At 62.2% G+C, this 57,120-nt stretch carries 52 protein-coding genes and 1 tRNA gene (2 of these 53 running past the window's edge); 21 read left to right on the top strand and 32 right to left on the bottom strand.

Going from position 1 to position 57,120, the window contains the following annotated elements:
- Window positions 1-789, bottom strand: partial view of an efflux RND transporter periplasmic adaptor subunit gene (locus EDD52_RS12505; protein ID WP_132245433.1) — the 5' portion only. 390 nt of this gene lie to the left of the window's left edge; 789 of the gene's 1,179 nt are visible here — the first part of the coding sequence; its start codon is at window positions 787-789; its stop codon lies off the left edge, out of view.
- Window positions 790-867: 78 nt separating this feature from the next.
- Between EDD52_RS12505 and EDD52_RS12500 the strand changes: the two genes are divergently transcribed.
- A complete protein-coding gene (locus EDD52_RS12500; RefSeq protein ID WP_132245431.1) occupies window positions 868-1,458 on the top strand; it encodes a TetR/AcrR family transcriptional regulator in 591 nt (196 codons plus the stop codon).
- Between the two features lie 66 nt (window positions 1,459-1,524).
- Here the strand turns inward: EDD52_RS12500 and EDD52_RS12495 are convergent, their stop codons facing one another.
- The 4 genes from EDD52_RS12495 to EDD52_RS12480 form a co-directional block, all read right to left on the bottom strand.
- Window positions 1,525-2,244, bottom strand: a complete 720-nt coding sequence (locus tag EDD52_RS12495) for an alpha/beta fold hydrolase (RefSeq protein ID WP_132245429.1) — start codon at window positions 2,242-2,244, stop codon at window positions 1,525-1,527.
- Window positions 2,241-3,794: an ABC transporter permease subunit gene (locus EDD52_RS12490; RefSeq protein WP_132245428.1), complete on the bottom strand. Its 1,554-nt coding sequence runs from the start codon at window positions 3,792-3,794 to the stop codon at window positions 2,241-2,243. Before EDD52_RS12490 ends, EDD52_RS12495 begins: the two co-directional genes overlap by 4 nt.
- Window positions 3,791-4,846, bottom strand: a complete 1,056-nt coding sequence (locus tag EDD52_RS12485) for a quaternary amine ABC transporter ATP-binding protein (protein ID WP_132245426.1) — start codon at window positions 4,844-4,846, stop codon at window positions 3,791-3,793. Before EDD52_RS12485 ends, EDD52_RS12490 begins: the two co-directional genes overlap by 4 nt.
- Before the next feature lie 77 nt (window positions 4,847-4,923).
- A complete protein-coding gene (locus EDD52_RS12480) occupies window positions 4,924-5,889 on the bottom strand; it encodes an ABC transporter substrate-binding protein (RefSeq protein ID WP_132245424.1) in 966 nt (321 codons plus the stop codon).
- A gap of 248 nt (window positions 5,890-6,137) precedes the next feature.
- Between EDD52_RS12480 and EDD52_RS12475 the strand changes: the two genes are divergently transcribed.
- Complete coding sequence (locus EDD52_RS12475; RefSeq protein WP_132245422.1) at window positions 6,138-7,022, top strand: LysR family transcriptional regulator; 885 nt, start codon at window positions 6,138-6,140, stop codon at window positions 7,020-7,022.
- Between the two features lie 17 nt (window positions 7,023-7,039).
- On the opposite strand, the gene EDD52_RS23705 is transcribed toward EDD52_RS12475, so the two are convergent.
- Window positions 7,040-7,483: an MgtC/SapB family protein gene (locus EDD52_RS23705; protein ID WP_165907534.1), complete on the bottom strand. Its 444-nt coding sequence runs from the start codon at window positions 7,481-7,483 to the stop codon at window positions 7,040-7,042.
- A 178-nt stretch (window positions 7,484-7,661) separates the two neighbouring features.
- On the opposite strand from EDD52_RS23705, the gene EDD52_RS12465 reads away from it, so the two are divergent.
- The 5 genes from EDD52_RS12465 (at window position 7,662) to EDD52_RS12445 (ending at window position 13,163) form a co-directional block, all read left to right on the top strand.
- A complete protein-coding gene (locus EDD52_RS12465) occupies window positions 7,662-8,177 on the top strand; it encodes a DUF421 domain-containing protein (RefSeq protein WP_132245418.1) in 516 nt (171 codons plus the stop codon).
- A 153-nt stretch (window positions 8,178-8,330) separates the two neighbouring features.
- The gene (locus EDD52_RS12460; protein ID WP_132245416.1) at window positions 8,331-9,011 is read left to right on the top strand and encodes a hypothetical protein; all 681 of its coding nucleotides are present in this window, start codon (window positions 8,331-8,333) and stop codon (window positions 9,009-9,011) included.
- Between the two features lie 406 nt (window positions 9,012-9,417).
- Window positions 9,418-10,392 carry a lytic transglycosylase domain-containing protein gene (locus EDD52_RS12455; RefSeq protein WP_132245414.1) on the top strand — a complete coding sequence of 325 codons (975 nt, stop codon included), beginning with the start codon at window positions 9,418-9,420 and terminating at the stop codon, window positions 10,390-10,392.
- A gap of 277 nt (window positions 10,393-10,669) precedes the next feature.
- Entirely contained in the window at window positions 10,670-11,755 is a 1,086-nt protein-coding gene (gene rsgA, locus EDD52_RS12450; protein WP_132245412.1) for a ribosome small subunit-dependent GTPase A, read from the top strand.
- A gap of 337 nt (window positions 11,756-12,092) precedes the next feature.
- Window positions 12,093-13,163: a tyrosine-type recombinase/integrase gene (locus EDD52_RS12445; protein WP_132245410.1), complete on the top strand. Its 1,071-nt coding sequence runs from the start codon at window positions 12,093-12,095 to the stop codon at window positions 13,161-13,163.
- 14 nt (window positions 13,164-13,177) lie between these two features.
- Here EDD52_RS12445 and EDD52_RS12440 read toward each other — a convergent pair whose 3' ends face one another.
- Window positions 13,178-14,377, bottom strand: coding sequence for a replication initiation protein (locus EDD52_RS12440; RefSeq protein ID WP_132245408.1), 1,200 nt, complete (start codon window positions 14,375-14,377; stop codon window positions 13,178-13,180).
- Window positions 14,378-14,979: 602 nt separating this feature from the next.
- Between EDD52_RS12440 and EDD52_RS12435 the strand changes: the two genes are divergently transcribed.
- The 3 genes from EDD52_RS12435 (at window position 14,980) to EDD52_RS12425 (ending at window position 18,092) form a co-directional block, all read left to right on the top strand.
- Window positions 14,980-16,383: an AAA family ATPase gene (locus EDD52_RS12435; RefSeq protein ID WP_132245406.1), complete on the top strand. Its 1,404-nt coding sequence runs from the start codon at window positions 14,980-14,982 to the stop codon at window positions 16,381-16,383.
- A 1-nt stretch (window position 16,384) separates the two neighbouring features.
- Window positions 16,385-17,470 carry a ParB/RepB/Spo0J family partition protein gene (locus EDD52_RS12430; RefSeq protein ID WP_132245404.1) on the top strand — a complete coding sequence of 362 codons (1,086 nt, stop codon included), beginning with the start codon at window positions 16,385-16,387 and terminating at the stop codon, window positions 17,468-17,470.
- A 196-nt stretch (window positions 17,471-17,666) separates the two neighbouring features.
- A complete protein-coding gene (locus tag EDD52_RS12425; protein WP_243651925.1) occupies window positions 17,667-18,092 on the top strand; it encodes a YbaN family protein in 426 nt (141 codons plus the stop codon).
- Here EDD52_RS12425 and EDD52_RS12420 read toward each other — a convergent pair.
- The 5 genes from EDD52_RS12420 to EDD52_RS12400 form a co-directional block, all read right to left on the bottom strand.
- On the bottom strand, window positions 18,089-18,799 hold the full coding sequence (locus tag EDD52_RS12420; protein ID WP_132245400.1) for a sirohydrochlorin chelatase: 711 nt from the start codon (window positions 18,797-18,799) through the stop codon (window positions 18,089-18,091). The two genes, EDD52_RS12425 and EDD52_RS12420, sit on opposite strands and share 4 nt — an antisense overlap.
- A gap of 146 nt (window positions 18,800-18,945) precedes the next feature.
- Window positions 18,946-19,842 (bottom strand): YghX family hydrolase, encoded by an 897-nt coding sequence (gene yghX / locus EDD52_RS12415; RefSeq protein WP_132245398.1) that lies wholly within the window; start codon window positions 19,840-19,842, stop codon window positions 18,946-18,948.
- Window positions 19,843-20,054: 212 nt separating this feature from the next.
- Window positions 20,055-20,822, bottom strand: a complete 768-nt coding sequence (locus EDD52_RS12410; RefSeq protein ID WP_132245396.1) for an ATP-binding cassette domain-containing protein — start codon at window positions 20,820-20,822, stop codon at window positions 20,055-20,057.
- Window positions 20,822-21,883, bottom strand: a complete 1,062-nt coding sequence (locus EDD52_RS12405; RefSeq protein WP_132245394.1) for an ABC transporter permease — start codon at window positions 21,881-21,883, stop codon at window positions 20,822-20,824. Before EDD52_RS12405 ends, EDD52_RS12410 begins: the two co-directional genes overlap by 1 nt.
- Window positions 21,884-21,978: 95 nt before the next feature.
- On the bottom strand, window positions 21,979-22,992 hold the full coding sequence (locus EDD52_RS12400) for a sugar ABC transporter substrate-binding protein (RefSeq protein WP_132245392.1): 1,014 nt from the start codon (window positions 22,990-22,992) through the stop codon (window positions 21,979-21,981).
- 196 nt (window positions 22,993-23,188) lie between these two features.
- On the opposite strand from EDD52_RS12400, the gene EDD52_RS12395 reads away from it, so the two are divergent.
- Entirely contained in the window at window positions 23,189-24,388 is a 1,200-nt protein-coding gene (locus EDD52_RS12395) for an ROK family transcriptional regulator (RefSeq protein WP_132245556.1), read from the top strand.
- Between the two features lie 3 nt (window positions 24,389-24,391).
- On the opposite strand, the gene EDD52_RS12390 is transcribed toward EDD52_RS12395, so the two are convergent.
- From EDD52_RS12390 to EDD52_RS12365, 6 genes are all read right to left on the bottom strand, one after another.
- Entirely contained in the window at window positions 24,392-25,639 is a 1,248-nt protein-coding gene (locus tag EDD52_RS12390) for an Hsp70 family protein (protein ID WP_132245390.1), read from the bottom strand.
- Window positions 25,640-25,711: 72 nt separating this feature from the next.
- Window positions 25,712-27,052 carry an MATE family efflux transporter gene (locus EDD52_RS12385; protein ID WP_132245388.1) on the bottom strand — a complete coding sequence of 447 codons (1,341 nt, stop codon included), beginning with the start codon at window positions 27,050-27,052 and terminating at the stop codon, window positions 25,712-25,714.
- 230 nt (window positions 27,053-27,282) lie between these two features.
- Window positions 27,283-27,894 carry a 2-dehydro-3-deoxy-6-phosphogalactonate aldolase gene (locus EDD52_RS12380; protein WP_132245386.1) on the bottom strand — a complete coding sequence of 204 codons (612 nt, stop codon included), beginning with the start codon at window positions 27,892-27,894 and terminating at the stop codon, window positions 27,283-27,285.
- A gap of 2 nt (window positions 27,895-27,896) precedes the next feature.
- Complete coding sequence (locus EDD52_RS12375; protein ID WP_132245384.1) at window positions 27,897-28,799, bottom strand: 2-dehydro-3-deoxygalactonokinase; 903 nt, start codon at window positions 28,797-28,799, stop codon at window positions 27,897-27,899.
- A gap of 217 nt (window positions 28,800-29,016) precedes the next feature.
- Window positions 29,017-30,258 carry an aminopeptidase gene (locus tag EDD52_RS12370; RefSeq protein ID WP_132245382.1) on the bottom strand — a complete coding sequence of 414 codons (1,242 nt, stop codon included), beginning with the start codon at window positions 30,256-30,258 and terminating at the stop codon, window positions 29,017-29,019.
- A 70-nt stretch (window positions 30,259-30,328) separates the two neighbouring features.
- On the bottom strand, window positions 30,329-31,336 hold the full coding sequence (locus EDD52_RS12365) for an LLM class flavin-dependent oxidoreductase (protein WP_132245380.1): 1,008 nt from the start codon (window positions 31,334-31,336) through the stop codon (window positions 30,329-30,331).
- 277 nt (window positions 31,337-31,613) lie between these two features.
- Here EDD52_RS12365 and EDD52_RS12360 point away from each other — a divergent pair.
- Window positions 31,614-31,689: transfer RNA gene (locus EDD52_RS12360), tRNA-Lys, on the top strand.
- 189 nt (window positions 31,690-31,878) lie between these two features.
- Window positions 31,879-32,439, top strand: a complete 561-nt coding sequence (locus EDD52_RS12355) for a hypothetical protein (protein WP_132245378.1) — start codon at window positions 31,879-31,881, stop codon at window positions 32,437-32,439.
- 421 nt (window positions 32,440-32,860) lie between these two features.
- Here EDD52_RS12355 and EDD52_RS12350 read toward each other — a convergent pair whose 3' ends face one another.
- The 7 genes from EDD52_RS12350 to EDD52_RS12320 form a co-directional block, all read right to left on the bottom strand.
- On the bottom strand, window positions 32,861-33,964 hold the full coding sequence (locus EDD52_RS12350; RefSeq protein WP_132245376.1) for a glycoside hydrolase family 88/105 protein: 1,104 nt from the start codon (window positions 33,962-33,964) through the stop codon (window positions 32,861-32,863).
- The gene (gene pglA / locus EDD52_RS12345) at window positions 33,958-35,469 is read right to left on the bottom strand and encodes a polygalacturonase PglA (RefSeq protein WP_132245374.1); all 1,512 of its coding nucleotides are present in this window, start codon (window positions 35,467-35,469) and stop codon (window positions 33,958-33,960) included. The genes EDD52_RS12350 and pglA overlap by 7 nt, the downstream gene beginning before the upstream one ends.
- Before the next feature lie 69 nt (window positions 35,470-35,538).
- Entirely contained in the window at window positions 35,539-36,798 is a 1,260-nt protein-coding gene (locus EDD52_RS12340; protein WP_132245372.1) for an ABC transporter substrate-binding protein, read from the bottom strand.
- 29 nt (window positions 36,799-36,827) lie between these two features.
- Entirely contained in the window at window positions 36,828-37,946 is a 1,119-nt protein-coding gene (locus tag EDD52_RS12335; protein ID WP_132245370.1) for an ABC transporter ATP-binding protein, read from the bottom strand.
- Entirely contained in the window at window positions 37,946-38,860 is a 915-nt protein-coding gene (locus tag EDD52_RS12330) for a carbohydrate ABC transporter permease (RefSeq protein WP_132245368.1), read from the bottom strand. The genes EDD52_RS12335 and EDD52_RS12330 overlap by 1 nt, the downstream gene beginning before the upstream one ends.
- Window positions 38,861-38,864: 4 nt before the next feature.
- On the bottom strand, window positions 38,865-39,749 hold the full coding sequence (locus tag EDD52_RS12325) for a carbohydrate ABC transporter permease (protein ID WP_132245366.1): 885 nt from the start codon (window positions 39,747-39,749) through the stop codon (window positions 38,865-38,867).
- Complete coding sequence (locus EDD52_RS12320; protein ID WP_132245364.1) at window positions 39,739-40,041, bottom strand: hypothetical protein; 303 nt, start codon at window positions 40,039-40,041, stop codon at window positions 39,739-39,741. Before EDD52_RS12320 ends, EDD52_RS12325 begins: the two co-directional genes overlap by 11 nt.
- Window positions 40,042-40,071: 30 nt before the next feature.
- On the opposite strand from EDD52_RS12320, the gene EDD52_RS12315 reads away from it, so the two are divergent.
- Entirely contained in the window at window positions 40,072-40,884 is an 813-nt protein-coding gene (locus EDD52_RS12315; protein WP_165907533.1) for an AraC family transcriptional regulator, read from the top strand.
- 44 nt (window positions 40,885-40,928) lie between these two features.
- On the opposite strand, the gene EDD52_RS12310 is transcribed toward EDD52_RS12315, so the two are convergent.
- The 3 genes from EDD52_RS12310 to EDD52_RS12300 form a co-directional block, all read right to left on the bottom strand.
- Complete coding sequence (locus EDD52_RS12310) at window positions 40,929-42,152, bottom strand: pyridoxal phosphate-dependent aminotransferase (RefSeq protein ID WP_132245360.1); 1,224 nt, start codon at window positions 42,150-42,152, stop codon at window positions 40,929-40,931.
- A gap of 139 nt (window positions 42,153-42,291) precedes the next feature.
- The gene (locus EDD52_RS12305) at window positions 42,292-44,985 is read right to left on the bottom strand and encodes a calcium-binding protein (RefSeq protein WP_132245358.1); all 2,694 of its coding nucleotides are present in this window, start codon (window positions 44,983-44,985) and stop codon (window positions 42,292-42,294) included.
- A gap of 103 nt (window positions 44,986-45,088) precedes the next feature.
- Window positions 45,089-46,618, bottom strand: coding sequence for a sulfatase family protein (locus tag EDD52_RS12300; protein ID WP_132245356.1), 1,530 nt, complete (start codon window positions 46,616-46,618; stop codon window positions 45,089-45,091).
- Between the two features lie 468 nt (window positions 46,619-47,086).
- On the opposite strand from EDD52_RS12300, the gene EDD52_RS12295 reads away from it, so the two are divergent.
- The 4 genes from EDD52_RS12295 (at window position 47,087) to EDD52_RS12285 (ending at window position 48,800) form a co-directional block, all read left to right on the top strand.
- Window positions 47,087-47,794 carry a GntR family transcriptional regulator gene (locus tag EDD52_RS12295; RefSeq protein WP_132245354.1) on the top strand — a complete coding sequence of 236 codons (708 nt, stop codon included), beginning with the start codon at window positions 47,087-47,089 and terminating at the stop codon, window positions 47,792-47,794.
- A 285-nt stretch (window positions 47,795-48,079) separates the two neighbouring features.
- Complete coding sequence (locus tag EDD52_RS23700; protein WP_165907532.1) at window positions 48,080-48,250, top strand: hypothetical protein; 171 nt, start codon at window positions 48,080-48,082, stop codon at window positions 48,248-48,250.
- A gap of 52 nt (window positions 48,251-48,302) precedes the next feature.
- On the top strand, window positions 48,303-48,518 hold the full coding sequence (locus EDD52_RS12290; RefSeq protein ID WP_132245352.1) for an ABC transporter substrate-binding protein: 216 nt from the start codon (window positions 48,303-48,305) through the stop codon (window positions 48,516-48,518).
- Window positions 48,519-48,590: 72 nt separating this feature from the next.
- A complete protein-coding gene (locus EDD52_RS12285) occupies window positions 48,591-48,800 on the top strand; it encodes a hypothetical protein (protein ID WP_132245350.1) in 210 nt (69 codons plus the stop codon).
- A gap of 669 nt (window positions 48,801-49,469) precedes the next feature.
- On the opposite strand, the gene EDD52_RS12280 is transcribed toward EDD52_RS12285, so the two are convergent.
- Both EDD52_RS12280 and EDD52_RS12275 read right to left on the bottom strand, forming a co-directional pair.
- Entirely contained in the window at window positions 49,470-49,769 is a 300-nt protein-coding gene (locus EDD52_RS12280) for a hypothetical protein (protein WP_132245348.1), read from the bottom strand.
- 123 nt (window positions 49,770-49,892) lie between these two features.
- Window positions 49,893-50,642: a FadR/GntR family transcriptional regulator gene (locus EDD52_RS12275; RefSeq protein ID WP_132245346.1), complete on the bottom strand. Its 750-nt coding sequence runs from the start codon at window positions 50,640-50,642 to the stop codon at window positions 49,893-49,895.
- Between the two features lie 942 nt (window positions 50,643-51,584).
- Between EDD52_RS12275 and EDD52_RS12270 the strand changes: the two genes are divergently transcribed.
- Together EDD52_RS12270 and EDD52_RS12265 are read left to right on the top strand one after the other, a co-directional pair.
- The gene (locus EDD52_RS12270) at window positions 51,585-53,012 is read left to right on the top strand and encodes an aldehyde dehydrogenase family protein (protein WP_132245344.1); all 1,428 of its coding nucleotides are present in this window, start codon (window positions 51,585-51,587) and stop codon (window positions 53,010-53,012) included.
- Window positions 53,013-53,050: 38 nt separating this feature from the next.
- The gene (locus tag EDD52_RS12265) at window positions 53,051-54,220 is read left to right on the top strand and encodes a mandelate racemase/muconate lactonizing enzyme family protein (RefSeq protein ID WP_132245554.1); all 1,170 of its coding nucleotides are present in this window, start codon (window positions 53,051-53,053) and stop codon (window positions 54,218-54,220) included.
- 267 nt (window positions 54,221-54,487) lie between these two features.
- Here the strand turns inward: EDD52_RS12265 and EDD52_RS12260 are convergent, their stop codons facing one another.
- Both EDD52_RS12260 and EDD52_RS12255 read right to left on the bottom strand, forming a co-directional pair.
- Complete coding sequence (locus EDD52_RS12260; protein WP_132245342.1) at window positions 54,488-55,792, bottom strand: NAD(P)/FAD-dependent oxidoreductase; 1,305 nt, start codon at window positions 55,790-55,792, stop codon at window positions 54,488-54,490.
- Window positions 55,793-55,871: 79 nt separating this feature from the next.
- The gene (locus tag EDD52_RS12255) at window positions 55,872-56,642 is read right to left on the bottom strand and encodes an IclR family transcriptional regulator (RefSeq protein ID WP_132245340.1); all 771 of its coding nucleotides are present in this window, start codon (window positions 56,640-56,642) and stop codon (window positions 55,872-55,874) included.
- A 239-nt stretch (window positions 56,643-56,881) separates the two neighbouring features.
- On the opposite strand from EDD52_RS12255, the gene EDD52_RS12250 reads away from it, so the two are divergent.
- Window positions 56,882-57,120 carry the 5' portion of a taurine ABC transporter substrate-binding protein gene (locus tag EDD52_RS12250; protein ID WP_132245338.1) on the top strand. 763 nt of this gene lie beyond the right edge of the window, so only the first 239 of its 1,002 coding nucleotides appear in the window; the start codon lies at window positions 56,882-56,884; its stop codon lies beyond the right edge, outside the window.

Below are 57,120 nucleotides of genomic sequence, written 5' to 3'. Positions count from 1 at the left end.
CGAATTGCCGGCCGTGACCAGCTGGCCCGTGCCGCGGAACACCTCTTCGTTTTCAAGCGTCAGCGTCGCCTCAAGCGCATCGTTCTGCTTGAGCACCCCTTCGGCAATGCCCTTGCGCACAGAAAGAATGCGCGCGCTGGCTTCCATCATGTCCACATAGATCGGATCGGCCTGCACGATGGTGGTCAGCGCATCCGCCTGCCCCGCGGTCACAAGATCGCCCACAGACACTGTCGCCACATCGGCGCGCCCGGCAATCGGGCTTTTCAACGTGGTCCAGGACAGTTCGGTCTGTGCGTAATCCAGCGCGGCCTGCGCCGATTCCAGCGTCGCCTGCGCCTCTGCCAGACTTGCGCGCGCCGCCTCGACCTCGGCCTCGGTATAGCCGCGCCCTGCCAGCTGCACGGCACGGTCATAGGCCGCCTGCATCACCGGCAGCTTGGCCTGCGCCGTTGCAAGGTTGGCCCGTGCCGTGGCCTCTGCCGCGACATAAGAGGAATCGTCAATACGGAACAGCGGGTCACCGACCTTCAGCAGCTGATCGGGCGTATACAGGATCTCTTGCACGACGCCGCCCACACGGGGGCGCACCTCGACCTCCTGAAACGCGACAGCATGCCCCGGCGAGGTCACGACCCGCGGAACCTCCTGCAATGTCATCTCGACAACGCCCACCTCAAGCGGGCCCATCTCCATGCCACCCGGCATCACGGGCTGGGCATTCACCATCGCGGCGGACCCCGTCAAGGCGAGCACCGCGCCCATCATCTTCCAAACGCTGATCTTCATCTGATTTTCGATCCTTGACTATCCGGCGGTTTTAGTGCCTCCTACGCAAATGTTGCACACTATGCAAGAAAACAGCTAATGACAGTTTCGTTACGAGAAAGACGCAGGCGTCAGACCGCGCGGGAAATCCAGATAGCGACGCTGGAACTGGCACTTCAGCAAGGGCTTGAAAACGTCACCACCGAAGAGATCGCGGCCTCTGCCGGCGTCAGCACCCGGACGTTTTTCAACTATTACGCCAATAAGGAAGCCGCCGCCGTCGGCACGCCGCCACCCTTCCAGGAGGAAGACAAGCAGGCCCTGCGCGACGGAGCAGGCGCGCCGGCCGATGACATCAAGCGGTTCCTTGACCAGTATATGAAGGCGCTGGCAGAGGATGAACCCATCCTCAGGATGATGGGCCCCGTCATGCGTTCAAACGAAAAGGCACGCGGTATTCTCGAAGGGTTTCTGGTTCTGGAACGCGACGAGCTTACCGAATGCCTCGGCAACCGCGTCAGCGATCGTCAGACAGCCGCCGCGCTCGCCGCGGGCGTCACCGGCGCGATCGGACGGGCTATCCAACTGTGGAACCGCGACCCGGACCTGTCGCTTGACGCCGCTCTGGATACCGTCTGGAAAGGCCTGATCGCGGCATCGCAACTGCTGGCCACGCCGCAAGACCCGTGAACGCCGCGCAGGAGCAACAGCCGGCGCACATGTCCCCGCGCGACACGGCCAGCCCTGCAACACGCGTCAATTCGTCAGGAAATCCTTCACGATCTGATTGAACAGCTCAGGCTTTTCCAGATGCGCGGCATGGGCGCAATCGGGGATCACGGCAAGGCTCGCCCCGGGGATTGTCCGCCACAGCTTTTCCGTCTGCGTCCAGGGATAGGTGCGATCCCGGTCTCCCCAAAGAACCAGCGTCCGCGTCGACAGAACGGGAAGTCGCGTCACCCCCGTCCACCCGCTCATCGCATCCAGCCCCGCCAGAATTGCCTGAATGCTGCTGCGCTCCGCAATGGCGGCACATGCCTCATAGGCATCGGCCTTGTCCTGCATCCTGAACCATGTGGCGGCGATACGCCGGGCCGTCGCGTTGGGCCCATCGGTCAGCGCCCGTTGTCTGGACGTCTCGATTGTCTCGAACCTGCCCGGCAGCACGCCCTGTGCGCCGGTTCCATACAGCACCAGTCGCGCCACGCTGCCCGGTGACTGCGACACCATCTCTTGTGCGACCATCCCGCCCATCGAATGCCCGATAAGATGAAACTGCGCGACCCCCCGCGCCTCAAGCTCTGCCAGCACCCAGGCCGCATATCCCGCAATCGTGTCAAACCCGTCCAGATGCGCGTTTTCGCCAAAGCCCGGCAGGTCGACGCTGTGGATTTCGCCGCCTCCCAGCGCGCCCAGCTGGCGGTGCCATTGCTTGCTTCCCCCCATGAACCCGTGGACCAGCACGACAGGGGTCATTTGCGCCCGCCCTGCACGATACGGTCAAGGATCATGGCGCAGAACAGGATAGAGAAACCGGCAAGAATACCCTGCCCCACATTGGCATATTGCAGCGCTTCCAGCACGTCTTCGCCAAGCCCCTTCGCGCCGATCAGGGATGCCACGACCACCATCGCCAGCGACAGCATGATCGTCTGGTTGATCCCCGCCCGGATCGACGGGCTGGCAAGCGGCAAATCCACCCTGGTCAGCAGGTACCACTTGTTCGCCCCGAAGCTGATCGCCGCCTCGCGAACCGATTCCGGCACGCCGCGCAGCCCAAGCACCGTCAACCGCACCACAGGTGTGCCGCCAAAGATCATCGTGGTGACAACGGCGGCGGGCTTGCCCGTGCCGAAAAAGGCGATGACCGGGATCATGAAAACAAAGGCCGGCATGGTTTGCATGAAATCCATGATCGGCTGGATGAACGAATAAAACCGCGGCCGGCGCGCGGCAAACATGCCCAGGGGAATGCCGATAAGGATCGAGAGACACGCGGCCGTGCCCAGCAATGCAAGCGTGGTCATGGCTTTTTCCCAAAAGCCGAGCAGCCCCATATAGGCCAGAAACGCGCCGGAATAGATCGCCATGCGCACCCCGGCCGTCAGCCATGTCAGCAGGATGATAAGGGCCGCCACCACGATCCACGGCGTGCTGACAAAGACCAGCTCCAGCGCGTCAAGCACGAGGCGGATGAAATAGGTGATCGCATCGAACAGCGCCTCGCCATTCAGCACCGCCCAGTTGAAAAACGCCTCGACCCGGTCGATGCTGGTCAGCCGGATACCGGGATCGGTGGGAAAGTCGCTCAGCAGGCTGAAACGGCCCGGAAAGCTGTAATGCATCATCGCCGCAGCGACGATCAACACCATGAAAACGGTGCTGAACACGATCTGCGACACCGGCATGCCGGACCGGATGGACCTGTCGGACAGCCAGTCGGAAAAGCGGGCCTCCAGCGCCCAGTTGGCCACCAGCGATTGCGCAAGCTTCACCACGGCAAGGATGGCAAGCCCCGTCACCGCAATCGTGGGGCCCTCGGCGGCCAATGCGGCGGCCTCGTCGCGGATGCCGCCGATGTTGGCCTCCAGCGACTCCACGGTGCGCCGGTAGACATCCACCTTGTCCGACCCGGACTCGATGGCCGAGGCCAGCTGCTGTTTGCGCAGTGCCAACGTGCCCTCGATAGAGGCGATCCGCGCCATGGCATCCGCGGCCAGATCCCCGAACAGCCCGCGCGCGATCTGCACGAAACCAAGCGCTTCGAGGATCAGAAACGGCAAGGCCCAGCTCCACAATCCGCGCGCGCCAAACCAGATCGGCCCGAACAGCCCGGCCATGGCGTTGAACGTCGCGGTGAACCGGGCCGACGCGCCGATCCTGTCGAACATGCGGATGTAGTAGCCGGGGGAGGTGCGCACGAAGGCCCGGATATTCTCGCGCCGCTCCTCGGCATAGGCGACAGCCGCGTCAGAGGACGTGTCTTCCAGCGGATTGACGCCAAGCTCTGCGGTTGCGTCCGTCATGATACTTCGGTCCCTTCAATCACGGTGCGCAACAGATCCGCGCGGGTGATGATGCCAATATCTGCACCGTCCGACTGCACGATGATCGGGTTGTCGTCGTCGATGGCCATCGTGATCAGGGTGCTCAGCGTCTCGTCCGGCCCGACCCTCGCGGCATCGGCGGGCAAGGGGCCATGCGCGGCAATGAGCGTCTCGACCGGCTGCATCACGGCATGGGCATGCACGACCTTCAGCCGCGAAATACCGGCGACGAAATCGGCCACATAATCATCCGCCGGCTCCATCACGATATCTTCGGCCGTGCCGATCTGCACCATCTTGCCATCGCGCATGATGGCGATGCGGTCACCGATCCGGACGGCTTCGTCCAGATCGTGGGTGATGAAAATGGTGGTTTTCTTCAGGATCTTGCTCAGCCGGATGAATTCATCCTGCAACTGGCGGCGGATCAGCGGATCAAGCGCAGAGAACGGCTCGTCCATCAGCAACACATCCGGGTTGGCGGCCAGCGCCCGCGCAAGACCCACCCGTTGCTGCATGCCACCCGACAGCTCATGCGCAAACTTGGCCCCCCAGGCGCCCAGCTCCACAATATCCAGAATGGCCGCGGCCTGCCGCATCCGTTCGTTCTTGGGCACCTGCCGGATTTCAAGCGGCATGGCGACATTATCCAGCACAGACCGGTGCGGCATCAGCGCGAAATTCTGGAACACCATGCCGATCTTCCGGTTCCGAAAGCGTTGCAGCTCTCGCGGAGCAAGGGCCATCACATCCGTGCCTTCAATCTCGATCCGGCCATCGGTCGGCTCCAGCAGCCGGTTGAAATGCCGGACCAGCGTGGACTTGCCACTGCCCGACAGACCCATGATGCAGAAAATCTCGCCGCGCTTCACCGACAGGCTGACATCGGCGACACCCACGACCGCGTTGTACTCGGACAGGATCTGCGCCTTCGTCAACCCGCGGTCGCGCACCGCGCGCAACGCCTCCTCTGCCCGGTCGCCGAAAATTTTCCAGACGTTGGATATCTCGACAACAGTGTCAGAGGCCATGGCGCGTCTCGATCATACAAGGGGTAAGGACTGGCGGCACCGGGACAATCCCCCGATGCCGCGCGCTCAGGCGGGCCTCAAAGACCCAGCATCGCATCCACGCGATCGGAATTCGCCTCGATCCAGGCCTTCGCGGCATCCGCAGGCTCCACCCCATTGGCAGAGATTTCATAGGCAAGCCCGCTGACATCATCCGCCGTCACCGCGAAATTCGCAAAGAATTCCGCAATCGCGGGGGACCGTTCCGCCAGCGAATTGGACCATGCGATCTGCACCTCTTTCAGCGCGTCCTTGGTGGCGACAGAGGATTTTGCGTACCAGTCGGCATCGTCGGAAGGCTGGATCATGGTGTATTTCGCGGGGTCATATGTCGGCTCGCTCAGCATTTCCACGTCGAACATGAACCAGACCGCATGCGGCTTGTAGCAATAAAACGCATACCCCTCGCCCTTGGCGATGCTATCCTTGATACGCGCGGTCTTGACGCTTTCCTCCGCGCGGATGGGTTCGATGAAATCCAGCAAGCCGTAATCGCGGGTCTTGACCTCGTTGACATTGGCAGAGGCCCAGCCGGGCGCGCCGATCCACATCTCGCCCTTGCCGTTGCCATCGCTGTCCATCAGCGCGGCCACATCAGGACGGCCCAGATCGGCAATGTCGGTGATGGAGTTCGCCTTGGCAAAATCCTGCGACACGCAGAAACCCTGATTGCCCTCGTACGGGTTGGAGGACAGCGTGACAGTGCCCGCCTCATCCACGTATTTCTTGGTGAAGCTCTCCTGATTTGGCAGCCAGACATCCGGATGCACATCAATGTCGCCCTTGCCCTGATCCATCGCCTGGAAAATTGTGGCATTGTTGCCGGGCACATATTCCACGGTGCCGCCAATGCGGGATGTGACGATCTCTCCCAGCAAGTGACCGATCGCCTGCGCGCCGGTCCAGGATGGCAGGCCGATCTTGACCTCCTCGGCGGCGAAGGCCGGCATTGCAAAGGCGCTGATCGCAGCCGCGAGGCCTACTGTCTTCAGGTTGATTTTCATGGTGGTTCCCTCTGTTGGACTGCGCCGGTTCCGGCGTCGTTTTATGCGAACAGGGCCTTCGGCTCCCGCCCCCATCGGTTGGATCGCAACGCAGGCAGCACGGCCGTGCAGGCCCGCGTTGTCGTCTGTGGATCAGTCTAGAGGCAGAACCGAATGTCGGCCAAATTCGAACAATTCATCAAACTATTCCTATCTTGCATAGTTTGGCGTAGCCTCCCCCTCACGCCCCCATCCAAGGAGATACAAAGGTGGACCTGAACTGGCTGCGCGACTTCGAATGCCTGGCCCGCACGCTCAATTTCACCCGCGCGGCGGAAGAGCGTAACATCACGCAGTCCGCTTTCAGCCGTAGAATCAAGGCGTTGGAAAGCTGGGTCGGGTTGCCTCTGGTCAACCGCGCCACCTATCCCATCCAGATCACCGATGCCGGTCGGCAGTTTCTGCCCGTGGCGCTGGGGGCCATTTCTCAGCTGGCCGAGACGCGCCAGTCGATCCGCGACGCCAATGGCGCGGGCGATGGTTTCGTGCGGATTTCGGTGCTTCACACGATATCGGCGAACTATTTGGCGAACCGCATAGAAAACATGCAGCAGGAAATTTCGAGCCTGCGCACCAGGGTGATCTCCGATTCTCTCAGCTCCTGCTGCGAATTGCTGGTCGAAGGCGCGGTCGACATCATGCTGTGCTATTATCACCATGCGGTCTCGCCGCGCATCGATGATGCCGGGTTCTCGCGCAAGAACCTGCTGACCGATCACCTGATCCCCGTGGCCGCCGCCGACCGGGTGCGCAGCCATGCGTGGCATCTTTCAGCCACTGACGGCCCGCCCATCCCCTATCTGGCCTATGAACAATCGTCGTTTCTTGGCATGGTGGTCGACAGCACGGTCGGCCAGACGCCCATGAATGTCGAAACCATCTATGTCGACAGTCTGGTCGAGACCATCAAACGCAGGTTGCTTCAGGGGGGTGGTTTCGCCTGGATGCCTGAAACCGCGATTGCCACCGAACTCGCGCAAGGCGCGCTTGTCCCCATTGGCGACGAGGCATGGCGCGCGCAGCTGACGATTGCCGCGCTGGCGAACCCTGCAAATTTCGCCCCGCAGGCGCGCGCGCTCTGGGACAGGCTGTAACGCGCGGCCCTGCGTCGCTATCTGTTGCCGCGGATATGCAGCCAGTCAAAGATGTTCAGCACCACGAAGATCAGCACAGAGATGAACGCGGCCTCTTTCAGAAACCCCAGCCCGCACGCGATACCAATAGACCCGACCGCCCAGATCGCCGCCCCGCTGCGCACGCCTTTCAGCCGCCCGTCGTCGCTGGGCGACATGATCGCCCCCGCCCCAAGAAACCCGATGCCGCCGACGATCCCCTGTATCAGCCGGGTGGGATCGATGCTGATCGCGTCATCCTCGGCCATCCCGCTCAGCGCGAAATTCAGCGTCACCGTCATCAGCGCGGCAGAGCCGATCGCGACCAGAACATAGACCCCCGCCCCCAGCGGTTTGCCCTTGATCTCGCGGTCAAGCCCGACGACCAGACCGCATCCTCCGGAAAACAGGACGCGTATTATGAAGTCGCCAAAGTCCACCATTTTCCGGAATCTCCCCTTTTTGCTGGATCCAACCTGCCACACGCATCGTTGATAGACGACAGCCTGGTTCGGGGTCATCCTGAATTCGGCGTCACTATGCGGCGCCCGCCCATGATCGCATGGGCAACCCCGCCACCCCGATGACCGGGTGAAACCATTTGAAGAAGGGATAACGCAGATGTTTTTCGACGGACCGATTCTGGACGCCATCGCAAGGGGGTCGGTGCTCAGCGTGATCGGCCTTGGCTGGATCATCCTGCTTGTCCGCATCGTCGGGCTGCGGTCATTCTCCAAGATGACCAATTTCGATTTCGTCATGACGGTGGCGATGGGCTCTCTGCTTGCGGGGGCGTCGCAATCGCAGCAATGGACCGGCTTCCTGCAGACGCTCACCGCGATGGCCTGCCTCTTCACCGTTCAATACATCGTGTCCCGGTTGCGGCGCTGGTCCGCCCGTCTGGACGCGCTTGTCCAGAACACGCCAACCCTTCTGATGAAAGACGGTGTCATCCTGCACGACGCCCTGCGCGCGACGCGGGTGGCCGAGGAAGACCTGATCGCCAAGCTGCGCGAGGCCAATGCGCTCGAACTCTCCTCGGTCCGCGCCGTTGTGCTGGAAACCACCGGAAATATCTCGGTCCTGCATGGCGACCATGTGGACGCCGCGCTGTTCAAGGGCGTCTCGCGGGCCTGACGCACAGCTCCGCCCATTCCGGGCCCCTGCCAAACCCGCCCCGGAACAATCCGACGCCCCCTTCATACCCGGCTATGGAACAATTCACCCGCAGGCCGGGTTCACATCTCAACCGCGTGCCGCACGCAAGGGCACGCCAGACCGGAGCGCAGGATGTGGGGCTGGCTACATGACAATTCCACCACGCTGCAGGTTCTCGTCAGCCTGCTGTCGACCTGTGTCTGGATCACATATCTGCACGTCTTCCTGTCCAGCTATCGCCGCCAGACCCGCTCCAGCCTGATGATCAGCCGCGAAGGCGCAAGGGATCTCAAGGCGCGCTGCATCGTCTCCAACATGGGGTCCGAAGCGGCTTTCCTGATGGATGTCCTTGTGGAATTTGAAACCGAGGGGAAGAAATTCACCACCAGCGTGATCGACCGGCTGGAGCTTCAGGGGGCCGAGGGCGACACCAGCAAGACCGGATCGGCACAAGGCCCCATGGCCAGTGGCAGCTATGTCGATATCGGCAGTTTCGAGGACATCCTGACCCGCGCGCACCGGCAATTCGACAGCGCTGATTTCACCAGGGATATCCTGCGGACGCGCCTGATTGCCATTGCCGCGACAAGCCAGGCGCGGGATCTGGTGGCCGCCTGCCGGGGGTTCGAATTCATCTTCGGCACCGAAGGCAGCGTCGTGCATGTCCGCCCCATCGAAATCGCGGCAAAGCAGATCCGCTCGCGGCGCAAGCGCAAAAGCCTGCGCAGGTTGCTTGAAAAGATCCAGCGCGACGAGGTTCTCAACCGTTCTGTCAGCCCCGAACTGATCGGACGCCCCGGCGCCGAAAACTGACACCTCTCACGGGCATCCGGCATCCTTTTGGGAACCAAAACCCGATCTGGCAGTTACTTCCCTGTGCCACAACGGCGCGCCAACAAAAAGGATATGGCTATGCATAATATTTTCTACATCATCGGTGTCGTCGTCGTTGTCGCGGCAATCATCGGATTCGTATTTTGATCTGCCCGGACCCATCCGAAGGGTCCGAGTTGAAAACCGGTGCTGGCCTTTTGACTACTCAGGCCATGCACGCCACCCCGCACCCCGACGCGTGCATCCGCCCGCGCCGATACACAATCCGCCGCCAGACAGACCATTGACCTGACGTCGCCCGTCCACCCACGACCCTTGCAACGCAAACGGAATCCAAGCAATTGTCTTGCTTGGTTGACGTCGCAAAGCGGCGGGGAGTTGTGTGATGGCGGGGCGTACCGACTGGAAACGCTGGATTGCCTTTTGTGTTCTGACGGCTGTGCCAGTGATTGCGAGCCACCCTAGCGCGGCAGAAACCTCGGTCGAGGCTGCGCCGCCCGTGGTCGACCCGCTGGAACGGGTGCGCCCGCGCGCGCGACCCGCAGGATTGGGCAAGAACAACACCCGCTGCACCGCAGATGGCCTCCATTGCATTTCGCTGCAAAGCTATATCCCCGACACCTGCCGCGTGATCGAGGCAACCGCGCAAGAGGCCGGTCTCAACCCCGATTTCTTCGTCCGCCTGATCTGGCGTGAAAGCCTGTTCGATGCCGCGGCCGTCAGCCCGGCAGGGGCGCAGGGCATTGCGCAATTCATGCCCGGCACGGCGCGGCTGCGTGATCTGGCAGACCCGTTCAACCCGGCAGAGGCGTTGCGCGCCTCCGCGACCTATCTGGCAGAGCTGCGCGATCACTTCGGCAATCTGGGTTTCGCCGCCGCCGCCTATAATGCCGGGGAGGCGCGGCTCGAAAGCTTTCTCAACCGTGGCAAGCAGCTGCCGCCCGAAACCCGCGCCTACGTGCCGGCCATCACCGGCTACAGCGCCACGGAATGGCGCGATGCCCCGCCGGCCGCGCCGGATTTCGCCCTGAAAACCGCACCCGGCTTTCGCGAGGCATGCGAGCTTCTGGGCCGCGAGCGCCGTCTGAAACAGTTCCACGTCCCGACCGTCGTCATGCCTTGGGCCGCCATCGTGGCCTCGCATCGCAGCCGCGACATCACAGCCTTTCGCTACCGGCGCGCCCTTCAACTCAGCGCGACACTGCGGGGGCAGAAAATCAGCTATCTGCGGATGCGCCTGCTTGGACAACCGGGTCGGCAATGGACGGCACAGATCGGCACGCAAAGCCGCAGCGAGGCGGATCTGATCTGCAGCAGGCTGCAACGCGACGGCGTTCCCTGCATCGTGCTGAAGAACTGAAGCCCGCCCAACCGTCGCGCCCCGTTCCGCAGGGCTGGGCGCAGGTGTCACGCTGGCCCAGCTTGCAAAAGCCGCCAGCCAGAGGTAATCTCCGCCCCGTGATCATCGAGATTTTATGACCCGATAATGTGGGGAGGCAGAGCGTCCTCCCGGTGCAAACTCAGACCAGCCCCTCGCCGCGCTTCACTGTCGCCGGCGTCTGGACGTTTGCAAACTGGATTATCCACATATTATGGTTCGAGCCCGCCTCGTGCCCCGCACATGAAAGTTCACTCCGATGACACGGGACTATTCCCAATTCCTGCCCCCTTCCGCTTCGGGCAACCTGCCCAGAAAGAAAACCGCCCAGTTGGAAAAGCTTGGCTGGAAGCCGTTTTTCAGCCAGCAACTCAGCCTTGACGACACCTCCCATCTCTCGCCCGTCCGGGTGACAGAGGTTCACAGGACCGGCCTGCACGTTCTGGGCGAAGACATTGACACCCTCCTCCCCCCCGGCCCCGAGGCGACGGTAGGCGACTGGCTGCTTTACGACCCGCAGCACCCCGCCAGCAGTAAAGTGCTGGAGCGGAGCAGCGTGTTCGAACGCCGCGCGCCGGGCACCGACCGAAAGCGGCAGTTGATTGCCGCCAACGTGGACACGGTCTTTATCGTGTCGTCCTGCAACAAGGATTTCAACATCGCCCGGCTGGAGCGATACGTCGCCCTGGCCTTCGAGGCTGCCGTGACCCCGGTGATCCTGCTGACAAAGGCGGATCTCTGCGATGACCCCTCCTCCTATCTGGCCCGGGCCAGCGAAATCTCCAACCGCGTGCTTGTCGAACTGGTCAATGCGCTCAGCGCCGAACCCATCACCAAACTCGCGCCATGGTGCAAGGCCGGCCAGACAGTGGCCTTTCTCGGCTCCTCCGGTGTTGGCAAATCCACCTTGGTCAATGCTCTGTTCCGCGGCGGCGTTACCGATACGGCCGCAATCCGCGAGGATGACAGCAAAGGCCGCCACACGACCACACGGCGGCAGATGCACTTCACCCCCGACGGCTGCGCCATCCTCGACACGCCCGGCATGCGAGAGCTTCAGCTCACAAATGTCGAAACCGGGATTGCCGATGTGTTCGCGGATATCGTCGATCTGGCGGGGCACTGCCGGTTCCGGGATTGTCACCACGACACCGAACCCGGCTGCGCCATTCAGGCGGCCCTCGACAGTGGCGACTTTGACCCGGCCAGATTTGCGCGCTGGAAAAAACTGGCAGCCGAAGAGCGGTATAATTCCTCTTCCCTTAACGAACGCAAATCCGCCGAAAAGGCCTTTCAGAAGATGGTCAACGCCGTGCAACAGAAGACCCGCAAGCAAAAGGGCTGATGGGCGTGTAAACACCCGCCCCGGAAAACCGAAGCCCAAACGCGTCCCGCAGCACCAACGCTGCGGGCGCCACACTGGCGTTCAGCACAGACTGCCTGTCTGCGCGTAAAATCGCCTCCTCTTTGGTGTATTTCAGCAAAATCCGGGGTGACCCGGGGCGGCATCAGGCGTAGGATATGAAGGTCACCTTCAAAACGCCCGGTGACAGGGGCATGTGCAACGCAAATCCCCTCGCGGCGCTTTCCACAGTATATCCCGACAAAACCGCCGCGCCTGCGCCACCCCAGTCATGTCCGATAATTGCATTGTCAGCCGAAATCGGCTATCCACCATCGCTATGAGCGAGAATAACGACAACCCACCCCCCGAAGTAACCCCGCCCGCGCCCGAGGACGGGCAAGCCCAAGGCAGCACCGACCCCCTTGTGCGGTCCGGCACGCTCGACAGGCTGGCCGACACGGCGCGCGATTATGCCCGTCAGGCCACGGCCGAGAATACCAATGCCGCCTACAAGGCCGACTGGGCGCATTTCACCCGCTGGTGCCGCGCCAAGGGCGCAGACCCCCTGCCCCCCAATCCCGAACTGCTGGGGCTCTACATCACCGATTGCGCCACGCCGCAGGCAAAGGCCCCTGCCCTGTCGGTCGCCACGATCGAACGGCGGCTCTCCGGTCTGGCCTGGCAATACCAGCAGCGCGGCCTCACGCTCGACCGCAAGGATCGCCACATCGCCAGCGTGCTGGCCGGGATCCGGCGAAAGCATGCCAGACCGCCGCTCCAGAAAGAGGCGATCCTCCCCGAAGAGATCCTCGCCATGGCGGCCACCCTGCCCTTCGACCTGCGCGGGCTGCGCGACCGCGCGATCCTTCTTCTGGGCTATGCCGGCGGCCTGCGCCGATCCGAGATCGTCAGCCTTGACGTCGGACGCGAGGACACGCCCGACAGTCGCGGCTGGATCGAGATCCTGAAACCCGGCGCCCTGCTCACCCTGAACGCCAAGACCGGCTGGCGCGAGGTCGAGGTCGGCCGCGGGTCGAGCGAGCAGACCTGCCCCGTCCATGCCGTCGAACAATGGCTGCACTTCGCCAAGATCGACTTTGGCCCGATCTTCGTGCGGACCTCTCGGGATGGGAAGCGCGCGCTGGACACCCGCCTGAATGACCGCCACGTCGCGCGGCTGATCAAAAGTTGCGTCCTCGCATCCGGCATTCGCGGCGACCTGCCAGAGAGCGAACGCCTTGCCCTCTTTTCCGGTCACAGCCTGCGCGCGGGGCTTGCCAGCTCTGCCAGTGTGGATGAACGCCACGTGCAAAAGCACCTTGGCCACGCCTCTGCCGAAATGACCCGCCGCTACCAGCGCCGCAGGGACAGGTTCCGGATCAACCTGACAAAGGCCGCGGGCCTCTAGGGAATCGGGCAGCCTCAGTCCAGATCGTCGAACGCGCCCGGCGACAGCTCTGACCAGAAGGCCACAATGGCATCCGCGTTCAGCGCCGACATCCAGCCGTGACGCTCGAAATCATCGCGCCGCGATCCTTCCAGACGGGCCAGGAACAGCCGCTTGTCCGCGTCCCTCTGGGTCGGCTTGCGGGCGGCGGCAAGATCGCGAATGCGTTCCAGCCGGCGCGCCCGTGCAGTTGTGGGCGGCGCGGGGTTTCGCGGCGAAACCCCCTGCCCGTTTACAGCGCGCGCGTTGCCGTAATCATGTTTCAGCGCCTTGGTGATATAGCCCACGGCGTTTATTACGCTGCCCTGCCCGGCCACGTAATCCAGCTTTTGCCCGACATAATCCTCGCCATGTTCGGCCACCCATTGCCGCGCCAGACGGTCACTGACACCCAGCTCGCGCAGCCGCGCATAGACCTCGGAATTGCGCAGCCCTTCGCCATCATCCAAATCAAGAATGGCCAACTGCGGGTTCTCTGCGATCTGGAACCGAATATCCGTGACAGACCGCCCCATCTTGCGCACTTCGGGCGTCACCACGATGTTGGAGGTCTTGTTCACCTCGGCCACGGCGGGTTTGATGATCTTGGCGTTGAGGTGTTTGTACGTCTCGTAATACGGGCTGTCCGCAACCCCCATCAGACGCCGGAAGAGATCAAGTGACCACCAGCCCGTCGACCCCGTCCTGACGAAGCGATAGCAGTTTTCATACAGCGCCAGCGCGTGGCCGGAGGTGAACCGCCGCTGGATGTTAAGGTTGATCAGCGCAAAGACCTTGGGGTCGTGCAGCTTTTCCGCCAGCGCCGGCGAATAGGCGTATTCACAGATCCCGCCCTTCAGCTTTGCATAGGACAAGAGCGCCGACACACCCCATTCCTGCCGCCCCTGGGCATCCAGCATGTCCCATTCGGCGACGGTTTCGGCCAGCCCGCGCAGCGATGCCTTGAGCGTATCCATGTCATTCGAGTTATACCCGATCATCAGGCAAAGCGTCCGCGCATCCATCTGGTGCGACGCTTGCGATGTCAGCGTGTCATAGGCATTCAGCAGCAGCACGTTCGACAGCTTGCGCTGCAACAGCGTCAGCTTGCCCGAGACGTGGATCGCCGCCACATGTTTCTTCACTGCTCCGCGGCGCAACGGTCCGCTCAACCGGTCTCGGGGAATATCGTCCATACTGTCCTCGCTGGGCGGGCAGGCCGCCGATACCTCAGGCGCCCGGAAGTGGGCGTTATTCATCCGGATGTCTGAGGCGAGTCGCCTTGCTCCGGTTGCGCATAGTTTGATCGAAAAGGTATCCACAGACAAGGCCAATCTGGGAACCTCAGGCGCTTCCCGCAAACGGGCACCTATGGTCCAGGCCGCTCCGGATTAAGGTATCCGTTTGCAGGACAGACGAGTCGCAACCCGTGGGGCAGGGTGCCCCGATTCGGAAATATCAGACCCTATCAAGCAAAAAAGGCCATCTTTCGAGTCACTTGCAAATGGCCTCCCCGGACGCTGGTGCCCGCCATCCCGCAAACGGGTCCCTTAATTCCCGGATTTGGCGCCCTTTCATCCCGCATCCGGGACCCGAAAACCACATAACCAATTGACCTGATTATTCTTTTCTACGGCAAACACTCTAAAGAGTCTGAAAGAAATTAAACAGGCTGGGCTTGTTTAGTCTCTATATATTGGATTTTTAAGGCAGGAGCGGGTCAAACTGATTCACAAGCCCCCAGCCATGTGCCATAGTTCAGCGAATATCGCGGCAAACAGCGTACATCCGAGGTAACATGGCAAGAAAACCAGGGCAGACGGGCAAGCCCGACATTCCCCCGTATTTCAATATCGACCCTGAAACAGCTGCTGGCAAGCTGGCAGATCCGATCGACACCGCCCGCTTTGCGAAGGCCGCTGCCTTCGCGACTCGTGGACGGGACGATCTGGCACGGCGGGGCTATGCGCCGGACGGGGCAAAGCGGCTTCGGAAGTTTTCCACCTGGGAGGTGTGTCGCTATCTGATCCCGGTGAATGCGGCCCATTTGCGGCGTGTCTTGCGGCAGAATCCCGATCTTCCGCAGGGAGACGGTGAAGGTGGGTCGAAATGGTTCACCCTCGAAGAGATCCTGCGCCTGCGGGATTTCTTTGCCAAGGAGGGTGTAAAGGACCGCGATTACCGTGCCTGGCGGCCGGAAGGGCTGCCGGCAAAGGTGGTTGCGGTGGCCAATTTCAAAGGCGGCGTGGGCAAAACCTCTACCTGTGCGCATCTGGCCATGTCCGCAGCGCTTGATGGATATAAGGTGCTGGTGCTGGATCTCGACAGCCAAGGCTCCATGACGTCGATCATGGGGGGGAAGGTCGAGGATGAATGGCAGACGGTTTTCCCGCTTCTGGCGCGGGATTATGCGCTTCATCTGGTCGAGGAGAACCGGGTGCGGGAGGCCGAGGGGCAGGCACCGATTCCGTTCGATGAAACCCTGTCCGAAGCGCTGAAGGTTTCGCCGCGAAACCTCGTCCAGAAGACGCATTGGCCCAATATCGACCTGATCGGCGCCCAGCTGAACCTGTATTGGGCGGAGTTTCAGGTGCCGGTCTGGCGTATGCAGATGCGGTCCTGGCCGCTGTGGAATTCGCTGCTGAACGCGCTGGAAGGCGGAGGGTTACTGGATGATTACGACATCGTACTGCTCGATACGCCTCCTGCATTAGGGTACCTTACAATCAATGCGCTGGCCGCGGCGGACATCCTTCTGGTGCCGCTGGGGGCCTCTTTTCTGGAGTTTGACTCCACCGGGCGGTTCTTTGACATGATCTATTCGACCTTCGCGTCGATTGAAGAGGGTGAAAACCGGCTGCGGCGGGCCGAAGGTCTGGACGAGATCAAGTTTGAATGGGATGCGGTGCGGGCGCTGGTCACCCGGTTCGACGCGAACCAGCAGACGGATCTGGCCAATGTCATACAGGCCTATTTCGGGGATTTCATGACCACCTACCGGCAGGAGATGACGGCGATGGTGGGGCAGGCGGGGGAGCAGGTCTCGGGCATCTACGAGACCGATTACCGCGACTTCAACCGGGAAACCTATGTGCGCGGGCGTGAGACGTTCGACCGGACCTGGGCCGAGGTGAAGGAAGTCATCCTGGGGACATGGTGGCGCGATCAGCAGATGGCGGAAGCCGAGCGAAAGGTGGTGTAAGATGGCGAAGAGACGCAAGCTGGAAGCTCCGTCGCCCGAGGACCTGACCCGGATCGAAGAAGAGCTGCTTTTGAAACCGGGGGCTGCGCGGGGCGGGGCGCCGATTGCTCAGGTGGCGGCAGACAGCGCCGGGGCGTTTGACCCGCGACCGGCAGAACAACGGGCCGAGGCCGCGAAGAACCGGGTGGATGCCGAACGGTTGCGCGATGCCGAGGGGCGCGGGCTGGTCATGTTCGAGGTGCCGCTGGACGAGATCGACGCGGATGCGCTGGTGCGGGACCGGGTCGTTCTGGATGTCGAGGAGATGGAGGAGCTGAAAGCCTCTATCGCGAAAGGCGGGCTGCGGCTGCCGATTGAGATCTTCGAATTGAAGGAGGAGGGGCGCGGCTTTCGCTACGGTCTGTTGTCGGGCTACCGGCGCCTGAAGGCGTTCCGGGACCTGCACGCGCTGACGCATGAGGACAGCTTTGCCCGGATCAAGGCGGTGCTGCGCGACCCCGAGGCGATGGGCGGAACCTTTGCCGCGATGGTCGAAGAGAACGAGATCCGCGCCTCGCTGAGCCATTACGAGCGCGGGCGAATCGCGGTGATCGCGGCGCAGCAGGGCGCCTTTGTGAATGCCGAGGAAGCGGTGAACGCGCTGTTCCCGATGGCGTCGAAAGGCAAGCGGTCCAAGATCCGGTCCTTCGCGCTGATCTTTGAAGAGCTGGGCGACATGCTGACCTTTCCCGATCTTATCAAGGAAAAGGACGGGCTGAAAATCGCGGCGGCCCTGCGCGAGGGCGGGGAGGCGAAGCTGCGCGAGGCGCTGGCCGAACGGGTGCCCGACAACCCCGCCGAAGAGGCAGAGCTGATCGCCGCCGCGCTGGAAGGGTTCGAGCGTAAGGAAGACCCCAAGCGGGGAGGCCGGCCGCGCAAGGCGCAGGTGCGGTCCACGCCGAAAACGCTGGGCTCTGGCATTTCCCTGCGGGCGGAACAGGACGCGAAGGGCTGGTATATCCGGATCGGGGGCCGCGCAGTTGACGGCGAGCTGATCGAAGTGGCGATGGCAGAGCTGGAGCGTCTTCTGGATGCGCCGCGAAAGTGATGGCGGGTTGCAATCCTTTAAAAAGTAAAATTAAATCAAAGGCTTGAGGTGTCGCGTAGGTCTGGTGGGCAGGCTGTTCCAGGCTGGGGCGGCCATTGTCTTTGGGGCGCGGGGCGCGACAGGGGTGGCGGGTTTGCCGATGCCCCGGCCGGGCCTATGTGATAGGGGTATGACGGACCTCTGGCAGGAGCTGAGATTGAGTCGTTTGCCAATTCTCGGGCGTGGACCCGCCGCCCTGTTCTGGACGGGTGTCGGGGTATGCTCGGTGGCGCTTGGCGCGATCGGGGCGTTCCTGCCGGTGCTGCCGACGGCGCCTTTCGCGATCCTTGCGGCCTTTGCCTTTCGCAAGGGGTCGCCCAGATTTCACGCCGCACTGACGACAAGCCGGATGTTCGGGCCGCTGATTGCCGATTGGCGCCGGGAGGGTGCCATTCCGACATGGGCCAAGATGCTGGCGATGGCGATGATGGCGGCGACGCTGACGGGCAGCCTACTGGCCGGGATCGCGACATGGGCGCTGGTGGTGCAGGCGGTCTGCATGGGTGCTGCGGCGCTGTTCGTCCTGACGCGCCCGGCCCCGGCGGCAGAGCTGGGGCGCCCCCGGTGGTGGTCGCGGCGTTAACCCTGCTCGCAGGTCAGCGCGTCGGCGATCAGCCGGGGCGTTTCGGGCCATTCGATCATCGGCGGCAGGATGGTGCCGGTGAAGCCCGCGGTGGCGAACGCCTCTGGCAGATCCTCCTGCACGTGGCCCGAACGCAGCGCGAAATGGGTCAGGCAGAGGCTGTGGGGGCCAAGGTCGCGGGCGGCATCGGCAAGGAAGGGGGGTTCTTCGACAAAGCCGGTGGCCACGCGGCGGAACCCGCATCGCGCCTGCATCCTGTCAGCAAAATTGAGCGCGCTGTTGCGGCTGGTGGTGGAGACCGCGCTGCCATGGGCCGCGACCAGCAGGGCGGTCTCTGCGATCTGCCATCCGTTGCGGGCGATGTGGGCGCGCAGGGTCGTCTCTGCCACATCCTCCAGCGCGGGGATCACGCCGAAGGGGGCGCGCATCGTCAGGCCAAGCGCCTTTGCCTTGGTGGCAAGGACACGGCGGGTGAAATAGCCCTCTGCCATGAAGAAGGGGAAGATGAGCGGCGCGCCGAGGCGGGCGGTTTCTTCGTCGAACCGGTCCTTGCAGGCGAGTGTGGCGCTGGAGATCTGCCAGCCGGGCATATGGTCGGCCACACGGGCGGCGAGGGCGGCCAGCGCGTCCTCTTGCTGTTGCGGTTCAGAGGGGCTGCCATGCGCGACGATCAGGGCGCTGGGGCAGGGGGCAGGGTCAGAGGACATCAAGGCGGGGTCTTTCAGGGTCAAAGGGGCGGGGCGCGAGCGCATATGTAGCACGGCGCGCCCGCTGGGAAAGGCCGGGCGGTGGGATGTCCTGCAGGGGCGTGCAGCCCGCCCCCCAGAGCGGTGCGTCGGGGGGCGGTGTGCGTTCAGCGCAGGTTGGCGTCGAAAAAGGCCAGCGTGCGGTCCCATGCGAGGGTTGCTGCGGCCTCGTCATAGCGCGGGGTGGTGTCGTTGTGAAAGCCGTGGTTCACATCGGGGTAGATATGCACGGTGTAGTCCTTGCCGGCCGCGTCCAGCGCGTCTTTGTAGGCGTTCCAGCCCGCGTTGATGCGTTCGTCGAGGCCCGCGTAGTGAATGAGCAGGGGGGCCTCGATCTGGGGGGCGTCCTCGGCGGCGGGCTGGCGGCCGTAGAAGGGGACAGAGGCGGCGAGGTCGGGATAGGCCACGGCCAGCGCGTTGCAGACGCCGCCGCCATAGCAGAAGCCGACGCAGCCGACCTTACCGGTGCTGTCGTCATGGTCGCGCAGGTATTCGAAAGCGGCGAAGAAATCGGCCATGAGCTTGGCCCCGTCGAGCTCTCGCTGCATTTCGCGGCCTTCGTCATCCGTGCCGGGATAGCCGCCCAGCGGGGTGAGGCCGTCGGGGCCGATGGCGAGGTAGCCTGCCTTGGCGGCGCGGCGCACGACATCCTCGATATAGGGGTTGAGACCGCGGTTTTCATGCACCACGAGGACGGCGGGCAGGGGGCCGTCGGCACCGGCGGGGCGGGCCATCAGGGCGCGGATCGTGCCGTGGCCTTCGGGGCTTTCATATTCGATGACCTCGGTTTCGATTTCGGGATCGTCGGGGGCAACCTGCTGGGCCAGCGCGTAGTTGGGCTGCAACTGTTCAAGGATCATCGCGCCGGTGACACCTGCGGCGGCATAGCGGCCGGCCTGGGTGATGAATTCACGCTTGGACATCTTGCCGTGGACGTAGCCATCGAAGATTTCCAGGATGCGTTGATCGAAATCCTTTGCGCGTTTTCGGGGATGTTGGTTCATGGCGGTCTCCTCAAGGGGGTGAGGCGCGGGAGAAGTCAGGCGCCGGGTTGCCGTAATGTTGATCATGACACGCATGACGATAGCAGGGCGAGCCGATTCGAGAATGCACAAGCCCGCGAGAATGGCCGGCGGCACGGACCGCAGGAAGTGCGCGCAAGAAAAGACCCGGCACGCGGGGCGCACCGGGTCCGGCATTTGTTGTCGGGGAGTGATCAGGCCGCTTGCGGGGCCTCTTTCGCGCCGGTCATGAAGGCTACGGCGTCGGACATGGTGTAATCCTTGGGATCAATCACGCAGAGCCGTTTGCCCAGCCGGTGGACGTGGATGCGGTCTGCAACCTCGAACACATGGGGCATGTTGTGGCTGATCAGGATGATCGGGATACCACGGGCCTTGACGTCCTGAATAAGCTCCAGCACCTTGCGGCTTTCCTTGACGCCAAGCGCTGCGGTGGGCTCGTCCAGAATGATGACCTTGGAGCCGAAAGCAGCGGCACGGGCCACGGCCACGCCCTGACGTTGACCCCCCGAGAGGGTTTCGACCGCCTGATTGATGTTCTGGATCGTCATCAGCCCAAGCTCTGTAAGCTTGTCACGGGCGAATTTCTCCATCGCGGGGCGGTCGAGCTGGCGCAGCCACTTGCCGCGAAAGCCCGGTTTGCGCAGCTCGCGCCCCATGAACATGTTGTCGGCAATCGACAGGGCAGGGGACATGGCAAGCGTCTGGTAGACGGTCTCGATCCCTGCTTCGCGCGCCTCGATGGGGGAGGCGAAGTGCACTTCCTTGCCCTCCAGCGTGACGGTGCCTGCATCGGGAACGACAGCGCCGGACACGGCCTTGATGAGCGAGCTTTTCCCTGCACCATTGTCGCCGATCACGGCCAGGATTTCGCCCGGGTAGAGATCAAAGTCACAGTTATCGAGGGCGGTTACCTTGCCGTAACGCTTTACCAGCCCACGGCCCTTGAGAATGGGTTCCATTATGCTGCTACCTTTCTGATCCACTGGTCCACGGCAACGGCTGCAATGATGAGCGCACCGATGAGGAGGAAGGTCCACTGGGCGTCGGCCCCTGCAAGGCGCAGGCCAAGCGTGAAGACACCGACGATGAGGGCCCCGAAGAACGTGCCCATGATAGAGCCGCGCCCGCCGAAGAGAGAGATGCCCCCGATCACCACGGCGGTGATGCTTTCAATGTTGAGAAGCTGGCCGGAGGTGGGCGAGACAGAGCCGATGCGGCCAATCAGGGCCCAGCCGGCGAAGGCGCAGATCAGACCGGCCAGCGCATAGACGGAGATCAGCATCATGTTGACGTTGACACCCGACAGGGCTGCGGCCTCCGGGTCGTCGCCCACGGCATAGACATGGCGGCCCCAGGCGGTGTGTTTGAGCACATAGGCCAGCACCAGCACAAGCACCACGAGGAAGACCACGCCAACGGTAAAGACTGCGCCACCGATATTGAACTTGGCCCCCAGCAATTGCAGCAGCGGCGCGTTTTCGGCGATGTCCTGCGACCGGATGGTTTCGTTCGCGGAATAGAGGAAGTTGGCGGCCAGAACGATCTGCCACATGCCCAGTGTCACGATGAAGGGCGGCAGTTTCATGCGCGCGATCAGAAAGCCGTTCAGCGCGCCGATGGCGGTGCCGACAGCGAGCCCGCAGATCACCGCCACGGTGGGCGGCAGGCCGTAGCGAAAGGTGAACTGCCCCATGATGACAGAGGAGATCACCGCGATGGCCCCCACGCTGAGGTCGATGCCCGCCGTCAGGATCACCAGCGATTGCGCGGCGGCCACGATGCCGACGATCTGCACCTGTTGCAGGATCAGCGTCAGCGCGAAGGGCGAAAAGAACTTCGATCCCAGGACCAGACCGAAGATGGCCACGGCGGCCAGCAGGACGATCAGGGGAACGAGTGCGGGGGTGGTATGCAGGGCATGGTGGAAACGGCCAACCAGCCCTTTGTCATCGTCGTCAAACTTGGCGACCTCGGACTTGGCACTCGATACAACGGATTCGTAATTGTCTGATTGGGACATGTCTTCCCTCCCGGAATGGAAATTGGGCGAAGCTCTGGGAAGGGGCAGGCCGTGGCCCGCCCTCTTCCTGAGGTGTTAAAGGTATTGAAAGTGGATCAACCCCAGCAGAGGTTGGTGCCCTCTTCGGTGTCGATGCTTTCGACGCCGTCAACCGGCTTGTCCGTCACCAGCGCAACGCCGGTGTCGAAAAAGTCTTTGCCATCCGTGGCTTGCGGCTTTGTGCCGTCTGCTGCGAAGGCGGCAATCGCTTCGATCCCCTTGGAGGCCATGAGCAGCGGGTATTGCTGCGACGTGGCACCGATCACGCCGTCCTTGACGTTGGCAACGCCGGGGCATCCACCATCGACAGAGACGATCAGCACGTCGTTTTCGCGCCCGATTGCCTTGAGCGCCTCATAGGCGCCGGCCGCTGCGGGTTCGTTGATCGTGTAGACGACGTTGATCATCGGGTCAGAGGCGAGAAGGTTCTCCATCGCCCGGCGACCGCCTTCTTCGTTGCCCTGGGTGACGTCATTGCCGACGATGCGGGGATCATCTTCGTCGCCCCATTTGCCGGGGTCTTTGACGTCAATCCCAAAGCCGGTCAGGAAGCCCTGATCGCGCAGCACGCCAACCGAAGGCTGGCTGACCGCGAGGTCGAGCATGCCGATCTTGGCATCCGCGGCGGCATCGCCCAGGGAGGCTGCGGCCCATTGGCCGATCAGCTCGCCTGCAAGGAAGTTGTCGGTGGCAAAGGTCATGTCGGCGGCATCGATCGGCTCCAGCGGGGTGTCGAGCGCGATGACAAGGATGCCCGCGTCGCGCGCCTGCTGTACGGCCGGCACGATGGAGCTGGTGTCGGATGCTGTCAGCAGAATGCCCTTGGCACCGTTGGCGATGCAGGTTTCGATTGCGGCCACCTGGGTTTCGTGGTCGCCGTCAACCTTGCCGGCATAGCTGTTGAGCGCGATGCCAAGCTCTGCGGCCTTGGCTTCGGCGCCTTCGCGCATCTTCACGAAAAACGGGTTGGTGTCGGTCTTGGTGATCAGGCATGCGCTGGTGTCCTGGGCCGAAGCGGCGCCCGCAAAAGCGGCCAGTGCCACAGCGGATGTGGTCAGTAGTTTCTTCATGGTTATCCTCCCTAAGGATCGTCGATTGTCTACGGACAAGGCTCCTCCCCGATCCGGTCCTGCGATGGTGGACCGTCGCGGGATGACGTTCAAGTGCCATTACCGGGGCGATTCTGTCAATAAGTAAATTAACTTTATTAATTAATGTTGCCGCGCTATATTCCAGATGGGGGAGGAGACGGCTATGCTTGGCGCTATGGATGGTGAGAAGTTCAGAAACCTAAGCGGTGGCGTGAACCAGAGAGGGGTTCGCGACCATAACGAACGTCTGATCCTGTCCATCCTGCAACATCAGGGCGGGATGCCCGGCCGCGACCTTGCGCTGCGCACGGGTCTGTCCGCGCCGACCGTGTCCACCATCCTGCGGGAGCTGGAGAACGAAGGCGTCCTGATCCGGGGCGAGCCCACGCGCGGGAAGGTTGGAAAACCCTCTATCCCCATGCATCTGAACCCCGATGGGGTGCTTGCAGTGGGGTTGAAGATCGGGCGCCGCAGTGCCGATCTGCTGTTGCTGGATTTCACCGGGGCGGTGCGCGAGCAGGTCAAGATCGCCTATGATTACCCGCTGCCCGAGACCGTGTTCACCTTTCTCAGCGACGGGTTGCGCAGGCTGAAGCAGGGGTTGCCGGAAAAGGCGCGCAGCCGGCTGTGCGGGATCGGCATCGCCGTGCCGTTCGAGCTGTGGAAATGGGATGACGTGATGGGCGCCCCGACAGAGCTGGTGCGGTCCTGGAAAGACGTTGATTTCGTGGCCGAAGTGGCCCGGTTCAGCGATCTTGCCGTCTTTGTCGTGAATGATGCCACCGCCGCCTGCCGGGCCGAGCATATGTATGGGCGCGGCGGAGAGTTCCGCGATTTCGCCTATTTCTACATCGGGTCGTTCATCGGCGGCGGGATCGTGATGAACAATTCGGTGGTCGAAGGCAATCAGGGCAATGCGGGGGCGCTGGGGTCCATGCGGACCACGGGGCCGATGGGGGAAAGCCGGCAGCTGATCGACGTGGCCTCGCTGCACCTGCTGGAGGCGCGGCTGGTGCAGGCCGGACTGGACGCGCAGGTGCTGTGGCAGCAGCCTGCCGACTGGACAGGCATTGCCCGCTACGTCGACCCGTGGATCGGCGAGACGGCGCAGGAACTGGCCAAGGCGGCGCTGTCAATCTGCTCTGTCGTGGATTTCGAGGCGATCGTGATCGACGGGGCCTTTCCGGCGGCGGTCCGGGAAGAGCTGGTCGAACGGGTGCGGCGTTACCTTGTCAATCAGGACGCGCGGGGGCTGATCATGCCGCAGATCGAAACCGGCAGTATCGGCGGCAATGCCCGCGCCATCGGGGCCGCCAGCACGCCGATCTTCTCGCAGTTTTTCCTGAACATGAATTCGGGCCTGTCGGCGCTGTAGCGGCTAATGGGCCGTTGCCAGCGCCAGCCCGTCCGCCACGGCGGTGAACACTTCGGAAAACGAATGCCGCGCCTCGGGGAATGCCTGTCTCATCGTGTCCGCGACCATCGCCATCAGGCTGGAGCCGCCGACATAGATCACACGGTCCACCTGTGCCGGGGCAATCCCGGCCATCTGCAACGTCTCGTCCGCGCCCTGGCGCAGCTGCCGTGAATGCGGCGCCATCAGGCTGGCGACGAGTTCAGCGGAGAGCGGCGCGGTGAGGGCGCGCTCTACCACGTCCAGCGCGATGACGGGATCGGGATTGCCGCTGTTGATCGCGATCTTGCCGCGTTCGACGGCAAAGGCCAGCTCGTGGCCCAGCTCGTCCTCCAGCACCGAAACGAGGCGGTCCAGCTTTGCGGGTTCGCAGGCGAGCCGGGCCATTTCCTCGGCCATGCGGCGGTTCTGCATCGAGTAGAGGAAGGGGATCTTCTCCCATGTTGCAAGGTCGTTGAAAATGGCGTTTGGCACGGGGGACAACCCCGGACCGATCACCTTGCGCAGCTCTGTGCCCTTGCCAAGAAGGGGCATCACCCGGTCGATGCTGATCGCGCGGTCGAAATCCGTGCCGCCGATGCGCACGCCGTGATTGGCCAGAATGCTGACCCCGTCCGCGCCGGAACGGAAAAGCGAAAAATCCGACGTCCCGCCGCCGATATCGACGATCAGGCCGATCTCTCCGGTCTGTTCCATCGCGCCGCTGGCAATGGCTGCGGCCTCGGGTTCGGGCATGAAGGAGACCTCTTTGAAGCCTGCGGCCAGATAACAGGCGCGCAGGTCATCCTCTGCCTGTGCCTCGCGCGGGTCGCCCGTGCCGTGGAATACCACCGGCCGGCCCGAGATCGCGCGGTCGAAGGTCAGCCCGGCATCCGCCTCTGCCCGCGCCTTGATGTGGGACAGGAAGCGCGCGATGATTTCAACGAAGGTGACGCGCTGGTTCAGGATCTGGCGTTTTTCATGCATCAGGCTGGTGCCCAGCACGCGTTTCAGCGCGCGCATGAACCGCCCGTTGGCCCCATTCAGCAGCGCCGTGTTCGCAGGCTCGCCAATCAGGGTTTCGCGGGTGTCGAATTCAAAAAAGAAGGTCGTGGGCAGAGTGGTCTGGCCGGGCGACATCTCGATCAGGTGGACCTTGCCGTCGCGCAGATGGCCTGCGGCAGAGTTCGACGTGCCGAAATCCACCCCCAATGCATGTGTGGTCGGTGCCATGCCCGATCCCTTCCTTGTCCAAAGCGAAAGGCGCGTGAATATGGGCGCACGGCGCAGAGGTCAACCGGACGATTACAGCATGGCGGGCGCGCGTTTCCAGTGGCCCTGGAACAGGCGTTTGTGGAACATCGGGAATTTGAAGAACTCTTCGAGCACGAAGAGCGCAAAGACCCAGGTGACCGACAGGTCGAGATATTCGATGAAGAGCAGCGTCAGCGGCACTTTGAACAGCCATTGCCCCGCGATGAAGATGTTCATCACGTAAAGCGTGTCGCCCGCCGCGCGCAGGGTCTGGCCGCAGATCGCGTTGGACCCTTTCGGGAAGGGCAGGATCAGCAGCACCGGCAGGAAGCTGAACAGCGCCATGCGGGTTTCAAGTTGCAGGTCGTCATAGATCCAGCCAGAGGCGAGCGCGAAGCCGAGATAGGTCAGCGATACAAGCCCCGCCGCGATGAGGGCGGCGCGCCATGCCCGGCGCAGGAAGGTTTCCAGCTCTGCCTCTGCCGCGCCCGCGCCCAGAAGCTGGGCCATGATGATGCCCGTGGCCTGTGCCAGCGACATGCCGAAGACGCCCAGCACCTGCACCCATGGCGAGACGATGGTGAGTGCGGCGAAGTCGTTCACGCTCATCCGGGCGTAAAGCAGCATGCAGACCTGCGTGCCGATGGTCATGCTGATGAAGGTCGCGGCGATGGGCCAGGAAAAGACGAAATGCCGCCACAGAGAGGTGGCGAAGGTGCCGCGCGCCCAGCCTTTGACCGTGCGGTAGGCGCCGGTTTCCCTGTGAAAGAGCACAAGCAGGAAGCCCACGCGCAGGACCGAGGCCACGACCGTGCCATAGGCGGCGCCGACGACGCCCAGCTGAGGCAGGCCGAACTGGCCGTGGATCAGCCCCATGCTGACGACCACGTTGACGGGCAGCGCGATCAGGTAGCTTTGGAACGACAGTTTGGTTTTGCCGCAGCCGTTGAAATGGCTGGTCAGGCATTGTCCGATCGCCTCGGCCAGGACGACGAAGAGGAAGACATCGAGATAGGCCTGCGCCTGCTGCGAGATCCACTCCGTCTGGGCGAAGCTGGCGATGACCTGTCCGGAAAAGGCGATGGCCAGCACAAGGCCAAGCCCGGTTGCCGCGAGGTTGATCGTCAGCCCGCAATAGAACCCCGTTTTCAGCGGCACCGGCCCGGCAGAGCCGAAAGCCTGCGCGATGCGGATCTGGGTGGCGTTGGAAAAGGCAAAGAGGATGCCCAGCAAAAGGCCGGAGATGGCGCCCGCCAGACCCATCGCGGCCAGCGCTTTTTCCCCTAGAGGCGAGACAAGGTAGGCGTCGATCACGATGATGCCGTGCAGCATGATCGCCTTGAGTGCCAGCGGCCAGGCCATGGCAAGGATGTCTTTCGTCGATGGTGTCACCGCAACGGCTCTTTCAATGTCGCGCGAACGGCCCTGATCGCCTCAAGCGGAAAACCGTGATGTGCGCCTTGGCACAGACCGCGAGTCGCAGCAGGCCGCCGCGTCAATTTAAGTGAATGCTGCATTATTTCCCGAAGGGCGGGGGAGATACAAGCCGGTTGCGCGTGATTTGCCCGGCCCGTCCGGCGGCCCGCCGGGGTGTTGGCAGGGACAGGTCCGGCGCGCGCGGGTCAGGCTGTGGGGGCGTCGCGGTCATAGGCGGCGACGATTGCCTGCGCCTTGGCCAGCACCGTGTCTGCCGTGTCGCCGGGTTTGTAGACGCCCGTGCCCATGCCGAAACCTGTGGCACCGACGCCGAACCAGTCGGCAAAATTGTCGGGGCCCACCCCGCCGACGGCGTAGGTTTTGGTGCCGCGCGGCAGCACGGCCGAGATCGCGGCAAGCCCCTTGGTCCCGACAAGAAAGGCGGGGAAGAATTTCAGCCCGTCCGCCCCGTGGCGCAGCGCGGTGAAACATTCCGTCGGCGTGGCGACCCCCGGATAGGACAGCATGTCGAGATCCTTGCTGCGCGAGATGACTTCGGGGTTGCAGTCGGGCGAGACGATGATGCTGCCGCCCGCGCCGTGGACAGACACGACCTGATCGGGGGTCAGCACCGTACCCGCGCCCACAACCGCCTGACCCGACAGGCCGGAGGCGAGCCGTTCGATGGAGGTCAGAGGGTCGGGAGAGTTCAGCGGCACCTCGATCCGGTCGATCCCGGCCTCGACAAGCGCCTGCCCGATCTCCAGTGCCTCGTCGGGGCGGACTCCACGCAGAATGGCAATGATCTCGCGGCTCATGGTCAAATCTCCTGCTTGTTGCGTGCGGCCCGGATGCCGGCCAGCGAAAGGTCTGCGCCCGCCAGCTGGCGGGATGTGACGGCCAGTTCGGTCAGCGCCATGGCGTAAAGTTCGGTCAGCTTCGGCGCGCCGATCACCACAACCTCGCGGCCCAGCCAGTAGGGTTTCGTCCCGGCAAGCTCCAGCCCCAGCAAGAGGCCCGAGAGCCGCGCCCGCGTGACAGCCGCACCAGTGTCGTTCAGCAGCGCCTCGGCGCGCAGCCCGAAGAGCCATGCGCTGAGGTTTTGCGGCGAGGAGATGGCATCGCTGACCGCCTTGCGGAAACTCTCTGCGTCCCAGCCCTCGCCCGCCATGCCAAAGCGCAGAACGGAGTGGTTGGATAGGAGGGCAAAGAGCTCTCCGGTCATGCAGGTGCGAAAGCTGACAATCTCGCCCGCGCTGATATGGGTCCATTTCGTATGCGTACCGGGAAGGCAGAGGATGCCGTCAAAATCGGGCTCGGCAGCCAGAAACCCGCCGATCTGGGTTTCCTCCCCGCGCATCACGTCGGCAGGGCTGGCCTGCATCACGCCCGGCAGGATCGAGACCTGAAGCCGGGGGTCAATTGCGGGCGCGGTGGCGGCCTGTGCCAGACCCGGCGGGGGGCATGGGCAGGGGGCATAGCTCGCCTCTGCCCAGCCCTGTCGCGCGCCGGCCATGCCGCAAATGATGACAGGCACCGTCCCGGTATCGGGCAGGTAGGGCGCCACAAGCTCCAGCAAGGCAGGTTCGAACCCGGAAGGGTCAAGCGAGCCCATGCCCTTGTCCCCGCCGGGTGTCGCGATCACGTTGTCATTGCTGTCGCACACCCAGGCGCGCAGGTTGGAGGTGCCCCAATCGACGGCGATCCAGTCTGCTTTTGTCATTGATGATTTGCCTCTGCATCTGGTCTGCCGCGCGTGGTGGGACCGGCGCAGACTTGTCGGCGCGACACTAGCAAGGACTGCCCCGGCGTCAAGCCGGCCCGGCATCAGTAATTCGCATGGGGGCAGGGCGGCGGCTACGGGGGGGAGCGCACATGAAAAGGCCCGCGACATTGCGCGGGCCGGGACGTTGTGGATTGCCGTGTTTGCGTGGGCCCCTTCAGCTGGCCCATTCGCCCTTGCGGAAGACCGGCACCGTGCTGCCATCGGGCAGGATGCCGTCGATATCGGTGTCGGCGCCGCCGATCATCCAGTCGACATGGATCATGCTGGAATTGCCGCCCTTGGCGGTGACCTCATCCTCTGACAGGTCCGCGCCGTTCAGGAAACATTTCGAGTAGCACTGCCCCAGCGCGATGTGGCAGGCGGCGTTTTCGTCGAACAGCGTGTTGTAGAACAGCAGCCCGGATTGCGAAATCGGCGAGCTGTGCGGCACCAGTGCCACCTCGCCCAGACGGCGCGCGCCTTCATCCGTATCGAGAAGTTTCAGCAGCACGGCCTCGCCGCGCGATGCTTTCGCCTCGACGATGCGGCCGGCCTCGAAGCGCACTTCGATATCCTCGATCAGGCTGCCCTGATGCGCCAGCGGCTTGGTGGCGCGCACGTAGCCTTCGGTCCGGGCGGCATGCGGCGTGGTGAAGACTTCCTCTGTCGGGATGTTGGGGTTGCAGACCACGCCATTCTTGGCCTCTGACGCGCCGCCATGCCATTCATGGTCATCGGCCAGCCCGACGGTCAGGTCAGCGCCCGGCCCGGTGAAATGCAGCGCGCTGAAGCGTTGCCCGTTGAGCCATTGCGTCCGCGTGCGCAGGGCGGCGTTATGCGCGGCCCATGCGGCGACAGGATCGTCATTCGTGACGCGCGAGGCGGCGAAGATCGCGTTGGCCAGCCGTGCGACGGCCTCGTCCTCGGCCAGATCGGGGAACATGCGTTTGGCCCAGCCTGCCGAAGGGTAGCTGACAATCGACCAGTTGATGTCGAAATTGGAGATCTTGCTGAGCGCGGGTTTGTAGGCGATGGAATTGGCCTTGCCCGCACGGGCGACTTTCGCGGGGTCCACATCGGCCAGCAGCATCGGGTCGTCGGCAGAGATGGCCATGCGCGCGGCGCCGTTTTCATAGGCCGCGGCCATGCCCTGATAGAGCCAGCCCGGCGCGCGGTCAAAGCTGTCGTCGCCGGCATTGTCGAACCGTGCCAGCGTGACCCCGTCATCCGACAGGATCGGAGAGACGAGCCCCGCACCCGCGCGGTAAGCGGCCGCGGCAACCCGGCGGACCAGCGGCAGCGCACCGACCGGCGCGGTCAGGACAAGGTCCTGGCCCGGTTGCAGGTTCAGGCCGGTTCGAACGGCAACCTCTGCGAGGCGGTCAAGCAACTGCGGGTCGAAGGGGGGTGTTGTCATGCGGGTCTCCTTGGCGCTGATGCGCGTCACGTTGTGGCAGCGGGTGGGGAAGGTCAAGCGGTTGGTGCGTTCACGCGGCCTGGGTCGCGTGGCGCAGCCCGTTCAGGACCTTCGCGGCGATCTCGAAAGAGCGGATGCGCGCGGCCGGGTCATGGATCATGCCCGTCACCATGAGCTCGTCCGGGCGGTGCGTGTCGATGATCGCGGCAAGCTGGCGTTCGACCGTCTCAGGCGACCCGGTGGCAGAGACGGAAAGCGCCTGTTCGACCTGCGCCATGACGGCGGGCGGGATGTCCTGTGCCACGTCCCTGACCGGGTGGGGCAGCTTGCCCGGGCGGCCGGTGCGTAGCCGTGCGAAGGCGAGCATTTGCGAGGAGCGCAGATAGGCCGCTTCGTCATCGGTGGGGGCCGCGCAGACGCCAGCGGCGATCATCACATGCGGCCGATCAAGATGCTGTGACGGGCGGAACGTGGCGCGGTAGGTGGCCAGAGCTTCTTCCAGCATGGCCGGGGCGAAATGCGACGCAAAGGCGTAAGGCAGGCCGAGGTAGGCCGCCAGCTGCGCACCATAAAGGCTGGAGCCCAAGATCCAGACCGGCACATGCGTGCCCGCGCCGGGGATGGCCCGCACGGTGGCAGCTTCGTCCGGGTCGCCGAAATAGCCGATCAACTCCTGAACATCCTGCGGAAAGCTGTCCTCTGGCGCCATGTGACGCCGCAGGGCGCGAGCGGTGGCCATGTCGGTGCCGGGGGCGCGGCCCAAACCAAGGTCGATGCGTCCGGGATACAGCGTGGCAAGCGTGCCGAATTGCTCTGCCACGACAAGCGGCGCGTGATTGGGCAGCATGATGCCGCCCGCCCCGACCCGCATGGTTGTGGTCGCGGCGGCCACCTGCGCAATCACCAGCGAGGTCGCCGCGCTGGCAATGCCCGGCATGTTATGATGTTCGGCCAGCCAGTACCGGTGATACCCCGCGCTTTCGGCGGCGCGCGCCAGATCTTTGGTATTGGCAAGTGCGTCGGCTGCGGTGCCGCCTTCGGGAATGGGCGACAGGTCGAGTAGGGAAAAATGCTGCATGGAGAACCTCCGGTTGCAGCCTAGGTAAGAACCACAACACGCCGGGCCAAGACCCGTTGGGGTATTTTTCCCGTTCACCTGTCCTGGCGCTGGGCATTGCGTGCAGTTCTGGCGTCCAGAGCGGCTTGCCCGCGTCGGCATGGTGGCGCGAGGCTGGCCCGCCACCGCCAAACCCTTTGTTTCGATACCTCGCTGAAAACAAAATTCCACGGAAAGGCAAAAAGTCGGATTTTGGGGTTGACGGTCCTGCCCACTCTTTCTAGTTACGCCGCCTAGTGGGCCGTTAGCTCAGTTGGTAGAGCAACTGACTTTTAATCAGTGGGTCGCAGGTTCGAATCCTGCACGGCTCACCACTGATCTCAAAATTTCCTTTCCCTGTTTGGGTTTGGTGCCGTGTGCGCGCAGCCTTCGGGGTTTGCCGCGTGCCGGGGCGGATCGACATAAATCCGCCGAGGACGCCGCGCCAAGAATTGACGATCCGTGGGCAATCTTTAGGTTGTCCGTCCGACGCGCCGGGCGCCGAAGCTTCTGATAGGCAGGAAATGAAAAAGATCGTGGCATCGGTTCTGGGCTTGGTCATGGCCTTGACGGTTGCAGGCTGCACGGGTCAGCCAAAGTCGCAGCACGGCAATATCGATGCGCTGGCCGCTGAAATACGCATGCTCGGCCCGGAGATCGACCCCGAGGAGGCGTATCGCGCGGCCCATATTGCTGTCACCTATTCAAAGCAGCTTGCGCAGGAATACGAGATCACCGACTCGCCGATCATCCATAATGCCAAGGTGAATACCGGGCTGCGGGAGAGGGGCCTGTGCAATCATTTTGCCGAAGACCTTACCAAACGCATGCGGCAGGAGGGGTTCCGAACATTGTCGATCCACTGGGCGACATCGCCCCCGACACCGTTCCGGATCATCCACCACTCGGCCGTTGTCAGCGGGCGGGGGGGCACGATTTACGACGGCATCCTGCTTGACCCCTGGCGCTATGGGGGCGATCTGTTCTGGTCTAAGCCGGAGGCCGACAAGCGGTATGACTGGCGGCCGCGCATGGAAGTTCGCGAAGAATTGCTGAACGGACGCAAGGCGCGGGCGGCCAACTGATACGCGGTGCGGCTTGGCTTGGCGAATGGGTCGTGGTGAGCGCAAGATTGCCGGGGAAATGCCTTCGCCGGGCGCATTGCAGAGGGCCTGCGGCTGTGGAACGGGGCCGCTGAGCCGCATCTAGTAGAAAAATCGCGATTATTGGACATTACCGTGAAAGACGTGATGGGGCGCTTTTGGCGATCATTTTCTCGTTAAAGCGCCGCCAAGGCACCTTGTTTTCGGGAAGACATGCTGCCCGGTGCGGCTGGACATCTCCTAAGTAAGAGCGCTTCTGGCTGGTCAGATCGTATGTAAGATGTTGTTTTAAAGTGTGATTCCAAAGGCGCGAGGTTCGGAGAGCGACGCCGCCGCACAGGCCGGTCACTGACCCGGGCGAGATGTGGCCGCGGGTTACAACTCCTGGACACATGCCATGATTTTAGAGAAGACCGTGCCGTTGCAGGGCCGGTGCCTTGTCTGCGCCTGCAAGCGACGCCGCGACGGCCATCATGAGCGGGCCGACGCCCTTGGTATCATCCGAGACGCGATCCTCTGAAATGTAATACTCGGCTGTTCCGTCCCTGAACCGGCCTTCATACATGCCCAAGCCCGCGACATGGCACATCCGGATCATTTCATACCCGCCGCCGGCCTTGGGTCTGAGCGCGCTTTTGACCACCTGCGCCAGCAGCCCATCGGTTTCGCCGTGCCAGATCCCCAGTTCGCGGGCCCGCAACAGCGCATAACAAAACATCGCTGACGCAGAGGTCTCCGTCCAGTTCCCGGCCAGCTGAGGCTGATCCATGACCTGAAGCCACAGCCCATCCGGTTGGCGCCAGCGTGCGATTTCGTCAAAGAGCGCCGTCGCGCGCGGCTGAAGGGGGGCGAACTGGCGGGCGCTGGTCAGTGCGGCAATATCGACGAGGGCCAGCGCCAGCCAGCCGACCGCCCGCGCCCAATGCGCCTTGGTATGGCCGGTTTCGGGATCGCACCAGGGCTGTTTGCGGGCCTCGTCATAGGCATGCGCGTAAAGTCCGGTCTGGGGGACAAATGTCAGCTCCATTGCGGCCGATACCTGATCCAGCGCGTCTTGCACCAGAGCATCGCGACCCGTCACCAAGCCGTATTCGATCTGAAACGGCGCGCCCATATACAACCCGTCAAGCCAGACCTGCCAGGGGTATCGGCCCTTGTGCCAGTAGATGTTCGACTTTGTCCGTGGGTGGGTTTCAAGCTGCTGGTTCAGAAGGTTGGCGGCTTGCAGATAGGTCGCCTCTCCCGTCGTCTGATAGAGGAACAGCAGCGCACGGCCGGGCAGGATGTTGTCGATATTGTAGTCATCGGGATCGTATCCCAGCAGCTTCGGCCCTTCGAGGATTTGCGGGGCGATCAACCGGTGAATATGCGCCAGCCAGCGCGGCTCTGCCGTGCTTTTGAAAAGCAGTTCCAGACCACGATAGACAAGCCCGTCTTCGTAACACCACGGGCCGCCCTTGTAAGGCTGATGGTTGGTGGCAAACGTATCGAAATATTCCATCAGCATGGAACATCTGCTTCCGGCTCGGCGATCCGGGTCGCCTGCCCGTCAACCTCTGCGTTGATGGCGATCAGATCGGCGTGGCGCACGGGCTCCATCCCGTCTGCCATCAGGGGCAGACCCGGCTGCGCGGCAGGATCGAAAGAGACCGCAAAGTTCCGGATGCTGACATCGGTGATCGGGGCCTCTGGCAGGCCGAGCAAGGCGATGGCGGCCAAAGACACACGGTGGGCGGTCACGTCCCGCAGCTCGATCCCTTTGATTTCGGGCGTTGTCGCGTCCACGGGCCGGGGCGCGCGCGACTGAACCCAAGGGGCGTGACCGTCGGGATCGCAGTGGTAAAAGGCATTCGCGGCGAACGGGGTGGGGACGTCCGTCATCACGATGTCGTGACATCGCACATCGGCGATCATGCCGCCGCGTCCGCGACGGGTTTTCAATCGCAGCCCCCGATCGGTACTGTCAAAGGTGCAATGGGCGACCGTGATATCGCGGATATCGCCCGACATTTCGGATCCGAGCACGACGGCGCCGTGGCCCCGCTGCATCCGGCAATGGGTGATCGCGATGTTCCGGCTGGGGGCCAGATGGGTATTGTCGCCCGGACCGCGCTTGCCGGCCTTGATGGCAATGCAATCGTCGCCCACGGAAAAATCGACGCCGGTGATGGCCACATCGGTGCAGCTTTCGGGGTTCAACCCGTCGGTGTTGGGGCTGTCGGGCGGGTTGTCTATCCTGATGCAAGCGACGGTCACATCGCGGCACCTGTAGGGATGCACCGTCCAGGACGGGGAATTGCGGATGTTCAGGCCGCTGAGCGAGACGCCGCTGGAATGGGCGATCTGCACGGTGCGGGGCCGGCGAGCGCCCTCGCGCGTTTCCTTGGGCCAGTCCCACCAATCGCCACGGTCGCCGCCGCCATCAATGATGCCGCACCCCGTCAGGGCAAGACCGTGGCAGTCAATCGCGGTGAGAAGGGCTGCGAAACTCCGCTCTGGCAGACCTTCCCATGTGCCGATCACGCGACCGGTTTCGTCATGGGCCGGGAGTTGTGGCCAGTCGGCACGGTCGGAGATGGCGGCCAGTTCGGCGCCACTGTCCAGCAAAAGGGTCATCTCGGGCTTGAGGAAAACGGGACCGGACAGGTAGCGGCCTGCTGTGATGCGCAATGTGCCGCCGGTTGGTACTGCGGCAATGGCTTGGGCCAGCATGGCTGCGTTGTTGGGGTGTTCGGGCGAGACGCCAAAGTCGCGGGCGTCGATCAGACCGGCGCAGGGGCGTGTCAGAAACTCCACCTCTCCGATAGGCGTGCGCAAGATGTAGCGGCTGTCGGGGGTCAGGTCGTCAAGGAACAGGGCGACGATGTCAGTCGTGCCCGACATCACAAGACCGCCGCCCGCGTCTTCCAGCGTCCATGCCAATGGGGCGGCGAGCGCGAAATATGCGCCATCTGCCGGTAGCAAGATCGCAGCAGTTCGGGACGTCAGGCAAAGAACCCGAGGCGTTGACATGGTATTTTCCAGTCTTCTGATGAAGCGATATCCCGGGGCCGGGCGTCACCCGCGGCCCCGGCATTTGAGTTACTTGATGTCTTCGAGCGCTTCGTTGATCGCCAGGATCATCTCGTCAGCGGCTTCTGTCGCATCGACTTCGCCATAGGCAAAGAGCTCAAGATTGTCCTGCAATGCCGCCCGCACGGATGGGAACTCCATCATCGGGTGAATGGCCGGGCCTTCGGCATCGATCACCTTTTTCTGCGCCTCGACCTGAATGGGCTGAATGGCGTCGGCTTCTGACAGCTGTTCGCGGGCGGTGCGGGACGCCGGAACGCCGCGCGTCGTGCCCAGGGCCGAAACGCCTTCGGGTTCGTTCAACAGGCAGTTCAGTATCTGTGCCGCCGCTTCCTGCTTTTCGGAATTGGCAGAGATGGAAAACACCATCGAGGCCTTGCGGTAGATGCCCGGCGTTTTTTGGCCGTCCTGCGTCAGCAGGTCCACATAGGCAAGTTCCTGACCGTCTTCCAGCGGGTCGGAAATCTTGAAATAGGTGGAATCCCATTGATATGTCCCCGCGATCATCCCTTGCGACCATTCGGGGTTTTCATGGAGCGGGACATTGCCGTCCGCCGCGCGATCCTGCCAGCCTTCGATGACGTGGTTGTCGACCAGAGTCTTGTAAAGAGAGATCGCGTTGACCAGCTCTTCTTTCGTCCATGTCAGCTCGTTTGTGGCCGGATCGATCAGGGGTTTTCCGGTGGCCTGCGTGCCGTACAGGGTTACGATCAGCGCGGCGTCAAGGCCTGCGGCCTCGAACGGGTAATACCCTTCGCCAAGTTTTTCGCGGAACACGGGGCCGGCCGCGATAAGATCGTCCCATGTCTTGGGCAGATCCAGACCCGCCTTGGCCCATGTCGTGGTGTTGAACACGAACAAGCGCCCGGTCGTCGAAATCGGCAGGCCGTTGAGCGCGCCGTTCATGGACCCCGCAACGATCTGTGCGTCGTCCCAGTTGGACAGATCGATGATCTGGGCAAACTGGTTGAGGTCGGCAAGGCCCGTGCCATCGGCGGAATAGAATGACAGCCACGGCCAGTTCACCTGCATCAGGTCGGCCTCTGTCCCGCCTGCGATCTGGGTTGTCAGCTTTTCGAAATGGCCGGACCAGCCTGTGAATTCGGGGCTGATCGTGTGGCCATGCTTGGCGCCGCAAACTTCCAGCGCGGCCTGGGTCGCGGCGTGCCGGCTATCGCCGCCCCACCAGCTCATGCGCAGATCTTCGGCCATGGCAGTGCTTGCTATGGCGGTGGTGCAAAGTGCCAGACTTAGAGTACGAAGTTTCATTATTTCCTCCCTTTGAAACTTTATCTTGGTCACGCGAGCGAGAAGTTTTCGCCCGTCTCGGCATCAAAAACATGCAGCTTTTCGACACGGGGCTTCAGGCCCACGCGGTCGCCACGTTGCAGGTTTCGGTCAAATTGATCTGACGGGACAACGCAGACGAAAACGGCGTCGCCAACCTTCGCGTGCAGGTTCACCTCGTGCCCCATGAATTCAAGGTTGGTGATCGTGCCGGTGAGCGCGTCGGGGCTGTCTGCGACCACGAGGTCAAGGTGCTGCGGGCGCACGCCAAGCGTGACTGGCCCCGGACCGTGCGACAGGCGCGGCGCAAGGCCCGGCCCCACCGTCAGCGTCTGGCCATCAAGGGTCAGGGTCTGCGCGCCGTATTCGCCGGACAGGACCGCGGGCACCAGGTTCATCTCTGGCATGCCGATAAAGCCGGCCACGAAGGCGTTTGCGGGTCGATCATAGAGCGTGGTCGGGTCCGCCACCTGCATGATATGCCCATCTTTCATGACGCAGATGCGGTCGCCCATTGTCATGGCTTCGACCTGATCATGCGTGACGTAGACCACCGTCGCCGGCCGGCCCTCGTTGCGCAAACGCTTGTGCAGATCGGTGATCCGCACCCGCATGGATGCGCGCAGCTTTGCATCCAGATTGGACAGGGGTTCGTCGAACAGGAACACCTCTGGCTGTTTGATCAACGCGCGGCCAACCGCGACACGCTGTGCCTGCCCGCCCGAGAGTTGCTTTGGCAACCGGTCCAGCAGCTCTTCGATTTCCAGCACGCCGGACACTTCGGCGGTCGAGCGTTCGATCTGTTCCTTGGGTTTGCGTTTCAGCCGCAGCCCGAAGGACAGGTTCTGGCGCACCTTCATATGCGGATAAAGCGCGTAGTTCTGGAACACCATCGCAATGCCGCGCTTGCCCGGCACCAGATCATTCACCACCTGATCGCCGATGCGCACCTCGCCGCCGGTGATGGTTTCCAGCCCCGCGATCATCCGCAGCGTGGTGGATTTGGCGCATCCCGACGGGCCCACCAGCACCATGAATTCGCCCTCGGCGACATGCAGGTCGATGCCGTGCACGGCCTTGAACCCGTTGCCATATGTTTTCTCGACCGCGTTGAGTTTGAGTTCAGCCATCAGCCCTTTACGCCTCCGGAAGAGATGCCTTCGATGAAGGATTTTTGGGCCATGAAGAACACGACCAGCGAGGGGGTCAGAGCAAGCACCGTCATGGCGAGAATGGAGTTCCAGTTGAACGCCTCGGTCGCATCGATCGACAGTTTCAGCGCCAGGCTGACGGGGTATTTCTCGACCGTGGAGATGTAGATCAGCGGCCCGAGGAAATCGTTCATCGTCCACATGAACTGGAACAGGCAGACCGAGATGATCGCCGGACGCAGGATCGGCACGACGATGAACAGCAGCGTCTGCGCGGTGTTGGCCCCGTCCACGCGGGCGGCCTCTTCCATCTCGCGCGGGATGGCGCGCAGAAACTGGATGATCATGAAGACAAAGAACGCATCCCCCGCCAGCCAGGCGGGTGCGAATAGTGGCAGATAGGTGTCCAGCCATCCAAGTTCGCGAAACAGCAGATATTGCGGAATGCGTGTCACCACGTCGGGCAGCAAAAGCGTTGCGATCAGGATGGTGAACAGGATTTTCTTCCCCGGGAATTCGAACCGCGCGAACCCGTAGGCCACAAGGGTACACGAAATCGCGGTGCCGATGACCTTGGGGATCACGATCTGCATCGAGTTGATGAAGAAGGTTGCAAACGTATAGGGTGTCGAGGTTTTCCAGCCCTCCACATATCCTTGCAGGGACGGCTCTTTCGGCCAGAACCACGGGCTGGAGAAGATCTCGGAGTTGGATTTGAACGATGCCCCGATCAGCCAGATCAGCGGGTAGATCATGATCAGGCCAACCACGATCAGCAATGTATAGCGGATTGTCGAGCTGACGCGCGTGCGCCTGCGCAGCTTGAGTTCCAGCGCAGAAGGCGGCTCGCTTCGGGGCGTCGGGGTCTGCGGAAAGTCCGAGATTGAAGCCATGGCCCTAGTTCCTCTTGTCGCCGGCGTAGTAGACCCATTTCTTCGAGGTCCAGAACGCAAGGAGGGTCAGGCACATGATGATGCAAAAGAGCACCCAGGCGATGGCAGAGGCGTAGCCCATGTCGAAATTCTTGAACGCCTCGTCGTAGATATAGAGCGGCAGCAGATAGGTGTTTTTCAGCGGGCCGCCTTCGGTGATGATGTAGGGGCCGTTGAATTCCTGAAAGGCCTGCACCGTCTGCATGATCAGGTTGAAAAAGATCACCGGCGTGATCAGGGGCAGGGTGATGTAGCGAAACAGTTGCCACGGCTTTGCACCGTCAATTGATCCCGCCTCGTAGAGCGATTTGTCCACCGATTGAAGCGCGGCCAGGAAGATGACCATCGCAGAGCCAAACTGCCAGCAGCGCAGCAGCGTGATTGTCAAAAGCGCGTTTTGCGGATCACCGAACCAGTTCACCGGTTCGCCGCCAAGCGCAGTGATGATCATGTTGATCAGCCCGGATTGTGCGAACATGTACCGCCACAGCACCGCGATGGCGATTGAGCCGCCAAGGATGGAGGGGACGTAATAGGCCGTGCGAAAGAGCCCGATTCCGCGCAGGCGGTAGTTCAGAACCACGGCGATGAACAAGGCAAAGGCCAGCTTGATCGGCACCGTCATGAAGACATAGGCCAGCGTCACCTTCAGGGACTTGTCAAACGTCCGGTCCCGCGTGAACAGCTTTTCGTAATTGGCCGTCCCCACCCATTCAGGAGAGCTGAGAAGGTTATAGTCGGTGAAGCTGAGATAGAAGGACGCGACAAAGGGGAATGCCGTGAACAGGATCAGCCCGATCGCATAGGGTGCGACGTACCAAAGGCCAAGAAACTTGCTGTCACCACCCATGATGGTGCCCTGCGCGGACGGCATTTGAAGACGGAGCCGCATCCGGCATCGCTGCGACCGTCACAAATGCGGCAGTGCTGCCCGAATATCGGCTGCTGAACTGACCTTTTGTCGTTTTGTCCAAATTGTTCATTACTTGGCGGAAGGCACGCTGAAACGTTCCCTCCGATCCCCCCTTGTGCAGCGGCAAGAGCCCAAAACGACGTTTCAGACCTTGCTTTGAAGATGTTAACGGCTCGACGGCAAATTGGGATGGTGCTAACCACATAAAATGATGGACGAAACCGAACATTCTTCTCTTTCGCATATTCCGATGCGCTCCATGTCTTTGCGACTCGCGCGTCCAACCATCAAGATGGATCATGGTCAGGCCTGGAGCATAGATAAAGTGAACCCGGTGAATGACCTGATCGTCTGCCTGTCGGGGCAGGGCGTTTACCGTGTCGGGGATGACGATGAGCGGGTGGTGCTGAACCCCGGTGATGCGATGCTGATACCGGCATATACGCGGTTTCGCGGCATGCGCGGCGAAGGAACAGACCGCTACACCGGGATAGCCCAGCATTTCGCGATGGAATTGTTCGGTCGCGGCGACCTGTTGAAACAGCTTTTGCTGAAACGATCCGTGCGCCTGCCGGACTGGGGCTTCAACGGGCCGATCGTTCGCAATTACCGCGAAACGGCCCCCACCGGCACGACGACGCTGCTACAGCATCACCAGTTCATGATTATCCTGCTCGCGTTCATCGAGACTGCGTTCATTGCGTGGCAACGACCCGAAGATGTGCCGGACACGCAGGACCAGCTTTCCGTTCAGATCATGCTTGTCGCATCGCGCCTGTCGGCGGATCCCGTGGGATCGGGTGTCGAGGAAGCACTGGCCAAGCTGCCCTATAATCGCGACTACTTCCGCCGTGCCTTCAAAGAGCGCATGGGCCTGACGCCCAACAAATTTCGCGAGCTCAAGCGGATGGAATTTGCCGCAAGCCGGCTGGGAATGGGGCTGACGGTCAAGGCCGTCGCCGCCGAGCTTGGCTACGCGGACCCGTATTATTTCAGTCGCATGTTCAAACGCTTCATCGGCTCAAGCCCGCTATCCTATCGCGAAAAGCCGGAGAGTGACGGCACCAACTGACTGGCTCGCTATTTGAACTGTATCGTGCGGACCGGGCGGGACGGTCAGGTTCGTCCCGTAAACCGGTACCTTTCGACGAGCGTGGCCAGTCGCGTCACGGCGGCGACAGCGGCTGCGTGATCCTGCGAGAAGTTCAGGCGGATACTGCGCGCCGCATGGGGGCTGAATTCAGTGCCCGGCGTGACGGTGACTCCGGCCTGTTCCCGCAGCGCCGTGACGAAATCGACAGGGGAGATCGTCAAGGGTGGGAGCTCCGGGAAGAGATAGCTGCCAGCACCGGGCAGGCGTACGGAACAGCCTTCGATGGACCGGAACAGCGCCACCAGATCGTCGCGAATTGCCTGATGTGCGGCAATGCGGCGCTCCATCCAGCCCTCCGATTCCGCGAACCACGTCTGCAGCACGGCTTGGGAATAGCCCGCCGCCCTAAGCGATACGATGGCTTGCAGCTTTTCCATCCGGTCGATGATTTCAGCCCCGCCAAAGGCCACGCCCAGCCGGTACCCGGACAGCGATTCCGTCTTTGACGGTCCCATGATGGTGACGACGTTCCCGGGGGCGATGTCCTGCGCGCGCAAATGGGTGTAAGGCACGCCGGAATAGCGCAGACGCGAATAGAGCTGATCGACGATCACCGTGGCGTCGTAGCGGGCGGCCAGTGCCGCGATCTGCGCGATTTCGGCGGCCGAGTAGACCACACCAGCCGGGTTGTTCGGGTTGGAGAACAGGAACATCCTGGCACCGGCGCGAAAGGCCTCCTCAAGCTGGTCGAGGTCCAGCCCGGCGCTGTCAGTGGCACCAGCATAGTGCATTTGCACGGGCACGATCTCGCCCTCAAAGAACTCCACCAGCTTGCGATTGGCGAAGTAATCCGGCTGGACGATGGCCACCTTGTCCCCGACGGTGACTGTCGCCGCAACAGCCAGGAACAACGCGCCTTGCGTGCCGGGTGTGATGATCAGCCCGTCCTGCGCATCGACAGGCGCGCCGGCAAACCGGGTCAGACGTTCGGCGAGCGCCTCGCGGATCGGGGCAGAGCCGCGATATTCCGTATAGGCCTGCGCGCCGCCGGTCTCGACAGCGGCAGCGAAAGCCTCGAACGCACCCGGGGTCGGCGGATGCGCATCGACATCGCCATGAGAAAAGTCCACCGGGGTTCCGGGCAGGGGCTCCATCCGCTCGCGGTCTGGCGCAGCAGCTTCCAGTCGGACCTCTTGCCCGGGCGCAAATCGTGTGCCGAGCTTTGCGAATTTTGTCCTGATGTCCATGAATTGCGTCCCCTGATCGTCGGCTTAGCCTTACCGTGTTCGGAGCAGGAAGCAAAACCGGCGGAGCGTTCCATCGCGGAAATAGACGGTCGGCACATCTGCCGACCGACTGACGGTGGATCAGCGGTTTTTGCAGCCATTAACCAAGTAGGTCGAACACTTCCGTCCCGACCTGCATCGAGATCTCTGTCAGGTCAGCGCCGTCCTGCAATGTCCACAGAATCTGGCGGGTGGGTAGGTAGCGGATGAAAGCCTCGTCAATGCTTGCCGCGCCCGGCCCGGAGGATGTGCTGTACTGGACGACGAAATCGCCGGCCACCGCAGTGCCACCGAAGACGAGCCTGTCCCCTTCGCCAGAGTTGAAATCGCGGATCCAGTCCCGGCCATGGCTCTTGACGCCCGCGTGATAGAACGCGTCGGCCCCGGCGCCACCTTCGACGCTGTCGAACCCGCCACCTGCGTTCAGGAAATCATCGCCGCCGCCGCCAAAGAGGTCGTCCGACCCTGCGCCGCCGGCCAGGATGTCGCGCGCGCCGCCAGCGACCAGCCTGTCATTGCCGTCTTCGCCGTAAAGCATATCCTGGCCCGAGCCGCCTTGCAGCGTGTCGTCCCCGTCGCCGGCCTTCAACAGGTCATTTGCCGTGTTACCGGCCAACAGGTCCGCGCCCTCGCCGCCGAACAGCGTATCGTTCCCGGCGCCGCCACCTACAGTGTCATCGCCTGCGCCGCCCTGAAGCCAATCCGCGCCGCGCTCGCCACTGAGCAGGTCATTTCCTGCAGCTCCGAAGGTGCTGTCGTTACCCGAACCGCCCTCGACCGTGTCATCACCTGTGCCACCAACGAGCCGGTCGTTTCCGTCGCCGCCGCGGATGCTGTCATCTCCAGCGCCGCCATCAATGCTGTCCTGACCGAAGAGGCCAAACACGCTGTCATTGCCCGCCCCGGCGAAAAAGCGTTCATCAGCGTAGCCGCCGATCAGCACATCATCGCCCGCACCGGTCGTGGCGCCGGTGATGCCGGGCAGGTATTGGTATTCAGTGAGTTGCAAATCACCCAAACCGTCGATGTTAAGACGGGGGGCGCCAAAGCCGCGCAGATCGATCCAGGCATCCTGCGTCAGATCCTGCAGGACAATCCGGCTGCTTCCGTAGTCGCCAAACGCAATGCGGCCCAAAGTGGTCTGGGTGACGGTGAACGCGCCCACGGGGTCATAGTCAGCCGAGACGTCGAGGAACATCGGGTAAGATCCGAGCCGGGCGGTCAGAAGGCTGACTTCGGCATCCGAGGTCGACACCTCGGCGGAGTCGTACTCGTCGCCGTTCTCGATCGTTTTCATGGTCATGGATGGCCCGGCACCGGCGCGGCTGAGCGTGAGGACGGCGATCTCTCCGCGTTTCAGCGACATCGCGGACCAGTCACTGTCGGCCGTGTAGTCGAGGGAGTCGACGAATGGCGTGTCATCGGACAGGGTTTGCTGCGTAGCCTGGCTGTTGGCCGTATCCAGCATGACCTCTATCTGGTAGCCGCCCTCGCCCGTGATGTATTCGTCATAGACCGCAATCCAATGCCGCCCGGTCGTGCCTGCGACCGTGTAGATCAGGTATTCGTCATTGGGCGGATCGGCGTAGGGGTCCAGATAGGCGGCTTGCGAATACTCATCGGAATAGAGCGCGACGTATTCCGGATCCGGCGCGTCCACGCCGGTAATGCGGATCGCGTAGGTCTTGCCATATTCAAGGTCGATCCCGATCCAATCCTCATCGCCTTGATAGTCGTAAGTGCCCTCATAGACCTCGCCCGGGATCACAACGGCCGTGGAGTTGGTTCCCGCGGGCACGTCGGTGGCCATCTGGATCTCGTATGCGCCGGTTTCGAGATAGGAGCTTACAGCGAGGTAGTAGGTCCCAGAGCTGTCCGGATTGTAGATGATCGCGTCATAATAGCTGTCGATCGAGTCCGCAGTTGTCACGCCGTTGGGGCGCATCAGGTAGAACGAGGCGTCAATGCCGGACACCGGAAGATCCGGGTTGAGTGAGAAGATATACTCTGTCCCGGCCACCAGATCGACGGCAATCCAATCCGTGTCTTCGGGATAGTCAACATTGCCCTGAAACGTTTCCCCGACCGCGATGGTTGCGGGGGTGGTCGTGTCGCCGGGCAGATCGTCCACGCCCATGCTGACTGCGAAACCACCGGTCGCGAAAGAGGATGTCACCTCTACGAAGTGTCTGCCCGTGACTGTAGGGCTATAGGTCAGCACATTGTAATACTGGTCGTAAGTGGCGGCGGTGCCGGCGCCATTCGGCGTCTTGACGGAGAGCTCGCTGTCGATGGGCGCGACCGGCAAAGTGTCATCGAGCGAGAAGAAGTAGGTGCGGCCCGCCTCAAGGTCGACAGCGATCCAGTCCTTGTCATCAGTATACTGGAGCACGCCTGTGACCGTGGTGTCAGGTGTCAGAGTTGCTGGCGTCGTCGCGTTGCCGGGCATATCATCCACGGCCATTTCGATTGCGTAATCGCCGGTCGTGAAAGCAGAGATGTCCAGAAAATACCTGTCCGAGCTGGTCGGAGAGAAGACCATCACGTTTTCAAACTCGTCATAAATGGCCGATGTCACGGAGCCGTCGGACTCGCTGAGATAGAAATAGGCGTCAAACCCAGCGACAGGCAGCGTTTCATCAAGTGAGAAGAAATATTCTGTGCCTGCCACCAGATCGACGGCGATCCAGTCGATATCGTATGTGTCCCCGATATTTCCGTCGAACCTGTCGCCCACTGTCAGGCTGTAAATGGTCTGGGAATTGTCGGCAGCGTCGCTCGTCTCAATTTGCACTCTTCAAATCCTTCAACGCTACTGGTTAATGCTGTCACGTTCCTTCTGTCACAGTTTTCGTGGCCTCTCAACAGTTGGTCCGGCGCCAATCGCCCCTTTTGCTTCAGTGCCAACCGACGCGCGGCGCGCATGGAATGACGTCATCGGGCCGCGCGCGGATCATGTCGGTGTGTTCGGCTCGAATGTGCCGGTATGCAGGATCGTCGAACCGGTTGACCATCTCGTCCGGGTCTTCTTGCAGGTCATAAAGCTCGCCCGTGCCGGTGCGCATGTCGATGGATGCGCGATAGCGGGCGCTTCTGACGGTCATCAGGTCCATGTCCACGGCAGAGCGCAGGCTGTCCACCTCGTATTCAGAGAGCGCGTAATCGCGGGTTTCCTGACCGGTCCAAAGTCCGCGCCACGACCGGCCATGACCCTCGGGCATTGCCAGACCGGCAAGATCTGTTGCCGTGGCAAACACGTCGACCGTGCCGACCGGATCGTCGATCACCCCGCTCGCTGGCACGTCAGGCCCCTGGATCAGGCAGGGAACCCGCAGCAGCCCGTCATAAAGCATCGGCCCCTTGAGCAGCAGCCCGTGATCGCCCAGCCATTCGCCGTGGTCGCTGATGAAAATGACATAGGTGTTGTCGAGCTCGCCAGCCTGCTCAAGCGCGTCAAGAATGCGGCCGACCTCGTGGTCGACCGAGGAGATCATCCCGAAATAGATCCGCGTGATGTCGCGCAGCGCCGTTTCGGTCAGCTCTCCCTTCTGGCCCCAATCGATACCGCCCGCATTGTGCTCGGCGCCTTGCTTGGTCGGCTTTGCGCGGTCTTCGACAAAGGCGCGGTGCCACCAAGGCCTGTTGTCGAGATCCAGGTTGGGGTGTCGGGCGATGGTCACCTCTTCGGGGGCGTACATGTCGCACCAAGGCTGTGGCGACAGGAACGGCGGATGCGGATCGGGGAACGACACCCAGGCCATCAGCGGCTTGTCGCCCTTGGCCTGGATCATCTCGACCGCGCGGTCGCCGATCCAGGGCGAGGAGTGCCACTCGGCGTCGAGCCCGCTGCGCCAGGCCTGAAAATGCGCGGTGTCGGGCGCCAGTCGTTCCTTTGCCCTGTCCCAGCGTTCCCGGCCGTGGCCGTCCTGATCAAGCCAGTATTCATAATGCAGCGCTTCCGGTGGCGCGTACCATTGCGTGTGATGATGCGGGCGGAGCATCATCTGGACGTTGTCAAAGCCCATATAGGCACCGCGCCAGTCCGGCGCAAAATCCTTGGCGCTCTTGTAGCATTCCGGGCGCCCCGTGGGTTCGAAGGTCTGCTGGCTCGACAGATGCGCCTTGCCGATGAAATGAGTGTCATAGCCGGCGCGGCTGAAGGTTCCAGCAATCCCGGCCTCGGCCAGTTTTTCGTCCAGATCGCGGCCATTGTCGCGCACGCCATGGCTGTAAGGCAGCTTGCCGGTCAGGATGGACGCGCGGGCGGCCTGACACATCGGATGCGGGGTGATGCATTTCGAAAACCGCACACCATTGGCGCCGATACGGTCGATATTGGGCGTGCGGACGCCGCGCCCCTCCGGCCCTATGCAATCGCCGCGCTGCTGGTCGGTCGAGATCAGGATGATGTTGGGTTTCTTGGTCATAGCGCAAAGCCCTTTTGTCGCGTCACCGAGGGTGCTGGAGGTCCATGCCGACTATGCAGAATTCTCAGAAGTGTACAATTAGTAATAAATAATGTATGAAGTTATCAGTGAGAGGGGCATCCCGAAAAGAACTCGTACCCTTTCTGCAGTCACCCTGACCGCAGTTCGTATGGCCATGACGGCCGGAGCCCAAACCGTGATCGACATTGTCGTTCGGAAGTGGAATGAGTCCGTCTGCTCAAGCTGATCGAAAAACACGAAGCGCCTACTCCCGATATCGATGTGGAACAGTCCGCGCGGCTGGACAATTCCAACAACTGGCAGATCTTCTGGCATGTGATCCGGCCCATGGCTCTTGCCGAATCCATGTTCACTCCCGGGCATAAATAATGTATGATATGCAAATTATAATACGCGAAGGGGGTGAGGGGTCTTGACGCTCCGGAAAACTCAGGTGAACGGTTCTCTATGAGCAATTTCGGTCCCATCGCCCTCGCGGCAGACAAGGATGCTGAGGTGTCCTCGACCTCGATCTACGATGCGATCCGGCACGACATCCTGTCAGGTGCGCTGGAAGCTAATGCGCGGCTGAAAATCTCTGCCCTCGCCACGCATCACAACACGTCGACAAACCCAGTGCGCGAGGCGTTGCAGCAGTTGCGCGGCGAGGGATTGGTGCTGTTCACGCCCAATCAGGGTGCTAGGGTCCGGCCGATCGACATGGATTTTGTCCGCGACGTGGCCGAGGTGGGATATCAACTTGAGCCCTACCTTCTGAAACTTTTTGTCGAGACCGCCAGTGCCGAGGACATTGCGGAGTTGGAACGCATTCAGGCCGAGATCGAGGCACTGAACTTTGCCGACAAGGCACGCCATACGGATTTGAACCACGCCTTTCACGAGACGATGTACGAACGACATTACAACCGTGTTGCCTTCGGGGTCTGGAAACAGCACCGCGAGATCCTTGGTTCGATCAGCACCCGCATCCCGATTGCTATCGGGCGACAGGAAGCGATCATTCGCGAGCACCGCGCCCTGATCGATGCCATCAAGGCGCAGGACGTGGATCGCGCGGTCAAGGTTCTGGACCAGCACATCGGGGATGCCGGGCGTCATGTCGTCGACCAACTGCGCATCGAACAGACCCGTGCATCCCGAAAGCCGCGTGCTTGACGCGATTACGGCCAGAGGATGCCGAGCCGCGAGCCGTAGTGCGACCCCGCACATCATCACACTTAGTTTGTCGTTAATAGAACCGGTCACCGACGTGGCCGTAGTCTCGTCTCAGAGAGGCGCGCCCCTCGGGGCCAAGCAGACCGTCATCGCGGAGGGCTCGGCACGGCCTGCGGGCGGTAGACGTATCACCGCTACTCCCCGACCGAGACCGCCAGTTTTGCGACCTTTCGGTGCCCCGGTTTTCATGGCTGGAAACCCGCCAGTCGCCGGTCGAGGCGCTTTTTGTCCCACGACAAGACACTGTTTCTGGTTCAGATCGAACTCAATGGATCGGGCTACCGGGTGCCCGATGCGCTCGGGCTAGGCGCCGAACTTGATGAACAGGCAATCAGGGCGAGCATCCATGGACTTGTGGAATGCCCGCATCCGGCCAAGCCTGACAGCTCTGTCTAAAACCGGTGACACTGAACAACCCAGAGTGGGGTGATCATGGGGCATGTGAAATTTGAATTCGCGGGCCATCCCCGGCGGCGGCAACCAGGACAATATCGGGCGTGGGAACCTTGTGCGCTGGTGCGTGGACTGGACCGAGATCAAGCCCATTATCGCCGAAAGCTTGGAGGTGCCGGACGACGCCACGACCTTAACCTCCAAGCTGCGCGAGGGGATGCGCTGGCCCGACGGCCCGCCATTTACTGCAGACGACATGATGTTTTGGTAAGAGGTGTTCTGTGACGAACGGCTGACCCAGTCGAAACACCCAGTCTGCTTGGGGCCTGCAGACCCGACCACGGTGACGAAGATCGGCGGCATCACCGTCGAGTTCAAATTCGCCTCGCTCATCGGGCTGGTCATCCCGAATCTGTCATATGGCTTTGGCCATTACCCGGTGAAATACCCCGGGCTTTACCTCAGCCAGTTCCATGCCGATCACATGCCGGACGGAATGCTGGCGCTGATCGATGTCAAGCCTGCGGTGAACGAATGGGTCTCGCTTATTTAGCCGGAGGCCGGGCATAAGCCTACGCCTGCGATCTGGCAGAACCCGGATCCTCCCACGCTGCATGCGTGAAAGTTGCAGACCGCCTTCGGCGCTTCTGACCAGGTGGTGGCGGAGCGGAGCCGGTATTATGGCGGCCGATGATTTCGGCGCACAGTTTCTGGACCTGCGCGGGCGGGCGTCGGATGCCTATACCTCTCCCGAATGGTACTTGCATTTCGGCTCGGCCGTGTATGGGCTCGGGAATGGGCCAGGTGGGGGATGACGCCAGTACCGGGATCGAACCGCCAGCCGAGATCAGGGGGCTGTTCGACCAGTATGATCTGGTCAAGACGGCACGCGCGGCGTCTTACATCGCACCAAGGGATTCAAGCTGACGCTCGACCCGGTCGCACGCCGCCGCACCTTTTTCGACGACCCGGATAAGATCATCCCGCTAGATTTTTTTTTCGTGAAGGGATCTAATTACAATCTGCTCGGCCTCATTCTGCTGGACCAGCATTTCTTCGGGACAAAGAATCCGCGCGACCGGGCATATCTGCGGGGCGCGCACCGGCTGGGCCGGGGGCATGTTTATCCGGATCGTCAAAGTAACGCGCTTTTTCATGCCCATCGGCCTTGTCGGGATTGCTGTGTCGCTGGCGGTCGGTGCGGCACCGGGGGTGTCTCGGGCTACTGCGACAACTGGGTCGATAATCTGATTCTGCGCCTGATCGAGTTCCTGTGGTCGATCTCGACGATCCCGCTGTGAATGGGGCTGGCAGCACCATTCCCGCTGGGCTGGCCCTCGCTGCGCACCGGTTTCTTCACAGACTGTGGCGTGGTGAAGGCGGCGGAAGGCGTTAACTTGGATATATTTGCCAACCGAACGCTTTGCGTTCTGGGGGGATCGGGCTGCGGCAAACCGATCATGGCGCGGTCGTTTCCGCGCATGGTGGATGCAACGGGCGGGATCACCGGCGGGTCGGTCACGCGGCCTGTTTCCTGCATTCCAAGAAGAACGCCCATTGGCTGACGTGATCCTCAAAGTCCGCAATCTTGATAGCATTTCTCGGCCGCATGGCGGCGGTTGATAGGGTCCAGCCTATGGGCCAGCTATCTTGCCTGACCAATCTTGACAACTTTGGCAAGCCGGGCGGCGGCATCGGCCAGATGATGTTTCATCCCGGCATAAGCTTTCTCGGCATCCTTGGCCTCTATCGCCTCGGCAATCGCCCGGTGCAGCGGCACCGACATCCGGTTCATGCGCTCATCGGGATTGGTCAGTCGGATCGACAGCATGAGTCCGGCAAAAATCGCGTTTTCAAGTGAGTCGAGATAGGGGTTATTGGCCGCCTTCAAGATCGCGATGTGAAACCGTGCGTCGGCGAGTACGTATTGGCTGTTTTCACCAAGATGGGCGTTCATCTGATCAACGGCGTCGAGGATTCTGGCCATTTGCTGTTCACTGCGTCGGGTCGCGGCGAAAGATGCCGCGTCTGGTTCAATCGATTGACGGAGCTCCATCAAGCTGATCAACCGTTCATCCTGGATCGTCAGCGATTGGTGCCACATCAGGACGTCCCGGTCGAGCATTTGCCATTGATTGACGTTCTGCACGCGCGTGCCGATCCTTTGCCGAACTTCCAAAAGTCCCTTCGCAACCAGCATCTTGACGGCTTCGCGCACGGCTGTCCGACTGACCCCGAACTCCTCGCAGAGTGCGTTTTCATCCGGCAGAAGCTGGCCGGGAAGGAGCTGCCCGTCGAGGATGCGTTCGCCCAGATTGCGGGAAATCTGGCCCGAGAGCGAACGGGAGAGGGTGTTCGAGGTGGAGTTCAGGACATCGTGTTCGGCGGCAGGCAAAGGCAATCTCCTAACATCGGAAAAAACATAATACCTTTGGTGTGGAATGCAATGTCGCGAACGGTCGGCACTGTGTCCCTCACCTTTTCATGCCCCTCACATTTTCGCACTCAAACCCGAACACTTGATCAGCGTCGGCTGGGGCGCTGCCCCGGACCTGCCGCCAATGCCTGTCGTAAATCCGGCGACCGATGAGAAGCTATACAGCGTGTCCAGTTGCAACCCCGGTACAGGCGGACCAGCGCAAATGCCCGTCGCCGGGGCGCTTCAGGCCCACATAGGCGCTGATATGGACGAGGGGCTTTCCGTCTGGGTCGCTGGTTTCCATTTTTCGCCATCTGGGTGGCCCTAGTCCGCACCTCCACGCTGTAGAGCGCTGCGCCGAAGAGCTTACAGTTTTAGCGGTCTCGGCAGAGTGGTTTAAACGTATTATGTTTCTGACCAATATGGTTAAACTCACAGGATTTTCGAACGTGCAGAAAAATAAGATCAGGAGGTTGGAGCGCAGTGTGACGGCCTCCTAACTGAGCTTGTCCCAGACCGTGGGCGCGCCGACCCTGAACGCGGCGCCGTCGTTCGTCGAAGGAGTGGTGCACTTGGCTAACCCCGACGCCCGCTCGCGTCCTTCCACTGTGCCCAGCAAGCGGCGCCGGGGTCGTGTGCGTCCGCCTCTGCCCCGATCCTTCCACCCTATCACTACAGCCAGAAAACCACTGCCGCGCTCTGGGGCGTCGTCTTCTTCGACGAACCGGTGAGCGCCAGTTGTTTCTTCGGCACAACCCTGTTTGTCGGGGCGGGCGCGGGTAGTCTAAACGCTGATGCCCCCACCTCCGGTCAGGTCCGCATGTGCTGCCTACGACCGACCCCGGGTAATCAGAGTCGACAATTCGAGCCGTTATGTATAATCATAATATGAATTAATCTGGGCGGAGCGTTTGCTTCATGCATATGCAAATGTATATCGGCGGCGTTCTGGTGGATGGACAAGGAAGCCTCGACGTCATCAACCCGGCGACCGAGGATCGCGTTGCTACTGTTGCTGCGGCTGGGCTCGAGGATGTGGAAGAGGCCCTCAGCGCTGCCAAAGCTGCGGCCCCCGGCTGGGCCGCGACACCGGTGGCGGAGCGTCAACGCTGGATGTTCAAGCTGCGCGACGCGGTGATCGCGAATGAAGACATGTTGCGCGAGTGCATCCATCAGGAGATGGGCAAGCCCTGGGGCGGGACACAGGAAGATTTCGATCTGCTCGAACGATCGCTGAAGTTCTACGCGGAAGAGATCCAGCGCGTCCATGACGAAACGTTGCGCGATCTTGATGGCACCCATGAACACCGGATCGTCTATGAACCCGTGGGCGTGGCAGTGGCCTATCTGGCGTGGAACTTTCCGCTTCTGAACCTCGCCTACAAGATCGCCCCGGCGATGGCAGCGGGCTGCCCGATCATCCTGCGGCCGTCGGCGGCGACGCCGGTCTCGGCCTATGCGGTGGGCGAATTATGCGCCCGGATCGGCCTGCCCGCGGGCGTGGTCAACATCCTGACCACCGATGGCTACGAAACCTCCGATGCGCTGGCGGCCTCGACAATACCCAACCTGATCACGCTGATCGGCTCGACCAACACAGGCAAGCACCTGATGAAAGTCGGCGCCACCTCGATCAAGAAGTTCTCGATGGAGCTGGGCGGCAATGCGCCGGTACTGGTCTACCGCGACGCCGATCTTGACCTGGCTGCGGATATCGTCAGCACCGTGAAGTTCAACAACGCGGGCCAGATCTGCGTGACGCCCAACCGGGTCTTCGTCGAGCGCGACGTCTATGACGCCTTCCGCGAAAAGGTCGTGGCGCGTGCCAAGGCGGCCCGGGTAGGCTTTGATAGGCAGGCCGACATCCTGACTGGCCCAATGATCGACGGCCGCGCCTGGACAAGGGTCAAGGGGCTGATCGATGACGCGGTCGGGAAGGGTGCGAAACTTTTGGCGGGCGGAGACCGGCCGGAAGGGCTGGACAAGGGGCATTTTCTGGCCCCCACGGTGCTCGATCGTGTCACGCCCGAAATGCAGATCTATCAAAACGAGATCTTCGGCCCTGTCGTCAGCCTGATCCGTTTTGACGACCGCGAGGCCGTGCTCGACCGCGCCAATGACGGCGAGGAAGGCGGGCTTGCCTCCTACATTTTCACAGCTGATCTGGGGCTGGCCGAGGCGGTGGCAAAACGCCTGCGCTACGGCGAGGTGCAGATCAACGGCGTCAAATACGACATCTACCTGCCGCATGGCGGCCTCGGGCAATCCGGCATCGGGCATGACTGTTCGCGGCTTGCCCTCAACGACTATCTTGTCGTCAAGCGCATCAGCCGGGGGCTGACATGATGGAGGATTTCATGGAACTCGAACTGATCACCAGCGCGCTGAAGATCAAGAAAATCACCAGTCATGTGCTGCAATGCGACATGCCCGAGGAGCTGGGCTATTCGCAGCAATATTATGCCAAACGCACCGCCCATATCGTCGAGGTCGAGACCGATCAGGGCATTACCGGCTGGGGCGAATGTTTCGGGCCCGGCAACGTGGCGCTGGCCAACAAGACCATCGTGGAAAAGGTCATCCAGCCGCTGGTTCTGGGGATGGACCCGATGGACCGCGACGTGATCTGGCACAAGGTCTATAACCTGCTGCGGGATCACGGCCAGAAGGGCATGCCGCTGCAATCGCTTTCCGGCGTGGACATCGCGCTTTGGGATATTGCGGGCAAGGTTACAGGCCAACCGATCCACAAGCTGATCGGTGGGGCGCATCGCACCCATGTCAGATCCTATGGCTACGGCATGATGCTGAAACGCGAAAGTGTTGAGGATCACGTTGCGCGGTTTGTGGACGAGGCGGCCGCCATCAAGGACATGGGCTTTGCCGCCACCAAGATGAAGATCGGCCTTGGTGCGAAGGATGACGTCAAGCTGGCCGAGGCGGTGCGGCGCGGGGTCGGGGACGACTTCGACTTCATGGCGGATGCCAATCACGCCTACAACACCTCTGACGCCTTCTATGTCGGGCGCGCGCTGGACGAACTGGGGGCCTATTGGTTCGAAGAGCCGATCGCGCCCGAGGATCTGGACGGCTACCGCGAGCTGCGGGCAGGGCTGAAGGTCAACATCTCTGGCGGCGAGGCGGAGTTCAGTCGCTGGGGCTGGCGGGGTTTGCTGGAATCGCGCGGGCTGGATATCGCGCAGCCCGAGGTCTGCGCGCTTGGCGGGATCACCGAATACCTGCGGGTTCTGGCGCTTTGCCACGCGCATTTTACCCCGGTCTTCAACCATGTCTGGGGGTCGGCCATCGCGGTCGCAACCAACCTGCAACTGCTCGCCGCAATGCCGCCCTTGCCCGGGGGCCTGTTCCCGCGCGAGCCGTGGCTGGAGTTCGACACCACCGAGAACCGCTTCCGCGACAACCTGCTGGCCGAACCGCTCGACATCCAGGGGCAGGTCAAGCGCAACGACGGGCTGATCGCCATTCCGACCGGGCCGGGGCTGGGCGTGGAGCCAGACCGTGACTTTATCAAGGCCTACGAACTGGACCTTTGACTTGGCGATGCGCGAAACGGTTTGAACGCGGCACCAGCCACGGCAATGCAGAAAACTGCGGCGACAAGAAGGCGAGCGGCGTGGCGGCAGTACTCAGGTTTTGCAGCGCAGTGATCTCTGAACTCTTTCCGGCAGTGACGGAACCGCTTTACTACTTGTGCCGTCAAAGCAGAAACGCAGCGCCCCACATCCCGGCAGGTTTAGGCGCAGCATGATGCCGAAAGGGGCAAGCCCCGCCCGCTGTCTTGCAAACGGCCGGAGCGGGGGTCAACGGGTTTCGAGCCAATCCAGCGCACGCATGACACCCACCGCCGGGCCCATCCCGAATTGCTTTAGCGCCCGGAGGCCGAAGGGGCGGAGCTTGGTCATCGGAAAGGCGAGGGTATCGGGTGCGGCCCCCAGCACCCTCTGGGCCATGATCTTGCCCATCACATTGGTCATCGCCACACCGCGCCCGTTATAGCCCAGCCCGGCCAACAGGCCGGTCCGGGGTTCGTGCAGATGCGGGAGGTGGTCCTCGGTCAGGGCGATCTGCCCCCCCCAGCGATGGCTCCAGCTAACACCGGCCAATTGCGGGAAGACGCGCACCGCGTCACGTTGCAGCCAGTCGAACCCGCTTTGAACGCCATTCCGATCAAGTTTGCCCAACCCGCCATAGACGATGCGATCGTCAGGCTCGCGGCGGGCATACATGATCACCCGCCTGCTGTCCGAAATGGTGTGACCTTCGGGCAGGATCTCTGAAATGATCTTTTCGGGCAGCGGTTCGGTGGCGATCTGGATCGGGTTGATCGGAATGATGCTGCGCCGCAGCCCACCGACCAGATCATCGGTATAGCCGTTGGTTGCCACCACCACCCAGTCAGAGCTTACCCGCCCGGCACCAGTACTGACCTGCCAATTTCCGTCCTTGCGCTCCAGCCTGTCGGCCCGGCTTGATCCGTGGATCATTACGCCCAGGTTGCGGGCGACGGTGGCCATGCCCTGCGCCAGCATCAGCGGATGCACCGCCCCGCCGCGTGGTGCGACGACGCCGCTGGAATAGGCCCGCGTGCCGGACAATCGGGTCACATCCTCACCGTCGATCAGCGACATTCCGGCGCCGTGTTCGTTCCATTCGCTCAGGTCTGCCTCGGCCTTGCGCCGCGCCGCGGGGCTGTGCAGCACGCGCAGCCAACCCCTTTGCCGGGCCTGACAGGCGATCCCGTGACGGGCAATGAAGGCAAAAAGATCATCGGCCGAGGACAGCGAGGCTGCTGTCAGACGCTCGAAATAGACCGGACCGACCAGTTCGCGCAGCTGTTTGGGAGAGTTGAAGGGCAGCATCGGATTGACCTGCCCGCCATTGCGCCCCGACGCACCCCAGCCGACATCACCGGCGTCCAAAACCACGACCGAGGTCCCAGCCTCGGCCAGTTCGATGGCGGTGCGCAGGCCAGTGAACCCCGCACCGATCACTGTAACGTCGGCCCGGTGATCCCCGTTCAGCGGCGGGTGGATTGCCTCGGCTACTCTGGCCTCGGCCCAAAGGGAACCGGGCCAGTCCACGACGGAGGAAGTCGGCGCTTGCATGACAATGCTCTCATATTGCGGAACTCATCTATCAATATGAGAGACTAGGCGGCGCTGCGTCAACTGATTTGTTGCGTGCTCAGTCCGGTGCTTCGCCCTGAATGGCGCGCGTCACCTTGGCTGCTGCTTTCTTAAGCCGTCCGGCCTTTTCAAGCAGTGCGACCGGGTCGGTGTCTGCCGTCAGCGTCCAGAGCGACAGGCAGGCTGCCACCTTGCCGCGTTCATCCCAGATCGGTGCGGCGATACCCATGACCTGCAGGAATTCTTCTTTGATGGCCGACGCATATCCGTTTTCGTGGATCGCGGGGAAATCGGCAGTCAGGGTTTCGGCGTCCGTGCGGGTGAACTCGGTCGATTTTTCCAGATCTGTGGTTGCAAAAAACTCCTCCAGCTGCGGCTCGGGCATATGGGCCAGAAACACTTTGCCGGCAGCAGTGCAGTGCAATGGCGCCCGGTCGCCGGCACGCGCCGCATAGCGCATCGACACGTTATCGGCCGTCCGCAGGTAAAGCAGCGAAAACCCGTCAAGCACCGACAGCGCGGCGTTCATCCTTGTGCTTTCGAGCAACTCCTCCATCGGGTCGGCCGCGATTTGTTGCAGGTCGACCCGGTGGAACCCGGCACGGGCCCAGTCGTGAAACCGCGGACCGGGCGCATAGCTGCGCTTGTCCTTGTGATAGGCCACCAGCCCCTCGCCCTGAAGCACGGCAAGGATGCGGTGGCACGAGCTTTTGACGAAACCCGTCTTGGCCACGATGTCGGAAAAGGCCAGCGGCTGTTTGGCATGGGTGAGGACATCCATCACGCGGGCGCATTTGGTGACGATCGAACTTTCCGAAGATCGTGACATTGACTGCTTTCCTCATCTCTATTGTATTTCGGAACTACTGTCTCGATAAGTGCTTGGCAAGCAGGCAGCCCGTGCGCCGGACAAACCCGATTGCAACAAATGCGTTGACGTGGCGCAAATCTCCCGCATAGTTTTTTATACCAGAACAAAAGTTCTGTAATGCGAGAGATATAACTTCTGGGTCTCCCTTGCCGACCGTCCACCGGCGCGCAAGGGGCCCCGCCCAACCGGAGGTTCACATGAAGACAACACTTGCAACCCTCGCCGCCAGCAGCGCCTTGGCCCTCGCCGCGCAAACAGGGCAGGCGGCCGATCTTGACGAGATCACAGTCGCATATTTCCTGGAATGGCCGTTGCCGATGATGGCTGCCAAGGCAGAGGGCGCTTATGACGAGGCGCTGGGCTTGAAGGTCAACTGGGTCAGCTTTGAGACCGGCACCGCAATGAGCGCGGCCATGGCATCCGGCGACGTGCAGCT

Origin of the sequence: Primorskyibacter sedentarius (genome assembly GCF_004342065.1) — a bacterium.
In the GTDB taxonomy this organism is placed as follows: domain Bacteria; phylum Pseudomonadota; class Alphaproteobacteria; order Rhodobacterales; family Rhodobacteraceae; genus Primorskyibacter; species Primorskyibacter sedentarius.
The sequence above is the reverse complement of the archived record's forward strand: the minus strand, read 5'-3'. Positions and strand labels throughout refer to the sequence as shown.

Coding starts and splice junctions, on each gene's coding strand:
- EDD52_RS12420 (WP_132245400.1), bottom strand. CDS start 18,799: ATGTCCTCTGACCCTGCCCCCTGCCCCAGCGCCCTGATCGTCGCGCAT.
- EDD52_RS12405 (WP_132245394.1), bottom strand. CDS start 21,883: ATGTCCCAATCAGACAATTACGAATCCGTTGTATCGAGTGCCAAGTCC.
- EDD52_RS12455 (WP_132245414.1), top strand. CDS start 9,418: ATGGCGGGGCGTACCGACTGGAAACGCTGGATTGCCTTTTGTGTTCTG.
- EDD52_RS12380 (WP_132245386.1), bottom strand. CDS start 27,894: ATGAGCCGCGAGATCATTGCCATTCTGCGTGGAGTCCGCCCCGACGAG.
- EDD52_RS12500 (WP_132245431.1), top strand. CDS start 868: ATGACAGTTTCGTTACGAGAAAGACGCAGGCGTCAGACCGCGCGGGAA.
- EDD52_RS12365 (WP_132245380.1), bottom strand. CDS start 31,336: ATGCAGCATTTTTCCCTACTCGACCTGTCGCCCATTCCCGAAGGCGGC.
- EDD52_RS12465 (WP_132245418.1), top strand. CDS start 7,662: ATGTTTTTCGACGGACCGATTCTGGACGCCATCGCAAGGGGGTCGGTG.
- EDD52_RS12260 (WP_132245342.1), bottom strand. CDS start 55,792: ATGCAAGCGCCGACTTCCTCCGTCGTGGACTGGCCCGGTTCCCTTTGG.
- EDD52_RS12370 (WP_132245382.1), bottom strand. CDS start 30,258: ATGACAACACCCCCCTTCGACCCGCAGTTGCTTGACCGCCTCGCAGAG.
- pglA (WP_132245374.1), bottom strand. CDS start 35,469: ATGTCAACGCCTCGGGTTCTTTGCCTGACGTCCCGAACTGCTGCGATC.
- EDD52_RS12310 (WP_132245360.1), bottom strand. CDS start 42,152: ATGGACATCAGGACAAAATTCGCAAAGCTCGGCACACGATTTGCGCCC.
- EDD52_RS23705 (WP_165907534.1), bottom strand. CDS start 7,483: ATGGTGGACTTTGGCGACTTCATAATACGCGTCCTGTTTTCCGGAGGA.
- EDD52_RS12340 (WP_132245372.1), bottom strand. CDS start 36,798: ATGAAACTTCGTACTCTAAGTCTGGCACTTTGCACCACCGCCATAGCA.
- EDD52_RS12430 (WP_132245404.1), top strand. CDS start 16,385: ATGGCGAAGAGACGCAAGCTGGAAGCTCCGTCGCCCGAGGACCTGACC.
- EDD52_RS12300 (WP_132245356.1), bottom strand. CDS start 46,618: ATGACCAAGAAACCCAACATCATCCTGATCTCGACCGACCAGCAGCGC.
- EDD52_RS12395 (WP_132245556.1), top strand. CDS start 23,189: ATGGATGGTGAGAAGTTCAGAAACCTAAGCGGTGGCGTGAACCAGAGA.
- EDD52_RS12480 (WP_132245424.1), bottom strand. CDS start 5,889: ATGAAAATCAACCTGAAGACAGTAGGCCTCGCGGCTGCGATCAGCGCC.
- EDD52_RS12435 (WP_132245406.1), top strand. CDS start 14,980: ATGGCAAGAAAACCAGGGCAGACGGGCAAGCCCGACATTCCCCCGTAT.
- yghX (WP_132245398.1), bottom strand. CDS start 19,842: ATGAACCAACATCCCCGAAAACGCGCAAAGGATTTCGATCAACGCATC.
- EDD52_RS12320 (WP_132245364.1), bottom strand. CDS start 40,041: ATGTTCGGTTTCGTCCATCATTTTATGTGGTTAGCACCATCCCAATTT.
- EDD52_RS12495 (WP_132245429.1), bottom strand. CDS start 2,244: ATGACCCCTGTCGTGCTGGTCCACGGGTTCATGGGGGGAAGCAAGCAA.
- EDD52_RS12390 (WP_132245390.1), bottom strand. CDS start 25,639: ATGGCACCGACCACACATGCATTGGGGGTGGATTTCGGCACGTCGAAC.
- EDD52_RS12355 (WP_132245378.1), top strand. CDS start 31,879: ATGAAAAAGATCGTGGCATCGGTTCTGGGCTTGGTCATGGCCTTGACG.
- EDD52_RS12350 (WP_132245376.1), bottom strand. CDS start 33,964: ATGCTGATGGAATATTTCGATACGTTTGCCACCAACCATCAGCCTTAC.
- EDD52_RS12485 (WP_132245426.1), bottom strand. CDS start 4,846: ATGGCCTCTGACACTGTTGTCGAGATATCCAACGTCTGGAAAATTTTC.
- EDD52_RS12330 (WP_132245368.1), bottom strand. CDS start 38,860: ATGGCTTCAATCTCGGACTTTCCGCAGACCCCGACGCCCCGAAGCGAG.
- EDD52_RS12335 (WP_132245370.1), bottom strand. CDS start 37,946: ATGGCTGAACTCAAACTCAACGCGGTCGAGAAAACATATGGCAACGGG.
- EDD52_RS12375 (WP_132245384.1), bottom strand. CDS start 28,799: ATGACAAAAGCAGACTGGATCGCCGTCGATTGGGGCACCTCCAACCTG.
- EDD52_RS12445 (WP_132245410.1), top strand. CDS start 12,093: ATGAGCGAGAATAACGACAACCCACCCCCCGAAGTAACCCCGCCCGCG.
- EDD52_RS12490 (WP_132245428.1), bottom strand. CDS start 3,794: ATGACGGACGCAACCGCAGAGCTTGGCGTCAATCCGCTGGAAGACACG.
- EDD52_RS12295 (WP_132245354.1), top strand. CDS start 47,087: ATGAGCAATTTCGGTCCCATCGCCCTCGCGGCAGACAAGGATGCTGAG.
- EDD52_RS12255 (WP_132245340.1), bottom strand. CDS start 56,642: ATGTCACGATCTTCGGAAAGTTCGATCGTCACCAAATGCGCCCGCGTG.
- EDD52_RS12440 (WP_132245408.1), bottom strand. CDS start 14,377: ATGGACGATATTCCCCGAGACCGGTTGAGCGGACCGTTGCGCCGCGGA.
- EDD52_RS12325 (WP_132245366.1), bottom strand. CDS start 39,749: ATGGGTGGTGACAGCAAGTTTCTTGGCCTTTGGTACGTCGCACCCTAT.
- EDD52_RS12400 (WP_132245392.1), bottom strand. CDS start 22,992: ATGAAGAAACTACTGACCACATCCGCTGTGGCACTGGCCGCTTTTGCG.
- EDD52_RS12315 (WP_165907533.1), top strand. CDS start 40,072: ATGTCTTTGCGACTCGCGCGTCCAACCATCAAGATGGATCATGGTCAG.
- EDD52_RS12460 (WP_132245416.1), top strand. CDS start 8,331: ATGTGGGGCTGGCTACATGACAATTCCACCACGCTGCAGGTTCTCGTC.
- EDD52_RS12270 (WP_132245344.1), top strand. CDS start 51,585: ATGCATATGCAAATGTATATCGGCGGCGTTCTGGTGGATGGACAAGGA.
- EDD52_RS12410 (WP_132245396.1), bottom strand. CDS start 20,822: ATGGAACCCATTCTCAAGGGCCGTGGGCTGGTAAAGCGTTACGGCAAG.
- rsgA (WP_132245412.1), top strand. CDS start 10,670: ATGACACGGGACTATTCCCAATTCCTGCCCCCTTCCGCTTCGGGCAAC.